The organism is Roseateles sp. (assembly GCF_019237615.1).
In the GTDB taxonomy this organism is placed as follows: Bacteria; Pseudomonadota; Gammaproteobacteria; order Burkholderiales; family Burkholderiaceae_C; genus Pelomonas.
Genome location: NZ_JAFAGT010000108.1, coordinates 1 through 56,403, shown reverse-complemented (window position 1 = coordinate 56,403; position 56,403 = coordinate 1). Strand labels below are relative to the sequence as shown.

The following is a 56,403-nucleotide window of genomic DNA, read 5'->3' as shown; positions in this document are numbered from 1 at the left end:
GCCGAACATCATCAGCGACGGCCACCACCAGCGGTTCACGGCGTCCTGCACCATGGCCTTCTGCTGCTCGGTGCCGTGCGTCATCATCGTCAGCAGACTCTCGTAGCCCTGGCGCTGATGGAAGCTCTCCTCGCGGCAGACGCGGATCATGGCCCGCGCATACGGGGCGTAGGAGCAGCGGCACAGCGGCACCTGGTTCATGATGGCCGCGCCGTCCACCAGCCAGCCGATGACGCCGATGTCGGCCCAGGTCAGCGTGGGGTAGTTGAAGATGGAGCTGTACTTGGCCTTGCCCGACAGCAGTGCCTCGGTCATCTCGTCGCGGCTGGTGCCCAGCGTCTCGGCCGCGGCGTAGAGGTAGAGGCCGTGGCCGCCCTCGTCTTGCACCTTGGCCAGCAGGATGGCCTTGCGCTTGAGCGTCGGCGCGCGCGTGATCCAGTTGCCCTCGGGCAGCATGCCGACGATCTCGCTGTGCGCATGCTGGCTGATCTGCCGCACCAGCGTCTTGCGGTAGTGGTCGGGCATCCAGTCCTTGGCCTCGATGAAGTCGCCGGCGGTAATCCGGGCTTCAAACGCTTCCTCGCGGGCCAGCTCCTCGGCGCTCTTGACGACCTTGGGCTTGGCTTCGCGGGCCATCAGGTCCATCGCTTGCGTATACATGGCAGGCTCCTTACTTCTTGCGTTGGTCCACCACGCGACGGGCCTTGCCGACCAGCGTGCGCTCGATGGAGTTGTTCGGCTCGACGTGGATGGTTGCCGTGACGCCGATGAGGTTCTTGATGCGATCGGCCAGGCGGCGGGCGATGCCGTCGTCGGTCGCGCCCAGCGCCAGCTCGCAGCGGATCAGCAGCTCGTCCAGATGGCCGTTGCGCGTGACGACCAGCTGGTACTGGCCGCCCAGGCCCTTCTCCTGCAGCACCAGCTCCTCGACCTGGGTCGGAAACAGGTTGACGCCGCGGATGATGAGCATGTCGTCACTGCGGCCGACAATCTTGCCCATGCGGCGCATGCTGCGTGACGTAGGCGGCAAGAGGCGCGTCAGGTCGCGCGTGCGGTAGCGGATGACGGGCATGGCCTCCTTGGTCAGCGACGTGAAGACCAGTTCACCCTCGGACCCGTCCGGCAGTACCTCGCCGGTGTCGGGGTCGATGATCTCGGGATAGAAATGGTCTTCCCAGATGGCGGGGCCGTCCTTGCTCTCGACGCATTCGCTGGCCACGCCCGGGCCCATCACCTCGGACAGGCCGTAGATGTCCACCGCGTCGATGCCGGCGCTGGCCTCGATCTCCTTGCGCATCGCCTCGGTCCAGGGCTCGGCACCGAAGATACCCACCTTCAGCGACGACTCGCGCGCGTCCAGCCCCTGGCGGGCGAACTCCTCCACCAGCACCTGCATATAGCTGGGCGTTACCATGATGATGTCGGGCTTGAAGTCCGTAATCAGCTGCACCTGCTTCTCGGTCTGGCCGCCGCTCATGGGAATGACGGTGCAGCCCAGCCGCTCCGCACCGTAGTGCGCGCCCAGGCCGCCGGTGAACAGGCCATAGCCATAAGCCACGTGCACCAGGTCGCCGGCGCGGCCCCCGGCGGCGCGGATGGAGCGCGCGACGAGGTTGGCCCAGTTGTCGATGTCCTTCAGCGTGTAGCCGACGACCGTGGGCTTGCCCGTGGTGCCGGACGACGCGTGGATGCGGGCCAGCCTCTCGCGAGGCATCGCGAACATGCCGAAGGGGTAGTTCGCGCGCAGGTCGTGCTTGGTCGTGAACGGGAACCTGGCCAGGTCGGCGAGCGTCTTCAGGTCCGACGGGTGCACGCCCTTCTCGTCGAACCTGGCCTTGTAATGCGGCACGTTGTCGTAGGCATGCTGCAGGCTCCAGCGCAGGCGCTCGAGCTGCAGCGCCTGCAGTTCGTCGCGACTGGCGGTCTCCATGCGGTCCAGGTCGCCGGGGCGGGGGGATTTGACTGTCATGACTCGAATACCTTGCGTTCGGCGAGACGGTAGGAGCGGCCGCGGAACATCGCGACCAGTTCGCCGTTCTGGTTCTTCACCGTGATGTCGTACAGACCCGTGCGGCCGGCCAGCGATGTCTCCTCCGCCGTCGCCGTCAGCACGTCATTCAACCGGGCGCTCTTCAGGATGTCTATGCCGAAGCCCGAGGCCACCGTCAGCGCGTTGCGGCTGTTGCAGGCAAAGGCGAAGGCCGAATCCGCCAGCGTCGCGATCAGGCCGCCATGGCAGATGGCAAAGCCGTTCAGCATGTCGGGCCGCACGGCCATCGTCAGCACCGCGCGGCCGGGCGCGATCTCGGCGATCTGCAACCCCAGCATGCGGCTGGCGGCGTCGTCCGCGAACATCACGTCGCGGACCTTGTCGGCAATGGCTTGCGGGTCCATCAGCGGTCCTTGAACTCGGGCTTGCGCTTGTCGAGAAAGGCGGCGGCGCCCTCGAGGTAGTCGTCCGCGAAGCCGAGCTGGCTCTGCAGCCCCGCCTCGCGCTTCAACGCCTCCTCGAAGTCCAGCTTCAGCGCCTCGTCCATCGCACGGCGCGTCTCGGCCAGCGCGCGGGTGGGCATGGCGGCCAGCTTCTGCGCCAGCGCCATCGCGGTGTCGGGCAGCTCGGCGTCGGGCACGACGCGGGCGATGAGGCCCAGCGCCGCGGCGTCCGCGGCCTTGAGCCTGTCGCCCAGCAGCGCCATCTCCAGCGCCTTGGCGCGCCCCACCAGGCGCGGCAGCAGCCAGGTGCCGCCACAGTCGGGAATCAGGCCGATCTTGGAAAAGGCCTGGATGAAGCTGGCGCTCTCGCCGGCCACGACCAGGTCGCAACCCAGCGCGAGGCTGGCGCCGGCGCCAGCCGCCACGCCATTGACGGCCGCGACAACGGGGATGGGCATGCTGCGCAGACGCAACGCCAGCGGGATGTAGTAGTGCTCCAGCAGGTGGCCGATGTCCTTGGGCGGGGTGCCCGGGTCGCGGCTGGGCGCCACATGCGGGTCGGACAGGTCCTGGCCGGCGCTGAAGGCACGGCCGGCGCCGGTCATCAGCACGCAGCGCGTGGCGCCGTCCTCGGCCGCCGCTTCCAGCATCTGGCGCAGGTGGCCCAGCAGGCCAGTCGTCAACGCGTTCAGCGCCTCGGGGCGGTTCAGGCGCAGCAGGCGCACCGCGCCATGCTGTTCAATCTGGATCAGGTGTTCGGACATGGAATTTCTCTACCGACCGGTCGGTTAATCCTAGGAGTCCGCTTGATCTGGATCAAGTGAAACAAGGGAAAACCCTAGTTTTTACTGACCTCGATGTCTTCCGCCAGCGCCGCGACGAAGTCCGGCCGCGGCGGCGCAAACCCGGGCGCCGTGCATGCCGCCGCCCCGGCCGCCAACGCCCAGCGCAGATGCTGCTCGGCCGGCGCGCCGGCATCGCGCATCAAGCTGTCCAGCAAGCCCGCGAGGGCCGAGTCGCCGGCACCCACCGTGTCGACGACATCGACCCGCGGCGGCAGGCCGCTGCACTCCTCCACGCCGTGGTACAGCGTCGCCCGCGCCTCGCCGCACGTCAGCAGCAGCCAGGCGCCGGGGTTCCAGGCGGCGATCTGGGCCAGGCCGGAGCGGTGGTCGGGCACGCGGAACAGGCCGCGCAAGTCCTCGTCGGACACCTTGATGACGTCGGCCAGCCGGCACATGCGCGCCAGCGTGTCGTCGTAGCGCGAATCCATGGCCGGCGCGCGGAAATTGGGGTCGTAGCTGATCATCCGGCCCTCGTTCTTCAACGCCTCGGCCAGCGCCAGCAGCCGCCCCGCCAGCGGCTCCCGCGCCAGGCCCAGGCTGCCGAAATGAGCCCAGCGCAGCGAACGCGCCCAGCCCGTCGGCAGGCCCTCGGGGCGGAAATGCAGGTCGGCGCTGTCCTGGCCGATGAAGAAGTAGCGCGGCGGGTCCAGCTCGTGCACGACGGCCAGCAGCGGCGGCCGCGGCAGCTGCTGGATGAAGCGCATGTCCAGGTGCGCATCCTGGCTGGACTGCCAGATATCGGCGCCGAAGACATCTTGGCTGATCGCGCCGCCGAAGGCGCTCAGCCGGCCCAGCGTCGACATCGCGACGGCCACGTTCCACGGCGAGCCGCCGCTGCTGCTGCGCCAGCGGTCCGGCGCGATGCGGACCAGATCGGTCAGCGCCTCGCCGAACGCAACGAAATGCGGCAGGTCGGGATGCAGAATTTCGGACATCGCCACCGATTCAAGCGCGCCCGCCGTCCCGCTGCAAGCCCCGGGCTTTCGGTCGCTGACACAATCGGCCCCATGTCTGCACGCGTGATCCCCCTGCACGACGCCCGCCCGGCGCCGGCCGCGCTGGCGCCCGACCTGGCCGACCCGCCGGCCCTGCCGCTCGCCGATACGCTCGGCCGGCCGTTGCACGACCTGCGCATCTCGGTGACGGACCGCTGCAACTTCCGCTGCGGCTATTGCATGCCCAAGCAGGTGTTCGACAAGCACCACGAGTTCCTGCCCCATGCTGACCTCCTCAGTTTTGAGGAAATCACCCGGCTGGCCCGCGTCTTCGTCGGCCTGGGCGTCGAGAAGCTGCGCATCACGGGCGGCGAGCCCACGCTGCGCCGCGGGCTGGAGACGCTGGTCGAGATGCTGGCCCGGCTGCGCACGCCCGACGGCCGCGCGCCGGACCTGACGCTGACGACCAATGGCTCGACGCTCGTCAAGAAGGCCGCAGGCCTGCGCGCCGCCGGCCTGAAGCGCCTGACGGTCAGCCTTGACGGACTGGACGACGCCATCTTCCAGCGCATGAACGACGTCGGCTTCCCGGTCGCCGACGTGCTGGCCGGCATCACCGCCGCGCAAGCCGCAGGCCTGGGGCCGGTCAAGGTCAACATGGTCGTTCAGCGCGGCGTCAACGACGACCAGATCCTGCCCATGGCCCGCCACTTCCGGCACAGCGGCGTCGTGCTGCGCTTCATCGAGTACATGGACGTCGGCGCGACGAACGGCTGGCGCATGGACCAGGTGCTGCCCAGCAGCGAGGTGCAGCGCCGCATCGCCGCCGAGTTCCCGCTGACGCCGCTGTCGCACAGCGCACCGGGCGAGACGGCCGAGCGCTGGGCCTATGCGGACGGTGGTGGCGAGATCGGCTTCATCTCCTCGGTCACCCAGGCCTTTTGCGGCGACTGCAATCGCGCCCGCCTGTCGACGGAGGGGCGGCTCTACACATGCCTGTTCGCGCACCGCGGGCACGACCTGCGCGCACTGGTGCGCGGCGAGCCTGTCGATGACGCACGGCTCGCGGGCGCCATCGCCGGTGTGTGGACGGGCCGCAGCGACCGCTATTCGCAATTGCGCGGCACGGCCGCGGCCGCAGCTGAACCCCGGGTCGAAATGCACTACATCGGTGGCTGAGCTTCATGCCCTCGTCCTCGCCGGCGGCCGCGGCAGCCGAATGGGAGGCGTGGACAAGGGCTTGCAGCTGCTGGACGGCCGGCCGCTCGTCGCCCACGTCATCGAGCGCCTCGCGCCGCAGGCTGCCGCGGTGCTGATCAGCGCCAACCGCCACCTCGACGCCTATGCCGCCTTCGGCCACCCGGTGCTGCCCGACCCGCCCGGCCTCGAGTTCGCCGGCCCGCTGGCCGGCATGCTGGCCGGCATGCGAGCCCTTCCCGACGACGCCTGGCTGCTGACCGCGCCCTGCGACGGACCTTACCTGCCGGCGGACCTGGCCCGGCGCCTGCTGGCCGCGGCCCGGCCCCACGGCCTCGCCTTCGCCCGGGCGGCGCGCAAACACCCCACCCATGCGCTGCTGCACGCCCGCCTGTGCGAGCCGCTGGCCGCGCATCTGCGCGGCGGCGGCCGAGCCGTGCTGCGCTGGATGACGTCCCGGCCGCACGGCATCGCCGACTTCGATGACGAGGCCGCCTTCGCCAACCTCAACCACCCTGCCGACCTGCATGACTGACCTCCCGATCCGGCCCATGCTGGAGCCCGACCTGCTCGCGTACAAGGCGCTGCGCGATGCGATGCTTGCCGGCCATCCCGAGGCTTTCACGTCGGACGCCGATACCGAGAGCCGGCGCGACCTCGCCAGCTACCGCAACCGCCTGGCGGGCGGCAGCGACGGCGCCACGCTGTTCACGCTGGTGGCGCTGGACGATGGCCGCCTCGTGGGCGCGCTGACCTGCGAGCGCGAGCGGCGCCAGAAGGTGCAGCACATCGCCCATCTGGTGGGCATGATGGTGGCCGACACCCACCGCGGCCGCGGCATAGGCCGGGCCCTGCTCACCACGACCGTGGCCAGGCTCAGGGCCACGCCAGGGCTGGCCCAGGTCACCCTCAGCGTGACGGCCAGCAACCGCGCCGCCATCGGCCTCTACGAAAGCCAGGGCTTCGTGCGCTACGGCCGCCTGCCGGACGCCATACGCCTGCCCGATGGGCGACGCCTGGACAAGGACTTGATGCGGTTAGGGCTGGGCTAGCTCGAACTGCACGACCACCGCGTCCTGCACGGCCAGCAGGCCGCCCAGTACCGTGAAGGGCTGGATGCCGAACTCGCTCTGCCGCACGACGACCTCGCCATGCGCCCGTCCGCCGTCCACCGCGGCGACGAACCATTGCCGCCGCGTGACGCCGTGCAGCGTGACCTCCGCCTCGACGGCACGCCGCCCTCCCTCGCCCAGCTGCTGCAGCGTGCGCACGACGACCTCGGGGTGGGCCGCCGCGTCCAGTGCCTTCAGCAGGTTGGCGCGCGTGCCGGCGCGGGCTGCGTCGTCCACCGCGCTGGCAAACGCCGGCCCAAGACTTCCGCGCAGGGCCGGCGGGTCGATCTCCAGCGCGTCCAGGCGGAAGCGCAGCACCGGGCCCTCGGCCGGCCAGTCCACCCGCAACCCGGCCGCGCGCAGCACATGGTTGTGGCCCAGCCGGGCTGCGGCGCCGGCGCGGAACACGAGGATGCGCAACTCGTCGCCCGCGGCCGGCATGGGCCCGGGCGGCGGGCTTGCACAGCCGGCCAGGACGGCCAGCGTCGCCAGCAGAAGGCGCCGTCGAGATGTCTTGCGTACGCTCAAGTCGGGGGTTTTCCGCGAGGGGGTTATCGACCGGCGCGCATCGCCGCGGCGCCGGGCTGGACTAGCATAGCCATCATCCTCCTCAACGGAGCCCGCCATGGCCAGCCTGTTCCGCCCCGCCCTCGACCTGATGGCGCAATACGCCGCCTACCACCGCGACCGCCGCAACATCGCGACGCATTTCGTTGGCATCCCCCTCATCGTCTTCGCCATCAGCGTGCTGCTCGCGCGCGTCGCGTTCACGCTTGGCGACGCGCCCATGAACGCGGCCATCGTGCTGTGGGCCGTCAGCTCGCTCTGGTACCTCACGCGCGGAAACCTTGCGCTGGGCGCCGCCACCGCCATCGTCAACGGCGTGCTGACAGCGCTGGCCATGACGGCCGCCCAGGGCTCGATGACGAGCTGGCTGGTCATCGGCGTCGGCAGCTTCGCCGTCGGCTGGATCATCCAGTTCGTGGGCCACTACTACGAGGGTCGCAAGCCTGCCTTCGTCGACGACCTCGTGGGCCTGCTCGTGGGTCCGATGTTCGTCGTCGGCGAGGCGATGTTCATGCTCGGCTGGGGCCGCCCGCTGCTGGCCGAGATCGAGAAACGCGTCGGCCCGACGCATCTGCGCGACCTGGCGCACCCTTGAAGCCTTCCGTCCGAGGAATGCCGTGGCCGGTCCCCCGAGGGGGCGGCGATGCTCGTGGCATTCAGCTGCTCGCACATCGGCAGCGCGGGCCGACTTGGAAGCTGCCCCACGCTCGGCCCGCAATCCCTGCAACGCTCTCCGTTGACCCGTTGCGATGACCGGCGTTCTCGTCATGGGTGCCGGCTCCGTCGGCTGCTTCATCGGGGGACTGACCCAGCTGGCCGGCGTGCCGGTGCATTTCGTCGGCCGCCCGCGCGTGCTGGGCGCATTGCGCAAGCAGGGCCTGCGCCTGACCGACCAGGACGGCCTGGACCGTCGCATCCCGGCGTTGGACCTGCGCCTGCACGAGGAGCCGCCGACGAGCCTGAGGCCCGACCTGGTGCTGCTGTGCGTGAAGTCCGGCGCCACCGTCGAGGCGGCCGCGACCCTGGGCCTGACACTGCCGCTGGGCACCCCCGTCGTCAGCCTGCAGAACGGCATCAGCAACGCCTCGGCCGCGCGCGAGGCTGCACCGCAGCTGCACTGGCACGCCGGCATGGTGCCCTTCAACGTCGCCGAGATCTCGCCCGGCCACTACCACCGCGGCACCGGCGGCGCGCTGGCCGCCGAAGGCTCGGCCGAGGACCTGGCGCTGGCCGCCTGGCAGGCCGCGCTGGCCCGCAGCGGCATGGGGCTGCAGCTGCACGCCGACCTGGCGCCGGTGCAATGGGGCAAGCTGCTGCTGAATCTGAACAACCCGGTCAACGCGCTGTCCGGCCTGCCGCTGCGCGACGAGTTGTTGCAGCGCGGCTACCGGCGCGTGCTGGCGGCGCTGCAGCAGGAGGCGCTGGAGCTGCTGGACGCCGCCCACCGCCCCGTCGCCCAGCTGACGCCGCTGCCGCCGCGCCGGCTGCTGATGCTGCTGCGCATGCCGACGCCCCTGTTCCGCCTCGCCGCCGCGCGCATGCTGCGCATCGACGCCAAGGCCCGCTCCAGCATGGCCGACGACCTGGCCCAGGGCCGCATCACCGAGGTGGACGCACTGTGCGGCGAGATCGTTCGCCTGGCCCACGGCCTGGGCCGCGGCGCGCCGCTGAACCAGCGCATGCAGGCCCTGGTGCAGGCCTGGCCCAAGCGCCGCCGTCCCTATTCCCCGGCCGAGCTCCTGAAGGCCATCGGGCTGTCCTGAGGCCCCGCCTCGCCGCCGGCCGGCGCCGCCGATACCGCAAGCAACGCCGAAGATTCCTTCAGCTCCGGCCTGGCTGCGTGAGCCGGGCCGCTTGACGACAATCCCGGGCTGCCCATATTCCACCCGGCCCTCATGCTTGAACTGCTGTCTTCCCCGCAGACCTGGATCGCCCTCGCCACGCTGACCGCGCTGGAGCTGGTACTGGGCATAGACAACATCATCTTCATCAGCATCCTGGTGGACAAGCTGCCCAAGGCCCGCCAGGAGCTGGCCCGCCGGCTGGGCCTGTTCGCGGCCATGTTCATGCGCATCGGCCTGCTGATGATGCTGGCCTGGATCGTCGGCATGGTGGAGCCGCTGTTCCACGTCTTCGGCTACGGCTTCTCCGGCAGGGACCTCATCCTCATCGGCGGCGGCCTGTTCCTGATCTGGAAGAGCACGGTCGAGATCCACGGTTCGCTGGAGGGCGAGGACGAGGTCAGCAACGCCAGCAGCAAGGCCAAGGCGGCGTTCGCCTCGGTGATCCTGCAGATCATGCTGATCGACCTGGTGTTCTCGCTGGACTCCATCATCACCGCCGTCGGCATGGTGGACGACGTGCGCATCATGATCACCGCCGTGATCTGCTCGGTCGGCCTGATGATGTTGTTCGCCGGCCCCATCGGCCGCTTCGTGTCCAACAACCCGACGATCAAGATGCTGGCACTGAGCTTCCTCGTCGTCGTCGGCGTGGTGCTGATGGCCGAGGGCTTCGGCCACCATGTGCCCAAGGGCTACATCTACTTCGCGATGGCCTTCTCTCTGAGCGTCGAGATGATGAACATCAAGATGCGCAAGAACGCCGTCACCAAGGTCAGGCTGCGCCAGCAGATCCCGGGCGGCGACGACTGACATGCACACTCGGGGCGTGCACCTGACGCCCTTCATCGCCGTCGACGGCATCTCCTTCGGCATCTCGCCCGCGGAACTCATCGCGCGCCTGGGACCGCCCGAACGCGTCGAGCGCAGCAAGGTCGCGCTGACCGCCCACGACTACGGCCACAGCATCTACCGCTTCCAGGACGGTGGCCGGCTCGAGGAGGTCACCCGGCGCGCGCCGGTGCTGCACCTGGGCGCCCTGGCCATCCCCTTCTCCGCGCTGGCCGGCTTCGTCGAGGCGCAGGACGACGACTTCTTCGAGCGCGCGGGCTTTGTCGTCAGCCCCCGCTTCGGTTTTGCCTTCGTGCCGGACGAGCCCGACTGGGTCACGGCGCTGGCCAGGCATTGCGTTCCCACCTGGCGAGCCTTGTGACCCGCAACTGCGGGTTCAGGAGGCCCAGAAGCGCAGGTCGCTCCGGGGCGCGGCCCTCAGCCGCCCGCGCCAATGCGCCCTCAGCCGCCGCAACGCCAGCGTGAAGGACTCCACCTCGTCGCAGAGCGCCGCCACGTCCGACATCAGGCCCTGCATGCACACCAGCAAGCTGCGCCCCACCTGCGGGACTGCTGCAGGCTCTCACCGGCTCCGCGGCTCTGCCGCATCCCGGTTTCAGCCGGGCCGGGCGAATGCCATAGGGACCCGAGCAGCCGCATGCGCGGTGGCCGCGACGCGCAGCTCTGCGCGGGCCTGCGCAAGCTAGAGCCGATTCAGCAGCCGCTCGCCCGCGCGGATCTCGTCCTGCACGCCCCCGGCATCAACGGCCGCTTCCGCCCCCCGGGATTCCCAACTGGCGGGGACGGACAGGTGCAAATTCCCGTCCGTGGTGAATACCGGCACAGCGCAGGCGAAGCCTAAACTCGGCCGCGAGCGCCGCTGGCGCGCGAGGGGAGAACACCGACATGCGCACATCCATCGGCTCCGGCAAGGCTTGCGCCTGCGCCGTGATTCTTGCGCTGGCCGCATCAACGGCGCAGGCCTGGGAACCTGCGCAGGACATGGCCGCCCAGCAGGTGCTGCGGGACGCCCGCCAGGACGCATCCGCGGGCCGGCTGGCCGAAGCGGCGGAAAAACATCTCTGGTTCCACCAGCATGTGCTGGAACGTGAGCCATCGATGGAAGGTGTGCGGCTCTCGTTCGCCATGCACGACTGGGTGGCACTGGCGCGCCGCTACCCTCCCGCGATGGCGCAGTTGATCGCCGTGCGCGACAGCACGGTGACACGGATCGACGCCGGTGGCATGGCCGGCAAGCAGGCGCTGAACGAGGTGATCAGCATCAACAACTACATGCACGCGCCGGAGTCCACGCGCGATGCGTTCAACCGCCTGCTGCAACGCGACCCCGTGGTCGCGGAGCGATCAACACCGGATGTCCTGCCCGCACTGATCGAGCTGAACGACATCGAGCTCGCCAGCAAGCACCTGCGCGTGGACGAGGAGCTGAACCGCGTTGAGCGCTTCTATGGGCATATCAAGGCGCTCAAGTCGTCGCTGCCCGCCGACCAGGTCGAGGACATGAAGCGCTGGCAGCAGCGTCATGTGGACATTCAGCTGGCGCGCGTCGCCTACGTGCTCTGCAAGGATCGCCGCGAGGCCGACGCCGAAAGAGTCGTCGCGCGCGGACGAGCCCTGCTCGATCCGGACGCATCCGTCCACCACATGACCGAAGCGCTGCGCTGCATCGCGCCACCGAACGATGGCGAGGGCTGAGCCCGCGCCCGCTCGCCGAGTGTCAGAAGTTGAAGGCCACGCCGGCGCCCAGCATGCGCACGGCGACGTCCTGCCTGGCACCGTCCGGGGCGTCGCGCAGGTCGGCGCGCGTCCAGTCGGCGTTCAGGCTGGCGCTCCAGTGGCGCGCAAACTGCCAGGACGCCCCCAAACCCGCGGAGGGCTTGAACGAGCGCGTCGTGATGGTGCCGGGGTTCTTCGAGAGCAGCCCCACGGCGGGCTGCAGCTTCAGTTCGCTGGAGGAGCCACCCGCCCGCAGCACCGCGCTGATGCTGGGGGACAGCGGCATCGAGTACGCCACGCCGATGCCTAAGCCCGCAAACTCCGCCGAATAGTTGCGGGCGAGCAGACCCCGGTCCGCGTCGATAGTGGCGTAGCTCACCTCGAACGCCCAGGAGGCGTTGAACCGGTGGCCGACGCGCAGTACGCGATTCGCATCGACCGGGCTGCAAGCCGTGTTGACGGGGCAGTTCAGGCCAACCTTGCCGGTGCCGAGCTACACGCCGATGTAGGTGGACTCGGCGAGGTTGGGCACCTGCGCCCAGGCTGCCGCGGGCAGGCCAAGCGCCAGCCCGGCGATGAGGGTACGGAAGGATGTCATGTCACTCTTTGTGGCAATCGACGTGATGGCGCGTCCGCCCCCTGACGGGGCGGAACGAAACGCGACATGCCAACTGCGAAACTTCGTGCAATCGTCGCGCGGCGCCGGACCGCAGCCCGATCAGTGGTCGTGATTGCAGCCGGGGCCGTGGACATGGCCGGCGTCGTGCACCTTGACCGGAATGGCCAGCGGCTTGCGGGCCGGCACATGTTCATGGGCATGGCCATGATGATGGTGCCCATGCCCGGCGCCCTCGCCATGCGCGCCGCTCTCGGGCTCGAACGCCGCCTGTGCTTCGGTGACGATGAGGTGCTGACGGCGCAGCATGTCGGCCAGCGCGGCGTCGGGCCCGAGCTGCAGCAACTCGGGCTGCAGCTCCAGCGGCACATGACGGCCGCCAAGGTGGTAGGCGGCGCGCAGCAGGTCCAAGGGGCTGCCATGCTCGGCGCAGAAGCGCACCTGCAGCACCGGCTGGGCCGCGGCGACGACGCGCAGCAGCGTGCCATCCTCGGCCACCAGCACGTCGCCACCGCGCAACGCGGTGTCGTGGGGCAGCACGACGCCGATCTCGCGGCCCATGGAGTCGGTGGCCGAGAAGCGGCTCTTGCTGCGGGCGTCCCAGTCGAGTTCGAGCGTGGGGGCTCGCTTGACGAGCACGGCGGCGAGGCCGGCGCCGCCGGCAATGCGTTTGGTGGCGTGGATCATGGGCTCAAGTATCGGCGCTGCCCCGATGGCGACAGCGCGCCAGGGGATTGGCGGGCATCATGCGGTCTCCGCCGCGCAGACCCAGCCGCCATGCAACTCGAAACGCTCACCGTCTCCGTCCAGGACCGCATCGCCACCGTCCGCCTCAACCGCCCGGACAAGGCCAACGCGATGAACGCCACGATGTGGCTGGACATCCGCCGCGCCTTCGACTGGGTGGACGCCCAGCCGGAGGCCCGCGTGGCCGTGCTGGAGGGCGAGGGTCGGCATTTCACGGCGGGCATCGATCTCGCCCTGATGATGGGCCTGGCACCGCAGATCCAGGACCCCTGCGACGGCCGCACCCGCGAGAACCTGCGCCGCGTCATCCTGGACATGCAGGACACGCTCACCAGCCTGGAGCGCTGCCGCAAGCCCGTGCTGGCCGCCATCCACGGTGCCTGCGTGGGCGGCGGCATTGACCTGATCTGCTGCGCCGACATGCGCTACTGCAGCGCCGACGCCTACTTCTCCATCAAGGAGATCGACATCGGCATGGTGGCCGACGTCGGCACGCTGCAGCGCCTGCCCAAGATCATCGGCTCGCAAGGCCTGGTGCGCGAGCTGGCCTACACGGGGCGGCGCATGGACGCGGCCGAGGCGCGCGAGATCGGCCTCGTCAACCGCGTCTTCGACGGCCAAGAGGCGCTGCAGGCCGGCGTGCGCGAGATCGCCGCCAGCATCGCGACCAAGTCGCCGCTGTCCATCCGCGGCACCAAGGGCATGCTGAACTACGCGCGCGACCATTCGGTGGCCGACGGCCTGAATCACGTCGCGACGTGGAATGCGGCGATGCTGATGAGCGAGGACCTGACCCGGGCCATGATGGCCGGCAAGGGCACGGTGCCCGCGTTCCGCGATTGAGCGCAGTCCGCATGCGGCCCTGGACTCCGGCACCCGGACCGCTGGGCTAAACTGCAGCATCGTCATTGGGGAGTAGCCGCCCTGCGCCATGCAGGGGCCCGCGTCAACACACTTGGCCTCACGGCCATGGCGCGCGCAGCTTCAACGCCTGGCAAGACCTTTGACCTCGCAGCCTCCGGATTGGGCCGGGGATGCTGTGCGGTCATTGGTTTTTCACCGGCCCGTTGGACTCTCGCATGGAAGCCTTCCTCGTCTCTACTGGTGTCGTCGCCCTCGGTGAAATGGGCGACAAGACCCAACTGCTGGCCATCGTGCTCGCGGCTGCCTTCCGCAGGCCCTGGCCCATCATCGCCGGCATCTTCGTCGCCACGCTGGTCAACCATGCCGCCGCCGGCGCCGTGGGCGGCTGGGTCGCCCACGCCATGGGGCCTGACCTGCTGCGCTGGGTCATCGGCCTGTCCTTCCTCGGCATGGCCGGCTGGATGCTCATCCCCGACAAGCTCGACGAGGACGACACCCGCCTGTCGCAACGCTTCGGCGTCTTCGGCACCACCATCGTGGCCTTCTTCCTCGCTGAGATGGGCGACAAGACGCAGATCGCCACGGTGGCCCTGGCCGCGCGCTACACGGACCTGGTGCAGGTCGTGCTGGGTACCACTCTGGGCATGATGCTCGCCAACGTCCCCGCGGTCTTCCTGGGCGATCGCATCGCCAAGCGAGTGTCGATGCGCATGGTGCACGGCGTGGCAGCGGCCATCTTCGCGGTGCTTGGCATCCTGACGCTGTTCAACGTGGGCCACCTGTTCTGACAGGCCTGACGGTGCACCGCCTTAGCATTCGCCCATGCTGAGCACGCCACAAACCCTCGCCTTCCTCGCCACCGCACTGGTGCTGACCGCCACGCCGGGACCGGACAACCTGATGGTGCTGAGCATGGGCATGTCGCGCGGGCGGCGCGCAGGCATGGCCTTCGGGCTCGGCTGCGCCTTGGGTTGCCTCAGCCACACGCTGCTGGCCGTGGTGGGCATCAGCGCGCTGGTGGCGGCATCACCGCTGGCCTTCGGGTTGCTCAAGAGCCTGGGCGGAGCCTATCTGGTATGGATGGGCGTGCAGGCCTGGCGGCATGCGGGCCGGGTCCCGGTGGGGGGCGCGACGGGCGACGGCGCTTCGCTGCGCCAGCTGTTCGTCAAGGGCCTGGTGGCCAACGCCATCAACCCCAAGGTCGTGCTGTTCTTCCTGGCCTTCCTGCCGCAGTTCGTCGTCGCCGCCCAGGGCCCGGTGGCGGTACAGCTGGGGCTGCTGGGCCTGCTGTTCACGGCGCAGGCGGCGCTGCTGTTCGGGCTGCTGGGGCATTTCTCCGGCGGCGTGGGCGCCTGTCTGAACCGCCGCCCCGCCATCGGCCCCTGGCTGGACCGGCTGGCCGGCACGGTGTTCATCGGCCTGGGCCTGCGCCTGCTGGTCTCGCGATGAACTGAAGCCGCCCGGGCGGTCTCGGCCCGGGCCGCGCGCCGGTGCAAACTTCCTACACAGGCGGCGGGTTTCGCTATCGTTGCGCCCACTTCGACGTTGGAGGAACGATGCGCCATCTTGCGCTCGCTGCGCTGCTGGGCCTGGCATTGAGCAACGCCTCGCATGCGGCGGACTGGCCAACCTTCATGGGCGACACCGCCCGCAGCGGTGCCATGGCCGTTGCCGGCCATGCGCCCGGCGGCTTCCAACTGGCCTGGGAGCACGAGCTGCATGCCCCCGTGACGGCCTCGCCCGTAGCCGCCGGCGGCCTGCTGTTCGTCGCGGCCGAGGACGGCAACCTGCACGCCATCGACCTCGCCACGCGCCAGTTGCGCTGGCTCTTCCATGCGGACGCCGGCATCGCATCCACGCCCACCGTGGCCGACGGCCTCGTCTACTTCCTTTCCCGCGATGGCCAACTGCATGCGCTGGACGCCGCAAGCGGCGCGCCGCGCTGGAGCTTCAAGACCGGCGGCGAGGCACGCTTTGCCGCCCATGGCATGTTCGGACTGCCGCGCGATGGCCACAGGCGCACCGACCCCTGGGACTTCTACCTGTCCTCGCCGCTGGTGGCCGACGGCAAGGTCGTGTTCGGCAGCAGCGACGAGCATGTCTACGCGCTGGACGCCAAGACCGGTGCCATGGCCTGGGCCTACAAGACCGGCGGCATGGTGCACGCCGCGCCCGCACGTGCTGGCTCGCGCGTCATCGTCGGCGCCTGGGACAGCGCGGTCTACGCGCTGGACCTCGCGACCGGCACCCTGGCTTGGCGCTACCAGACCGGCGCCGACCAAAAGCACAGCATCATGCTGGGCATACAGGCCGCGGCCAGCGTGGACGGCGACATGGTCTACGCCGGCTCGCGCGACGGCTTCCTCTACGCGCTCGACACCGCGACCGGCCAGCTGCGCTGGCGCCACGACGCCAAGGGCTCCTGGGTGCCCGGCACCTCTGCCGTCAGCGCTGGCCAGGTCTTCGTCCCCACGTCCGACGCCGGCGTGCTGGCCGTGCTCGACAAGCGCAGCGGCCGCAAGCTCTACGATTTCCCCACCAAGGTCTGGACCTTCGCGTCGCCCATCCTGCTCGGCGACAGCGTCGTCGTCGCCACCGTGGATGGACAACTCCACCAGCTCGACGCGGCCAGCGGCAAGCCGCTGTGGCGCTTCATGACGCCCGAACGCCTGGCCAACACGCGCGGCATCCTCGACGCCGAGGGCAAGTTCGACCAGCAGCGCCTGTACGGCACGCGGCCGGACGAGATGGTGTCGGCGATCGAGCATGTCAAGCGCCTGGGAGCCTTCATCGCATCGCCGGTGTGGGTGGAAGGGCAGCTGATCGTGGTGGACGCGCTCGGCAGAGTCCGGGCGTTCCGGCCAACGGCCAAGTCCTGAGGCACGTCGCTTGGACGCCCGCACTTCCGCCTTCTACGACACCTACGCCACCCGGTTGGCCGCGACCGAGGCCGGCCGCAGCGCCATGCTCTCCACCCTGCAGGCCACGCTGGCAACGGGCACCTGGGTGCTGGACGTCGGCGCCGGCTCGGGGCGCGACATGGCGGCCCTGCTTGAACTCGGCTTCGAGGCCCTGGGAGTGGAGCCCAACGCCGCCATGCGGGAGACCGCCCTGCGCCTGCGGCCGGACCTGGCCGGCCGGCTGGCCGACGCCAGCCTGCCGGATCTGGGGCGCCCTTTCTCCGCGCGCCGCCCGCACGGCTTCGACGCCGTCGTGTGCAGCGCCGTGCTGATGCATGTCGAGCCCGCGGGGCTGGCGCGCGCGCTGGCATCGCTGGCGCGGCAGCTGCGCCCTCCGGTCGATGGCGAATCGGCGCAGCGGCGCCCCGCCCTGCTGATCTCGCTGCCCGAGATGCTCGCCGAGCGCCTGAGCGGCGACCGGGACGGCGATGGCCGGCGCTTTCACAACCATGAGCCGGCGGCCGTGCAGGCGCTGCTGGCCGATTCGATGCTGGAACTGGAGAGCGCGAGCACCAGCGACGTGGTGCTGGCCGGCACCGGCACGCGCTGGCACACGCTGGTTTTCAGGCGGCGCCTCGGCCAGGGCTGACGGCCCGCGCCTACTCGATCAAGTCCATGGCCCAGCCGAACGACGGGTCGCCCACGTCGTGTGCGCGACGCTGAAGTCCTTGCGCTCTATCATCAAGCCCTCGTAGGCCCGGCCCTTGTAGCGGGCATCGTAGGCAATCACGTCGAGCACGTTGCCAGACGCGCCGGCGCTGCTCAGGATGAGGCACACCGGCAGGCGGTGGCTGGCCGCGAAGCGGAACAGCCTCGTCCTTGATGCTCCTGGCCGTCATGGCCCAGAAGGAGCCATCGAACAGCAGGTAGTTCGTGAAGAACGGCGCCGCCACGCCCTCGGTGCTCAGCATAGGTGATGCCGGTGATGCGGGACGCGATGGACTTCTCGCGCTCCACCTCGCCCGCATACACATAGGCGGGGCCGGGCACCGACGCGGGCGGCTGGGTCGCCAACGGCGCAGGCCCCCTCGAGCCCCCATCACCGCCACAGGCGGACAGCACGCAAACAAGACTCTGCAGCAGGCTCAGGCGCCTGCGTCTGGACATGAGAGCCCTCGGGTTCTCGCAGCTGGCCCGCGCAGTACGAAGACTGCTGGCTGCCCAGGCGGCCAACGCGCAAAGCATACGCATCACGCGGCGCGCCAGCCAAGCGGCCACGCGCCCGATGCGCCGCCTCCCGTGAAGCCTGAATTCGTCCAGCCGGCGCTTGTCGCCGATCGGGAGCGCCCCGGGGGCGCTCCGGCCTCACTTGGCGGCGAGCAGCGCCTCCATCTCGTCCATGATGCCGTCCATGCGCTTGATCACGGCCTGGTAGGGCGCCGGTGTCGCCATGTCCAGGCCGGCGTTCTTCAGCGCCTGGTAGGGCGCCACCGAGCCGCCGCCAGCCAGCAGCTTCAGGTAGTTGTCGCGCGCGCCGGGCTTGCCCGCCAGGATGTCCTCGGCGAAGTGCAGCGCCGCGGTGATGGAGGTGGCGTATTGGTAGACGTAGAACGGCCGGTAGAAATGCGGGATGAAGGCCCACTCCTGGCAGTACAGCGGGTCGATCTTCATGATGCCGGCCGCGTCGCCGTGATAGTCCTTCAGCAGCTTGCAGTAGATCTCGGTGAAACGCTTGCCGTTCAGCGCCTCACCCTTGGCCGCGGCGTCGTGGGTGTTGAGCTCGAACTCGCCGAACATGGCCTGGCGGAAGAAGGTGCCGCGCAGCCGCTCCAGCGCATAGCCCAGCTGGAACAGCTTCTCCTCCTTGCTGCCGGCCTGGCCGCGCATGTAGTGGCTCAGCAGCACCTCGTTGGCGGTGGAGGCGATCTCGGCGACGAACAGCGAGTAGCCCGCCGTCTCGTAGGGCTGGGCGCGATTGGCCATGGCCGTGTGCATGGCATGGCCCCATTCGTGGGCGAAGGTGCTGACCGAGTCGAACTCGCCCTGGTGGTTCAGGAACACGAATGGCGGCGCGTCGTAGACACCGTCCTGGTAGGCGCCGCCGCTCTTGCCCGGGGCCGGCAGCGCATGCATGGTGTTGGCCTTGAAGGTGGTCTTCAGCAGGGCCTGGTAGTCCTCGCCCAGCGGCCGGGTGGCCGCCAATGTGAGCGCGGCGGCATCGTCCAGGCTGTACTGCTTCTTCTGCGTGACCAGGGCCGGGTAGATGTCGTAGTAGTGCAGGTCCGGCAGGCCCAGCATTTTCTGGCGCAGCTTGAAGTAGCGGTGCAGCGTGGGCAAGCCCTTGTGCACCTCCGCCACCAGCGTGCGGTAGACGGCCTCGGGGATCTCCTCGGCGCCCAGGCTCATCGCCACCGCGCTGGGGTAGCGGCGCAGCTTGGCCATGGTGGTGTCGTCCTGCACCACATTGCCCAGCGTCACGCCGTAGGTGTCTTCATACTGGCCAATGGCGCCGAAGAAGGCGTCGAACGCCTGCTTGCGCACCGCGCGGTCCGGGTGCTGGCGCAGCAGGCCGTACTTGGTGCCATCCACCTTCTCGGTCTTGCCGTCCACCGTCAGTTCGGGCCACCTGGTGTTGGCGTTGAACAGCAGCGTACGCACATCGCCCGTGGCGCCGCGCACCGGGGCCAGTGCCGCGATGACGGCTTCGGTCTCGGCGCTGAGCGTGTGCCTGGCCTGGCGCAGGCTGTTGCGCAGGTGCTCGGCATGCTTCTTCAGGCCTGGTTCGGTCTTCAGGAAGGCCGCCACCTTGGCCTCGCCCAGCGACTGGATCTCGGGCTCCAGCCAGGCGATGGTGCTGCCGTATTCGCCGCCAAGCTTCCCGGCCAGGCCGCTACGCTCCTGGTTGGCAGCGTCGCGGTTGTCGGTGCTCTGCTTCATGCTGGCGTAGACGCGCAGCCGCTCGTAGCGCAGGTTGGCGGCGCTGACGGCGTCCAGACCGGCGCGCAGGCTCTGGGCGCTCTTGCCCAGCGTGCCCTTGAGCGCCGCGAGCTTGGGCAGGTCGGCCAGCAGGGCCTTGCGGGCGGCCTCCCAGTCGGCGTCGCTGGCGTACAGCGGGCTCAGGTCCCAGGTGGTGGGGAGCGGGTCGGCTTGGACGGGGGCCTGGCTGCTGAAGGCCAGGGCCAAGCTGAGCGCGAGGGCGCGGGAGACAGGCAGGTGCTTCATGGATCGAACCGGGGCAGGTGAAAAGCGCCGCAGTGTCGCCGCGCCCTGCCGGGGCTGACCGAAGTGATGCCGGTTTACCGGCCTTTGCAATCCGCAATGACTTTCAGCATGGCGGGCACAGCCGGCGCGCAGCTAAGGTGCGCGTTTCGTTTTTTCGCCCTGTACGGAGTTCTCGCGTGACCCTTCGCGCCATCACCCTGGCTGCCGCGCTGTGCTGCGCCGGCCTCGCCCACGCCGCGTCCATTCCCGAATTCGTGCCCGATGTGGACCCCGGCCAGTCCGCCTGCACAGACTTCAACGCCTGGGCCAACAACCGCTGGATCCAGGCCAACCCCATCCCGGCGGACAAAAGCCGCTGGGGCAGCTTCGACGCGCTGGCCGAGAAGAGCCTGAACGCACAGCACGACATCGTCGAGAACGCTGCCCGGAGCGCCGACGGCGCCAAGCCCGGCTCCATCGAACAGAAGATCGGCTGGCTCTACCGCGCCGCCATGGACGAGGCCGCCATTGAGCGCGCCGGCTTCGACCCGATCAGGAAAGATCTTGCCGCCATCGACGCGCTGAAGACCCGCGCCGACATCGTCACCTGGCTGCAGCACGCCCATGCGCGCGCAGAGGGCCGCACCTTCGGCTTCGGCGTCAGCGCCGACTACAAGAACGCCAAGCGCCAGATCGCCTTCGCCGGCCAGGGCGGCCTGGGCTTGCCCGGCCCCGAGTACTACAGCAAGGACGAGTACGCCAAACTGCGCAGCGCCTACGTGGCCCACATCGCCAAGATGTTCGAGCTGACCGGCACGCCGGCCGAGGAGGCCCAGTCCCGCGCCGCCCTCGTGATGGCGCTGGAGACCCAGCTGGCCGCCGCGTCCTTCCTGCGCGTGGAGCTGCGCAAGCCCGAGAACCAGTACCACTTCGTCACCATCGAGCAGGCCAACAAGCTCACGCCGCACTGGGACTGGGCCCAGTACTTCAAGATCATGAAGGTCGACGCCGGCGTCCAGGCAGCAGGCGGCTTCTCGCTGTCGCAGCCCAAGTTCTTCACCGCCCTCGACGCGCTGCTGGCCGAAGCGCCGGTGGCGCAATGGCAGGCCTACTTCGCCTTCCATGCGATAGACGGCGCTGCCCCCTCGCTGTCCAAGGCCTTCCAGGACCAGAACTTTGCGTTCTACGGCAAGACCATCAATGGCACGCCCGAGCAAGAAGTGCGCTGGAAGCGCGCGCTAGGCGCCGTCAATGCGGGCATGGGCCAGGCCCTGGGTCAGCTCTACGTGAAGGAGTACTTCACGCCCGACGCCAAGATCCGCGCGCAGCAACTGGTCGACAACGTGCGCAACGCGCTGAAGGCGCGCATCGAGCACCTCGACTGGATGAGCCCCGAGACCAAGGCCAAGGCCATCGCCAAGTGGCAGACCTTCCTGCCCAAGATCGGCTACCCAGACACCTGGCGCGACTGGAGCGGCCTGGCCGTTACGCCCGACAGCCACTACGCCAACGTGCGCGCCGCCCGCCAGTTCAACCAGCGCTACAACCTGGCCAAGATCGGCAAGGCCACCGACCGCTACGAGTGGAGCATGACGCCGCAGACCGTCAACGCCTACTACAGCCCCTCCACCAACACCATCAACTTCCCCGCAGCCATCCTGCAGCCGCCCTTCTTCTACGCCAAGGGTGACGACGCCATCAACTACGGCGGCATCGGCGCCGTCATCGGCCACGAGGCCGGCCACGGCTTCGACGACCAGGGCAGCCAGTTCGACGGCGAGGGCAACAACGCCAACTGGTGGACGGCCGAGGACCGCCAGCGCTTCGAGGCCCGCGCCAACAAGCTCGTGGCCCAGGCCGACGAGTACGCGCCCCTGCCCCAGTACCCCGACAAGAAGGCCAACGGCCGCCTGACGCTGGGCGAGAACATCGGCGACCTGGGCGGCCTGAACATGGCCTACGACGCGATGGTCAAGGCCACGGCCGGCCAGCCCGACCCCATGCTCGACGGCCTGAGCCGCGACCAGCGCTTCTTCATGAACTGGGCCAAGGTCTGGGCCGGCGCCATCCGCCCCGAGGCCCAGCTCGTGCGCCTGAACACCGACCCCCACGCCCCGGCCGGCTTCCGCACCAACGCCGCCCCGTCCAACATGCCGGCCTTCGCCAAGGCCTACAGCTGCAAGCCGAGTGACGCCATGGTGCGCCCCGAGGACAAGCGGGTCATCATCTGGTGATGAACGCGACGGCGCGCAGCCGCCGCTGAAGGACGAAGGGCCTGCGATGCAGGCCCTTTTCCTTTGCTGCACTGCGGGAGGCAAGCGGTAGACACGCAGGTTGGGGTGAGCCCCCCCAACGCCGCACTCCCCCGCATCGATCTCCATGCCCCCGACGTCCGTCCACGACGCATCGATCACGCCTGCGCGGATGAAGCGGTGAACGCTGGAATGCGGTCAGTCGGCCGCCCGCTTCACCCAGCCGTGCCTCACCGGGTTGAAATGGATGTAGTTCACATGTCGCTCGAAGCCGGCGTCATCGTGAATCAGGTGCTCCCAGTAGCGCCGCGGTCAAAGGCCTCGCTCACCCTTCGAGGCCCGGCTCACGCCGCGAAAAGCCTTGCATGATGAGCATGCCCCGCGTCGCGAAGTCGGCGTCCTCGCGCGGCAGCGTCATCAGCCGTTGCATGTGCTCCGACAGCACGCAGATGGCATCCACCACGCAAGGGCGCGACTGACGCACGGTGCGAAAACCGTCCCGCAACGCATCGATGTGGTCCGTCAACAGCCGGCCGCCACGGTCCGCCGCATTCAACGTGAAAAAGTAGGTGGCGCCCGGCGTGTTGGCGCGGCCGTAGCGCATGGTGTCAGACGCAGGTTGGGGTGAGCACAGTGAACCCCAACGAAACCAGGTCCTCGGCGATGCCCGCATCCGGGTGTCCGGTGCCTGCTAACCCCTAGCTTGAAGCGTGCCGGCGAGGGTTTCTCCGCAAGGCTGGGGATTCACCGCGCAGGGCGCAGGTTCACGATGCCGTCCCCTCTCGTTCATTCAGGAGACCGCGATGACCACACCCAACAACGGCCATGGCCTGCTCGGCACGCGCGAACGCAAGTTCGTCCGCATGCTGCCCGAGAACCCCAAGCCCTTCAGCGACGCCAGCCTGGAGGCGCTGGCCGCGCTGATGATCGTGGAGGACGATGAACTCAACGACGGCGCTGACGCGGAGGAGAACCTCGCCGTGCCGGCCGGATACACCTATTTCGGCCAGTTCGTCGACCATGACCTGACGCTGGACACCACCTCCTCGTTCTCCGACCCAGCGGCGGCCGCGTCCAACCTGCGCACGCCGGCGCTGGACCTGGACTGCATCTACGGCGCCGGCCCGCAGGACCAGCCCTATATGTACGACGCCGATGGCGCCACGCTGCTGATCGCCCCCGGCGGCAAGGACTTGATGCGCCAAGCCGCCAACGGCCGCGCCATCATCGGCGACAAGCGCAACGACGAGAACTCCATCGTCTGCCAGGTCCAGCTGGCGATGATCAAGTTCCACAACGCCGTCGTGACCAGGATCAAGGCCGGCAGCAACACGGCCAACCTGTTCGAGCGCGCCCGCGCCGAGGTCACGTGGACCTACCAGCGCGTCGTGCTGGAGGACTATCTGCACCGCATCATCGACACGCACACCTATGACTTCTTCACCCAGCGCCATGCGGCCCTGGGCGACGGTGCCTACGACCTGTACGTGAACAACAAGCAGATGCGCGACAACCTGCCCACGGAATTTGTCGGCGCGGCCTACCGTTTCGGCCATTCCATGGTGCGCCGCGGCTATCGGCTCAACACCGAGACCAAGAAGCTGATCTTCGACGCAACCGACTCGCCCGACGAAAGCCTGATCGGCTTCCAGCCCCTGCTGGCCGCCCATGTCATCGACGACTGGGGCCGCTTCTTCACGCCGGGCTTCGGCATTCCCGTCAGGAACGGTCCCACGCCAGTCAAGAACGACCCCGCGGTGCGCCTGCAATGGGCCTACAAGATCGACCCCTCGCTGGTGGACCCGCTGGCCAAGCTGCCGCCCTCGGTCGGCGCGGGCGCCTCGCTGGCCGTTCTCAACCTCAAGCGCGGCAACCTGCCCACCTACGCCATCGCCACCGGCCAGGACTTCGCCGCCAAGCTGCACGAGAAGCCTCTGGGCGCCGGCGACCTGATGGTGCGCGTCAAGACCCCGAACGGCTTCAGCTTCAGGAGCATCGCCAGCGCCGACCCGCGCTTCCTGACCGAGACCCCGTTGTGGTTCTACATCCTGGCCGAAGCCCAGCAGCCGACGCTGGCCTACTGGCGTGAGGTGGGCCAGCGCGACCTCAACGACGACGACTTCGCCACCGGCCCCTGCTCGGTCTCGCAGCTCGGCCCCGTCGGCGGCCGCATCCTGATGGAAGTCTTCAACGGCATCGTCGACAGCGACCAGCGCAGCTTCCGCAGGGCTGCGCCTTCGGGCTGGACGCCGATGATCGGCAATGTTTTGGGCGATCCTGAAGTTCACCGGTCTGGTCTGACCCAATCCACCAGCACCTCGGCCGGCGCCGGCTTGCGCGCCGGCCCGGCCGGGCGGCGCGCGGGCGTTCCCAGCGCGATCCAGCCCACCAGCGTCTCGCCGGGCTCGCAGAAGGCCGCCGAGATGGCCGGATCGCGCACCTTGACGCCGCTGAGCATCTTGCCGCCCAAGCCCAGCGCATGGGCCGCCGTCAGGAAGTTGCTGATCGCGCCGCCCACGGCCGCCCATTGCTCATGGGCCGGCACCTGCGGATGGCCAAGGTCGATGCGGGCGACGACCGCCACCGTCACCGGCGGGTTCAGCGCGCGCTCGGCATCCAGCGCGGCGCCCTCCTCGCCCTTGCCGGCCCTGCGGGCCGCGTCGGCAAACAGCACGGCCATGCCTTGTCTTGCTGTGCCACGCACCAGTTTGAATCGATAAGGCACCAGCTCCGCATGGTCCGGCGCGCGCAGCGCCGCCTGCGTCATCAGCGCAAGCTGCTCGTCGCTGGGGCCCGGCTCGACCAGATGCTTGGGGCCCACCGAAAAGCGGCCGAGCAGCGCGTCGAGCGCGGGCGGGATGGTCACTTCAGCAGCCCGGCGTTCTCGGCGGCGGCCTTGATGCCGTTGTAGTTCTCGGGCTTGCTCGGAATGAAGCGCGTGGCGCGCTGCAGGCCCAGGATCTCCTTGCCCTGCGGCGTGGACGGGTCCAGCGCCAGGAAGGCGGCCTTGATCTTCTCGCGCAGGGCCTCCGGCATGTCGGCATGGACCGACCAGTTGTAGTCGTAGTAGGGCGGCGTCGTGTAGAAGACCTTGACCTGCGCCGGGTCCACCTTCTTCTCGGCGACGAACTTCTCCCAGACCGAGATGTTCAGCGCACCGGCATCCACCTTGCCGCTGGCGACGGCGGCGATGGTCGCATCATGCGCACCGCTGAACGCCACGCGCTTCAGGTCCACGTCGGGGTTGATCTTGGCGGCCAGCAGGAAGCTGCGCGGCATCAGGTGGCCCGAGGTGCTGCTCTGCGAGCCGAAGGACAGCGTCTTGCCCTTCAGGTCCTCCAGCTTGGCAATGCCGCTCTTTGCCTCGGTGATGAAGACGGAGCGGAACTTCTCGTCCTCCTCGCGCTGCACCAGCGGCAGGATCTTGCCGCCCGAACGCACATTGGCCTGCACGAAGGTGAAGCCGCCAAACCAGGCCAGGTCGATCTTCTTGTTGACGACAGTCTCGACGGCCGCGGCATAGTCGGTCACCGGCGTCCACTCCACCTTCATGCCGAGCTTGCTCTCCAGGTACTGGCCCAGCGGTGCGAACTTGCGCGCCAGCTCCGTGGGTGACTCGTCGGGGATGGCGGTCACGCGCAGCACCTGCTGCGCCTGCGCCGCCGCGCCGGCCAGCGCCAGCGACATCACCACACCGCGCGCCAGACCGGCGACGAGACGAGAGAGGGCCATGTGAATTCTCCTGAAGGGGGTTAGAACACCAAGGTGGTCCACGCCGCCTGGGCGGCGCGGGATGCGTATTGGACCGCACCGCCGTGACGGCGGCCTGCCGGGATCAGATCGTCCTGCGTGAGGCCCTGGGCTGCAAGCGCGTCGGAGCAGACGAAAAAGCGCGCGCCATGCGCCAGCGCGTCGTCCATCCAGTCGGCGATGGTCTTGTCGAAGCGCTCGGAGGCGCGCAGCTGGCCGGCCACGCCGGGCTTGAGCAGCAGCACCGAGCGTGCCGAGAAATAGACCTCCACCTGCATCTCCAGTGCCGCGGCCGCCGCGGCATGCGCGAAGGGAGTGGCCAGGCGCACGGGGTCGTCGGGGTCGGCAGCCCAGAGCAGGATGGCGAGGCCGGAGCGCTTCACGGCGCGGCGTCCAGCTGGTTGAGCCAGGCCCAGTGCGCCATCGCCTCGCGGATGGCGATCTCGCCGATGGCGAGCTTCCGCCGCTCTGCATCGAGCTCAGACGGTGCCAGCTCGACCATCCAGCCCGCCTCGTAGGGCGACTGGTGGACCAGTTCGGGCCGTTCCTCCAGCGCCTCGTTCACACGCGTGACGACGCCCGACAGTGGCGACTTCACCGCCACGATGGACTTGGACAGCTCGACGACGCCGATGGAGCCCCCCTGCCCAACCTTGCTGCCCACCGGCTTGGGCCGGCACATGTAGATGTCGCCCGAGGCCTTGAGGCCCAGCGCCGTGATGCCGATCCGGACCTGGCCGCCCGGAAGGGGTTGGGCCCAGGTCTGGTCTTCGGGCCAGAGCCAGAAGCCCGACGGCAGGGTCATGACCTCGGTGTCCGTCATGGGCAGCACTCCCCGTTGACCACGGGCGCGGATGTGCCCACGCAGCAGGCGAGGCCAGGCTGGTGGCGGAAAGAGGAGGGAGTCGAACCCACCCGGCGGCGCGTGGCGCCACCCACCGGGTTTGAAGCCCGGCCGACACACCGGTGTCGTTCTCTTTCCATGATCAATTCGTCGTCTCCGAGAACAGTGCGCTGCCTGCGCGCAGCCGGTGCTCGTCGCCCACGCGGCGCAGCAGTCCGATGCGGTCGAAATGCTCCAGCAGCTGGATGGCCCGCTTGCGGCCCAGGCCCGTCGCGTCGCGGAAGGTCGCCGCCGTGACCCTGCCCTGCTCGGCGCCCAACGCCCGCACGATGGCAGCGAGTCTGACCAGCGTCGCGGTGTCGCAGTAGAGGTCTTTCACCACCTGGTGCAACTCGCCCTGCTGCGCAAGGCGCGCCAGCGTCGCACGCAGCAGCGCCTCGGGCTCGGCGCAGTCCCGGGCGAGGTCACGCGCCCAGGCGCCCTCGGCTCCGGCGGCGGCCAGGCGCGGCGCCACCTTCTGCGCGATGCGCTGCTCGGCGGCCGACAGCTGCACGCCGTGCTCCGGCAGGTGCACGAAGGCGCCGCGCACGGCGATTCGGCCGGTGGCACGCAACTCGGCCAGCAGCTGGCGCCACAGCGGCTCGGCGATGCGCGGTGCAACGAGGCGGCGCAGCCGGGCCGCGTCGGGCCCCAGTTCGTCGGGCGACCTGGCGTGAAAGTCGGCCAGCGCGGCGAGCAGCCTGGCGGTCAATGCGGCGCGGGCCTCGTCGCCCAGTGCCCAGCCTTCGAGCGGCAGGGCAAGTCCCTCCGACTGCGCGAACCGGGCCAGGTCCAGACCCAGCGACGACAGCGCCAGCAGCCGCTCGCGGCGCTCGGCCAACACGGGCAGTTCGCAGGCGGCCAGTTCGGCCAGGCGCGCGGGCGTGCGTCGGTAGCGCACGGGCGCGAACGGGTCCAGCACGACGCCGCCGGCGAGGGTGCGGGCGGCGCCGGCATCGCGCAGCACGAGGCGGTCGCCGCGCCAGGCACCGACCGGCGCGTGGCAGACAAGTTGCACGCGGGCCGAGGCGCCGGGCGCGATGGCGTCGCCGTCCAGCACGGCGATGCTGGCCGTCACCGACTGCGCGCCCAGGTGCAGGTGCACGCGAGTGCCGGAGCGCAACGGCCTGGCCTCGCCGGGCCATAGCGTGAGGCGGGCATCGAAGCGGTCGGTGGCGAGCGCTGCCGTCGGCGCCGTCAGCCACTGGCCGCGCGGGGCCTGCTCCTTGGCCAGGCCCGCCAGCGCGACGGCGCAGCGCTCGCCCGCCCGCGCGCGCTCGACGGCGCGGTTCTGCGCGTGCAGGCTGCGCACACGGGCGCGCTGGCCGTGGACCACCAGTTCGTCGCCGACGGTGATCTCACCTGCACGCAGCGTGCCGGTGACGACGGTACCGACGCCGTCCAGACTGAAGGCGCGGTCCACCGCAAGTCGGGCCGCCAGGCCCTGCGTCGCGCGCGGCGGCGTGCGGCGGGCGACGTCGAACAGCAACTCGCGAAGCGCGTGCACGCCCTGCCCGGTCTGCGCGGAGACAGCGACGATGGGCGCGTCGTCCAGGCCGGTGCCGGCCAGCAACGCCCTCACCTCGCCCCGCAGCACCTCGACGCGGCCGGGCTCAGCGCGGTCGGTCTTTGTGATCGCCACGGCGCCGCGCTTCAGGCCCAGCAGGCTCAGCACGGCCAGGTGCTCGCGAGTCTGCGGCATCACGCCGTCGTCGGCCGCCACAAGCAGCAACGCGAAGTCGATTCCGCTGGCGCCAGCCAGCATGGTGTGCACGAGCTTCTCGTGGCCGGGCACATCGATGAAGCCGATCCGCTGCTCGTGACCCGGCACATCGAGGTAGGCATAGCCAAGCTCGATGCTGATGCCACGCATCTTCTCCTCGGGCAGGCGGTCCGTGTCCACGCCCGTCAGCGCACGCACCAGCGTGGTCTTGCCATGGTCGATATGGCCGGCAGTGCCGACGATCACGCCAGCCTCTCCTTCAGCACCGGCAACTGCGAAGTCAGCAGCGCCGGCTCCTCCAGGCCCCTCAGGTCCAGCAGCAGGCGGTCATCGTGGATGCGGCCGATGACCGGACGAGGCAGGCTGCGCAACGTGCTGGCCAGCGCTTCGAGCGTGCGGCCACGGCCGTCGGCGGCGCAGATGGCCAGCCCCGCCGACGGCAGGCGCTCGACAGGCAGCGATCCGGAGCCGATCTGGCTCTGCAGCGCCACCGTCTCGACGGTGAAGCGCGGCGCGACGGCCGCGGCCACGTCGGACAGCAGGTGCAGCGCGAGCTGGGCGATCTGGCTCTGGGGTCGCGTCAGCAGCCGCAGCGTGGGCAGGTCCTGCGCCAGCCGTTCGGGGCGCAGGTAAAGGCGCAGCGTCGCCTCCAGCGCAGCGAACGGCAGCTTGGACAGGCGCAGGGCTCGCTTCATCGGGTACTTGCGGATCCTGCCGACGGCGGCCTTGCTGCCGACGATGAGGCCGGCCTGGGGGCCGCCCAGCAGCTTGTCGCCGCTGAAGGTCACCACGTCGCAGCCCGCAGCCAGCATGGCCTGCGGCAGCGGTTCGGCGGGCAGCCCCCATTGGGACAGGTCCACCAGCGCGCCGCTACCCAGGTCAGTCATCAGCGGCAGGCCGGCCGCATGCGCAATGGGCGCCAGCGTGGCCTCGTCCACCGCCGCGGTGAAGCCCTGCACCTGGTAGTTGCTGGTGTGCACCTTGACGATGAGTCCGGTGCGCGGCGTGATGGCCTGCTCGTAGTCGCGCGGGTGAGTGCGATTGGTCGTGCCCACCTCCACCAGCGTCGCGCCGGCCGCGCTCATCACGTCGGGCATGCGGAAGGCGCCGCCGATCTCGACCAGTTCGCCGCGCGACACGATGGCCTCCCGGCCGCGCGCCAGCGCCGCGATGCCCAGCAGCACCGCCGCGGCGTTGTTGTTGACGACAGTGGCGGCCTCGGCGCCGGTCAGCTCGCAGAGCAGGCCCTCGATGAGGTCATCGCGGTCGCCGCGGGCTCCGCGATCGAGGTCGAACTCCAGGTTGTTGGGCGAGCCCATCAGCGCCAGCACCTGCTGCAGCGCCGCGTCGGCCAGCAGGGCACGGCCGAGGTTGGTGTGGATGACGGTGCCGGTGAGGTTGAGCACCGCGCGCAGATTCGGCTGCATGCGCGCATCCACGCGCCCGGCGAGCATCTGCGGCAGCGCATCGATCTCGGCGCGGACCAGGGTGCTGGCGACGGCGCGCGAGCGCAGCCCGTCGAGCAGCGCCCTCGCCTCGTTGGCGACCAGCGTGTGGCCGTGCTGTGCCACCAGCGGCGCGCAGTCGCGCAGCAGCTTGTCCAGCGCCGGCAGGTCCTTGGGGGCCGCTTTGTCGGGGGCCTTGGAACCGTGAACCACGGATTCGTCGGGCGCACTCATCAGTGTTCTCGTCCGGGTGGTGGCGCTTCGTCGGGCTCGCCGAAGAGCAGCAGCAGGTTGACGCCGTGGCGCTGCAGGCCAGCCTCGCTGACGAGCAAGTCCAGCGTCAGCGTGGCAAGGTCGTCGGCCAGCGGTTCCAGGCCGTTGTCGCGCACCGGGTGCATCAGCTTCAGGTAATGGCCGCACTCGCCGCAGCACTCGGCCTGCACGACGGCGTCGGCCGTCGTCGACGCCGGTTCGTCGGCGCCGACCAGGCTTTGCAGCGAGATGCCCTTGGTGCTCTGGCAATGCGTGCACTTGATACGCACGTAGTGCCATTGCGTCGCGCACAGGCCGCAGGCCAGGTAGCGCGCGCCCTCGCCACCCAGGCGCTCCAGCGACGCGACCGGGCGCGAGCCGCAGCAGGGGCACAGCGTGGGGTCATCGGTGCGGCCGAAGGCGGCGATGGGACCGGCCGACCGGGCCGCTGTCTGTTGCACCAGCCGCACCCAGTGCAGTTGCAGGCCGGCGGCGATCAAGGGCGCGCTGGCCAGGTCCAGGCCCAGCATGACACCGCTCAGCAGGCGGCCGGCCTGCGCCTCCAGATGCTCGTCGTCGGCGGCGGCCAGCTGCAACACCACGGCCTTGGCCGGACCGTCAGGCAGGTGGCGCGCCAGGTCGTTCAGCAGCGTGCGCAGCGACTCGCGCCACACCGGTGCGCGCGGCCAGGTCTCGGCCGGCAGCAAGGGCTGGCCGCCGCGCGCCGCGGTGCCCACCTGCTCGGGCGTTGGCAGGGGCACGGCGACCCTGGAGGACAGCGCGCGGTGCTGGGCCTCGGCCAGTTCGGCGACGAAGAGCAGGAAGTCGCGCATCGCATGACCGACGGCCAGCTCGCGCAGGCGCAGCGCGCGGTCGGCGAAGACGCCGGCCTCGGGCAGGTGCAGGAAGCTGAGCTGCTCGCCGGCGCGGACGGCGATCTCTTCCGGGCTGAGAATCTTCTGCGTGCTGCCGACGGTCATTGCTTTCCGGTCATTTCACGATGCCATTGCGCGTGATTCTGGCGCGCCCAGCCCTCGGTCACCGTGCCGCGCGTCATCGCCCTGAACGTGCCCTTGACCCAGATCGCCGCGTAGACGTGCACGATGACCGTCAGGATCAGCACGGTTGCCGACAGCGCATGCAGCACGACGGCGATGCGCCGCGCGACGATGGGGAAGCTGTCGGCGAACCAGGGCTGCCAGAAGATGAAGCCGGTCAGCACCAGCACGGCCAGGCTGGTGGCCATGACCCAGAACACCTGCTTCTGGCCGGCGTTGTAGCGGCCGGCGGGCGGCATGCGGCTCTTGTCGCCGCGCAGCATCTCGCCGCTGTGCTTCATCCATTCCTTGTCGGCGTCGTTCATCACGTTGTGTCGCCACAGCTTGAGGAACATGACGAAGAAGCACAGCGCCATCAGCAGGCCCATGAAGGGGTGCAGGATGCGCGCCCAGGTGCCGCCGCCGAACAGGGCTGTCAGGAAATAGAAGCCCGGGTGGAAGAAGGCCAGGCCCGACAGCCCGGCGCCGAGGAAGAGCAGCACGATCAACCAGTGGTTGGTGCGCTCGCCAGCGCTGTAGCGCTGAATGAAGCGGGTAGCCATGCTGCGCTCCTGTCAGGCGGCGGGGTGGTTCGCATCGTCGCGGGCGACGTTGCGATCGGCCTCGGGATCGTCCGGGTCCTCGATGGGCCCGACGCGGGTGTAGTGGAAGAAGCCGGCCACCGCCGCGCCTATCATGGCCGCCACGGCCAGCGGCTTGGCCACGCCCTTCCACAGCGACACCAGCGGGCTGATCTTGGGATCCCTAGGCAGGCCGTGGTACAGCTCGGGCTTGTCTGCATGCTGCAGCACGTAGACGACATGGGTGCCACCCACGCCCGGCGGGTCGTAGACACCCGCGTTGGCGTAGCCGCGCTCCTTCAGGTCGACGATGCGCTCGGCGCCGAAGTCCAGCATGTCCTCCTTGGTACCAAAGCGGATCGCGCCGGTCGGGCAGGCCTTGGCGCAGGCCGGCTCCAGGCCCACGCCGACGCGGTCGGAACAGAGCGAGCACTTGTAGGCCTTGCTGTCCACCTTGCTGATGCGCGGCACGTCGAAGGGGCAGCCGGTGACGCAGTTGCCGCAGCCTATGCAATGCTCCGAGATGAAGTCCACGATGCCATTGGTGTACTTCACGATGGCGCCGGGCGCCGGGCAGCTCTTCAGGCAACCCGGGTCATCGCAGTGCATGCAGCCGTCCTTGCGGATCAACCATTCCAGCTTGCCCTGCTCGACCTCCACCTCGGAGTAGCGCATCACCGTCCAGCTCTGCGGCGTCAGATCGCGCGGGTTGTCGTAGCTGCCATGGTTGTCGCCAACATCGTCACGCAGGTCGTTCCACTGCATGCAGGCCACCTGGCAGGCCTTGCAGCCTATGCAGGAGGACACGTCGATGAGCTTGGCGACCTCGGGCACATGCCTGCGCGCCTGCGTGGACGGCGTGGTGGTGGCCGAGCGCCTGGCGATGTCGAGGGATTGAAGTGATGACATCGTTCCCTCCTCAGGCTTTTTCGAGGTTGACGGTGAAGCTCTTGAACTCCGGCGTCTGCGTGTTCGCGTCGCCCACGAAGGGGGTCAACGTGTTGACGAGATAGCCTGGCTTGGCCACGCCGACGAAGCCCCAGTGGTTGGGCAGGCCCACCGTATGCACGCGCTTGCCATCCACGTCCAGCGACGGGATGCGCTTGGTGACGACTGCCACGGCCTTGATGAAGCCGCGGTTGCTCGTCACCTTGACCCAGTCGCCGTTGGCCACGCCCTTCTCCTTGGCCAGCTCCTCGCCGATCTCGACGAACTGCTGCGGCTGGATGACCGCCGAGGTCAGCACGTTCTTGGTCCAGTAGTGGAAATGCTCGGTGAGGCGATAGCTCGTCGCCACGTACGGGAAGTCCTTGGGCGTGCCGAAGGCCTCCATGTCGCCCTTGAAGACGCGCGCGGCCGGGTTGGACTTGGCCTTGGCGTTCTCCGGGTGCATGGGGTTGATCGTCAGCGGCGTCTCGAAGGGCTCATAGTGCTCGGGCAGCGGGCCGTCCGCCATGCCGCTGGGCGCGAACAGGCGCGCCACGCCCTCGGCGGTCATGATGAAGGGGCGCACAGCGTCGGCGTCGGTCGGGTTGGCGTCGGGCCGGATGTCCGGCACGTCGGAGCCTGCCCATTTGTCGCCGGCCCAACTGATCAGCCGGCGCCTGGGGTTCCAGGGCTTGCCGGTGGGGTCGCAGGAGGCCGCGTTGTAGAGCACGCGCCGGTTGGCCGGCCAGGCCCAGGCCCAATTCAGCGTCTGGCCTATGCCCCAGGGATCGCTGTTGTCGCGCCGGGCCATCTGGTTGCCGGCCTGCGTCCAGGCGCCGGTGTAGATCCAGCAGCCGGCGGCCGTGGAGCCGTCGTCGCGAAGCAGCCCGAAGCCGCTGAGCTGCTCACCGGCCTTGGCCAGCACCTTGGTCGGGTCCTTGGGGTCGGTCAGGTCGGTCAACGCCTTGCCGTTGTACTCCTTGGCCAGCTCCTCTGGCGATGGGTTGGTCGGCTGCAGATAGGGCCAGGTCAAGTTCAGGATGGGGTCGGGGAAAGCACCGCCGTCCTTCACATAGGCCGCCTTCAGTCGCGTGAACAGCTCGGCGATGATGGCCTGGTCGCCCTTGGCCTCGCCCGGGGGCTCGGCGCCCTTCCAGTGCCACTGCAGCCAGCGGCCAGAGTTGGTCAGCGCGCCGTCCTCTTCGGCGAAGCAGGTGCTGGGGAAGCGGAACACCGTGGTCTGGATCTCGGCCGACTTGACGTCGTTGTGCTCGCCGAAGTTCTTCCAGAACTCCGCCGTCTCGGTGTTGAGCGGGTCGATGATGGCGAGGAACTTCAGCTTGGACAGACCGGCGACGATCTTCTTCTTGTTCGGGAAGGAGCCCACCGGATTGAAGCCCTGGCAGATGTAGCCGTTGAGCTTGCCCTGGTTCATCATCTCGAACGCGCGCAGCACGTCGTAGCCGGTGTCCCACTTGGGCAGCCAGTGGTAACCCCAGGCGTTCTCCGCCGTGGCCGCCTTGCCGAACGTCGACTTCATGTAGCTGACGAAGAACTTGGGATAGTTCTGCCAGTAGCTCATCTGGCCGGGACGCAGCGGCTTGGTCGCACGGGTCTTGTAATAGGTCTCCAGGTCTTGCTCCGCGTCCCTGGGCAGGCTCAGGTAGCCCGGCAGCGACGTGGACAGCAGGCCCAGGTCCGTGAGGCCCTGGATGTTGCTGTGGCCGCGCAGCGCATTCATGCCACCGCCGGGGACGCCGATGTTGCCCAGCAGCAGCTGCATGAGGGCGCCGGTGCGGATCATCTGAGAGCCCATGCTGTGTTGCGTCCAGCCCAGCGCATACATGATGGTCATGGTGCGGTCGGGCGTGGCGGTGCTGGCGATGTGCTCGCAGACCTTGAGGAACTTGTCCTTGGGCGTGCCGGTGATCCTGCTGACTTGCTCGGGCGTGTAGCGCGCGTAATGCTGCTTCATCACGTTGAGCACGCAGCGCGGGTGCGCCATCGTCATGTCGACCTTGGCGAAGCCCTGGTCGTCCAGCTCATAGCCCCAGGAGGCAGGGTTGTAGCTGCGCTTGGCCTCGTCGTAGCCGCTGAAGATGCCGGCATCGAACTTGTAGTCTTCGCCGACGATGAAGGTCGCGTTGGTGTAGTTGCGGACGTACTCGGTCTGGATCTTGTTGTTGCTCAGCAGATAGTTGATGACGCCGCCCAGGAAGGCGATGTCCGTGCCCGCACGTATGGGCGCGTAGTAGTCGCTCATCGCGGCCGAGCGCGTGAAGCGCGGGTCCACGACGATGAGCTTGGCCTTGTTGTGGTGCTTGGCCTCGATGACCCACTTGAAACCGCAGGGATGGGCCTCGGCGGCATTGCCGCCCATGATGAGCACGAGGTCGGCGTTCTTGATGTCCACCCAATGGTTGGTCATCGCGCCGCGGCCGAACGTCGGGGCCAGACTGGCCACCGTCGGGCCGTGTCAGACACGTGCCTGGTTGTCGAAGACGAGCATCCCCAGGGCGCGCATCACCTTGTGCGTGATGTAGCCCGTTTCATTGGACGAGGCCGAGGCGGCCAGGATGCCGGTGCTGGTCCAGCGGTTGACCGTCTGCCCGGCGGCATTGGTGGTCTGAAAGTTGGTGTCGCGGTCGGCCTTCATCAGCTTGACGAGCCGGTCCAGCGCCTCGTCCCAGCCGACGCGTTTCCACTCCGTGGCACCTGCCTCGCGGATCTCCGGGAACTTCAGCCGGTTGGGGCTGTGCACGAAGTCCAGCAGGCCCGCGCCCTTGGGGCACAGCGTGCCGCGGTTGACCGGGTGGTCGGGGTCGCCCTCGATGTGGATGATGGACGCAGTGACGTTCTTCGCCTTGTCGCCCAGGGAATACATGATGACGCCGCAGCCCACCGAGCAATAGGGGCAGGTGTTGCGGGTCTCGGTTGCCCGGGAGAGCTTGAAGTTGCGCGTCTCGGCCAGGGCCGCCGTCGGCGAGAACCCCAGGGCCACCAGGCTGGACGCTGCCAGCCCCGCACCGCTCACCCGGAAGAACTGCCTCCGGTTCATGTCCATTCGGCTGTCTCCTGCGGGCCAGGCCCGCTTTTGTGCAGGAACGACTCAGAGCGACGGCCGGTCGTGGCCGCCGCGAGCCGATTTCTTCACAAAGGAAAGCCCTTGTCCATAGAGGGCAATCCAGGGGGAGCAAGCCGCTCGGGTTTGTGGCGGCGTCAGCGCCGCGTCAGGTGGACTTGGAGATGGCGATGCTGGGGAACTTGGACGAGTAGTCCTTGCCCTGCGCCGCGATCTTGGCGCTCACCTTGCGCGCCAGCGCCTTGTAGAGCGCGGCAACCTCGCCGTCGGGCTCCGCGGCGACGGTGGGCGTGCCGGCGTCGGCCTGGGCGCGGATGCTCATGGCCAGCGGCAGTGCGGCCAGCAGCTCGGTGCCGTACTGCGCCGCCATCCTGGCGCCGCCCTCGGCGCCGAAGATGTGCTCGGCATGGCCGCAGTTGGAGCAGACATGCACGGCCATGTTCTCGACGATGCCCAGGATGGGCACACCCACCTTCTCGAACATCTTCAGGCCCTTCTTGGCGTCGATGAGGGCGATGTCCTGCGGCGTCGTCACGATGACGGCGCCCGTCACCGGCACGCGCTGCGACAGCGTCAGCTGGATGTCACCGGTGCCCGGCGGCATGTCGACGATGAGGTAGTCCAGCTCCTGCCAGCGCGTCTGGCGCAGCAGCTGCTCCAGCGCCTGCGTGGCCATGGGACCGCGCCAGATCATGGCCTGGTCGTCGTCGACGAGGAAACCGATGGAGTTGACCTGCAGGCCATGGGCGATGTGCGGCTCCATGGTCTGGCCGTCCAGCGTCTCGGGGCGGCCGCTGGCGCCCAGCATCAGCGGCTGGCTGGGGCCGTAGACGTCGGCGTCCAGCACGCCCACGCGGGCGCCCTCGGCGGCAAGCGCCAGCGCGAGGTTGGCGGCCGTCGTGCTCTTCCCGACGCCGCCCTTGCCGGAGGCAACGGCGATGATGTTCTTCACGCCCGGCAGGAGCTGCACGCCGCGCTGCACCGCATGGGCGACGACCTTGGTCGAGATGGCAACGCTGACGTTGCCGACGCCCGGCAGGCCCTTTGCCGCCGCCACCAGCGCCGCGCGCAGCGCGCCATGCTGGCTGGCGGCCGGATAGCCCAGCTCGATGTCGACGGCCACGTCGGTGCCTTCGATCTTGACCGCCTTGATCGCCCGGTCCTCGCCGAGGGTGCGGCCGCTGCCGGGGTCCGTCACGGCTTGCAGCAGGGGTTGAAGCTGGGCTTCGGAGATCGCGGTCATGGCAGGAGGCAGGTTCACGGCAAAGGGGGTAGGCAGTCTAGCCCGCGGCCGCGGGCCGCGGGCTGCCAGCCAATTCCTCAGGCCGGTGAGCGATTCGCGGCCGCCGGGTAAAGAAAGCTTTCGTTAACGCCGCCGCCACAAGCCGGCGCGGCCCGCATGGCAAGCTGCCCGCCATGCAACTCCACCGTGTTTCCGTGGCCGCCATGCTGGCGGCCGGCGGCGCCTTTTGCCCTGCCGCCCAGGCCCAAACCCGTCCCACCCCACCCGATGCCGCCGCCTCGGCGCCCAAGCCGGCCGATACCAGGGCCGAGCAGCTCAAGCGCGTCGAGGTCAGCGGCAATGCCAGCGACGAATCCATCCGCAAGGCCTCGACGGCCAGCAAGATCGTCATCACGCGCGAGGAGATCGACAAGTTCGGCGACTCGACGCTGGGCGAGATGATCAAGCGCCTGCCCGGCGTGACGACCGGCGGCCGCCCGGGGCGCGGCGGCGACATCCGCATGCGCGGCATGGGCGGCGGCTACACGCAGATCCTCGTCAACGGCGAGCGCATGCCGCCCGGCTTCTCGCTGGACCAGTTGCCGCCCGAGCAGGTCGAGCGCATCGAGGTGCTGCGCGCGCCCACGGCCGAGTACGGCACGCGCGCCGTGGCCGGCACCATCAACGTCGTGCTGCGCGAGGCGCTGAAGAAGAAGCTCAACGAGTTCCGCGCCGGCTTCGCGACCGAGCGCGGCCGGATCAGCCCCGGCCTGAGCTGGACGCGCAACGACAGCTTCGGCGACGGCCATGCCTACAACCTGACCGTCAACGCGACGCGCGGCGAGCGCATCGACAACGTCATCAACGACACGCTGACCCACACGGTGGCGACGAACGGCGACAGCCTGCTGAGCTCGCGCGGCCGCAGTGCGGACGACCGCAGCTCGCTGAACCTCACCGGTCGCGTGCAGCTCAAGCTCAACGCAACGGACAGCCTGGCCATCCAGCCCTTCATCGTGTCCACCCGCTCCAACAGCAGCTCCCAGTTGCTGCAGACGACAACACCCTCGCCCAACCCGCGGCCCGCCGGCTTCTTCGACGCGGCCGACACCCAGGGTGACAGCCGCTTCACGATGGCGCGGCTGAATGCCCAGTGGCAGAGCCGGCTTGGCCCCGACACCCGCATCGAGGCACGCGGTGGCCTGGGCCGTGCACGCGGCGAGAGCCGCAGCGTCCGCCAGGAGAGCCTGGCCGGCGCCGCGACGCGGCAGCAGGACGACAGCACCACCAGCCGCGACGGCAGCTGGAGCGCGCTGGCCAAGCTGTCGCACAACCTCGGCGGCGACCACTCGCTGGTAAGCGGCTTCGAAGCCGAGGGCACGACCCGCCACCAGAACCGCATCACCCTGGTCAACGGCGCGCCGCAGCCCGGGCTTGACGACTTCGGCGACGACCTCGACGCCGCCTCCACGCGCATCGCTGCCTATGCCCAGGACGAGTGGAGCGTCGGCAAGCAATGGGACTTCTACGCCGGCGCGCGCTGGGAGGGCATCACCACCCAATCCAGTGCGGCGACCTACGACGCGCGCAACAAGTCCAGCGTCTTCACGCCGCTGGCCCATGCACGCTACAAGCTCGACGAGCGCGGCCGCGACATGATCCGCGCCAGCCTGACGCGCAGCTACCGCAGCCCCCAGCTGCAGGACCTGATCGCGCGCCCCACCATCAACAGCCAGGTGCCCCACCAGGCCAACACGCCCGACCGCGCCGGCAACCCCGACCTCAAGCCCGAGCTCGCCACCGGCTTCGAGGTGGGCTACGAGCACTACCTGACCAAGGGCGGCCTGCTGAGCGCCAACTTCTTCGCCCGCCGCATCAGCAACCTGATGCGCAGCGTCACGGCGCTGGAGACCGTGTCCTGGTCGGCGACGCAGCGCTGGGTGTCACGGCCGCAGAACATCGGCAAGGCTTCGACGGCCGGCATCGAGCTGGAGGCGCGCTTCCGCCTGGACGAGTACTTCGAGGATGCGCTGCCCGTCAACGTGCGCAGCAACTTCAGCGTCTTCACGTCCAAGGTCGACGGCATCCCCGGGCCGAACAACCACATCGACGGCCAGCCCAAGGGCACGGCCAACCTCGGCGCCGACTACCGGCTGCGTTCGCTGCCGCTGACGCTGGGCGCATCGCTGAACTGGACGCCGTCGACGACCATCCAGCAGACGCTGATCACCGAGACCACCGCCAGCCGCAAGGCCGTCGTCGACGCCTTCGCGCTATGGGCCATCAACACGGAACAGTCGCTGCGACTGTCGGCGACCAACCTGTCGGCGCTGGACTACTTCACGGGCAGCGTGATCAACACTGGCGACCAGGTCATCACGTCGCACAGCGGCGGGCCCAGCTACACGCAGTGGCAGGTGCGGTGGGAGATGAAGATCTGATGGGTTGGCTGGCTGCCTTTGCGCAAGGCCTTCCGGCTCGGAGCACAGGGTTGCAAAGGCTCTCAGCGAGAGCCTTTGCGCCTATCACCCCCGCAAACTGGAAGTCACCCACGGCCCCGTGAGCCCATCCAGCTCACAGTCCCACAACGCCTGCGCGTCCATCTCGTCCACGACGCCCTCGCCGTAGACCTTGAGCGCCAGGCTGCGCAGCATGATGACCATGCCCCGCACGAAGGCCGCGCGCCCGGCCTCGCCGGCCACGCCCAGCAGCACCGAGGCGTCCAGCTTCACGTAGTCCAGCCCCGCCTGGTACAGCCGCTCCACCTGCGCCAGCCCGGCGCCCGCGTGCTCCAGGCCCAGCTTGACGCCCAGCGGCCGTAGCTGCTGGCCCAGCTCCAGCAGTCGGTCGAAATGCTCGGTCGCCGCGGCCTCGGTCAGGTCCAGCAACAGCGCACGCGCCGCCTGCGGCCACTGGGCCAGCAGCTCGCGCAGCTGCGGCAGGAAGACCGCATCAGCCAGCGAGGCCGGCGCCACGTTGATGCAGCGCGCCTGGCCATCGCCCGAGATGGCCTTCAGCGCCAGGTCGACGGCGAACAGGTCGACCTGGGCCGTCAGCCGCGCCCGCACGGCCAGCGGCAGCCAGGATGCCGCCGGCACGAAGCCCGTGCCCAGGTCCAGCTGCAGCGGGCACTCCAGATGCAGCACGCGGCCGGCGCGGTCGCACACCGGAAACTCGGCGAGGCGGCCCCGCTGCTGGCCGACGGCCTCCTGCAGCTGGGCGCGCCACAGGCCCTCGCCCTGCTCGCGACCGAGGCCGGGCTCGGCCACGATCTCGACGACGAAGCCGCCACGCGCCTCGCCCAGATGCTCGGCCCGCGCCAGCGCTGCGTCGGCCTCGCCCAGCCAGACGCCGCTCGGGCGCTCGCGCGGCAGCTCGATGGCGCCCAGCGCCACCTGCACGCCGGGGCCGAAGGCCGGCAGGCTGGCGCGCAACGCATCGGCGAGCGCATGCGCCGTCTCGGCAGCCACGCCCTCGGCGGGCAGCCACAACGCGAAATCACCGCCGTTGAGGCGGCCGACGCGGCAGCCGGCCACGGACTCAGGATAGGCCTGCAGCGCCGTGACAAGGGTCAGCAGCACGTCGTCCACGCCGGCCCGACCCAGGCGGGCGTTCAGCCCCGGCAGATCGCGCAGGCGCACCAGCACCAGGCCGGCGATGGCGGGGCCGTCGTCGCGCTGCAGCGCGGCATCCAGCTCGGCGAGGAAATGCCGGCGCGTGGAGACGCCGGTCAGCGGGTCGTGGTGCACCTGCTCACGCAGCACCAGCAACTGGCCGGCCTGGGCCTCGAACATCTCCTTGACCCGCTGCACCATCGCATTCATCGCGCGCGTCAGGCGCTGCAGCTCGGGCACGCGCGGCTCGGCGACCTGGCCATAGCTGCCCACCAGCACGCCCTCGGCCTGGGCCACGGCTGCGTCCAGCGGGCGACGGATGCGGCGTAGGCCGCCCCAGGCCACGACGGCCGCGGCGATGCCGACGATGAACAGCCAGGCCAGCAACTGGCGCGAGCTGAGCCACAGCGCATCGTGGGCATAGCTGGACTGGCTCATCAGTTCCACGGAGCCTATGGCATTCCAGCCGCTGGACAGCTGGGCCACGCCGGGCGCCGCGGTGATGGGCAGCAGCGCGCGGAACCAGGCCGGCGCCAGGCCGGCGCGGGGCGGCTCGCTGCGCTCGAACAGCGTTTCACCGTTGACGCCGCGCCAGCGCACGAACTCGTAGGCGCCGGTGTCGAACTGGGCGGACACCAGCAGCTTGATCAGCTCGCCGTCGCCCCCCTGCTGCGACAGGGCCAGCGCCAGCGCCTGCGCGTTGTCCGCGTTCTTCAGCTCCAGCTGCGTGCGCATCAGCTGCTGCGTGGACAGCGTGGACAGCCCCACCGCACCCACCAGCGCCGCCAGTACCACGCCCAGCACCAGCCAGGCGATCTGCCGCATCAACGACATGACTCACTCCCCATCACAAGAATCCCTCTGCTTTGACCTTGGCCACCACCTCGCGCCACATCGACAGGCGCGCCAGCGGGTTGCCCGCCGTCACCTGGCCCGTGCCCTGCCACAGGCCCTCGGTGTTGAAACTGAAGACCGGTGTCAGGTCTGCCCGCTGCGACGCCGGCAGCACCTCGGGCCGCAGGTTGTCAAGGATCAGCGGCTCGGCGCTCGGCTGGGCATAGTAGGCCAGCACCATGTGCGCCAGCGACTGCCCACCCAGCCGCGCCCGTACATAGACCAGCCGCAGCTTGGCGGTCGGCACGCCCGTGGCGGTCAGGCTGAAGTACTTGGCGATGGCATAGTCCTCGCAGTCGCCGGCGCGCTTCTCCAGGCTTTCCAGCGGCGAGGCCCAGTAGTCCGGCACGCCCCAGGTGACGGCGTCTTCCTGGAACGCGATGCGGCGGTTGAAGAAGTCGTTGATGTCCCGCAAGCGCTGCAACTCGTCCTGCGTGCCGCTGCGCTCGATCAGCTGCACCAGGGCCTGGGCCTGCTCGGTCACCTTGGGTCCGCGCACAGCCGCCGCCTCCAGCACGCGCGTCGCGTCGTAGGCCGCCGCGGCCAGCAGCGGGGCCGCCGCCAGCAAGGCCAGCCACCACCGGCACCGGCGGAAGGCGAAAGCGACGCGAGGCGGTGAAGTGGGCAAGATTGACGGCGGGCTGCGACTGAATTCACTGTACCCGCACGGAGCCCACCTAAGATTTTGGGATCATGCAGAACCCGGCCTCAACTCACACATCGCGCGCCCAGCAGATCCGCGACGACATCGACCAGTCGCGCCGCCGCGGCCCCTTGCAGCAGATCCAGATCCCACCCTGCCCCGAGCTGCTGGCACAGCTGCAGCAGGCGATGAGCACGCCGGAGCCCGACCTCAACCTCGTCGCCCGCATCGCCTCCGGCGATGTGGCCATGGCCGCGACGCTGCTGCGCATCGCCAACGGCCCTCTGTTCAAGCCCGTGGGCCTGCCCTGCACCACCGTGGGCCAGGCGATGAACCGCATCGGCCTGCGCGAGAGCGTCGCCGTCATGACCGGCTTCCTGCTGCAGCACGCCATCCCCGTCAACGCGCCGCAGCTGGCGCGCTTCTGGCAGCGCAGCACCAAGCGCGCGATCGCGATGGCGACTATCGCCCAGCAGTTGCCGGGCCTGTCGCCCGACCTCGCGCACAGCTTCGGCCTGTTCCTGCATGTCGGCATGCCGGTGCTGCTGCAGAGCGTGCGCGGCTATGCGGGGACCATGGTCGAGGCCGGCGCGCGCATCGACCGCCCGTACATCGCCACCGAGAACGCCAACCACAAGACCGACCATGCAGTCGTCGGCGCCCTGGTCGTGCGGGTGTGGAACCTGGCGCCGCCGCTGGTCGCGGCCATCCGCCTGCACCACGACTTCACGGCCCTGGGCCATGGTGACATCGACCCCGAAATCCACACACTGATCGCCGCCGGCCTCATCGCCGAGCACCTGATGCGCCGCCACGAGGGCCTGCCCGAGGACGCCGACTGGGCCGGCCACCATGCCGCCGCGATGGACTGGCTGCAGATCGGCTGGGACGAGCTGGCGCAGTGGGAAGAGGCCGTGAACCTGCAGTTCGACGCGGTCTGAGCCAGATGCGGTTGCCGCGCCTGCGCGTCCTCGTCCTCGTCGCCATGGTGGTGGCGACGCTGGGCACGGTGGGTTGGTGGGTGTTCGGCCCGCCGGGCGTCGCCGTCGAGCTGACCCGGCGCAGCTGGCGCATGGAAATCGTCGTCGAGCGGCTGCGTGCCGAGAGCGGCTCGGACTGGTGCGACGAGCTGCCGGAGGGCGCCTTCGACATCAGCCGCCGCATGACGGCCGACCCCAGCGGCCGCCGCGCCCTGCCTGCCGAGCATTGCCGCTACATGGTGCTGGCCTGGCGCCGCAGCTGGATCGCCAAGACCGAGGGCAGCCCTGACACGCGGCCCGACTGGCCCCGCCCGCCGCTGCGGGTGGCCCCGCCCGGCCAGCCAGGCAGCGAGCGCCTGGGCAAGCGCGAGGCCTACTACGAGATAGCGCTCAGCGACGGTGGCGACCACCTCTGGACCTGCCGCATGGACCTCGAGCGCTGGAAGCAGCTGCGCGTGGGGCAGCGCTTTCGCGTGCCGGTGGACCGCTTCGGCACGGCCGACTGCCCGCGCTTGTACGAGTCCCGAATCTGATCAGTGGATCAGCTGCCATGCCGCCACGACGACATGGCCCCAGACCAGCAGGTTGAAGCCCAGCAGCGTGAACGCGCGCAGGAAGTTCCACAGCTTGCGCGCGCGCTCCAGCGCCTCGTCGGCGCCGGTGAAGACGTAGATACCCATGTAGAGGGCCGACGGCAGCAGCGTGGCGAGCATGACCAGCGCCATGAACCCGTAGAAGAATTTCATGCCGGCATTGTGGCGACACCCGACGCCCTCCAGGCCCAGCGTTAGCCCGCAGGCACGGGGTGTCGGCCCGCCAACCCCGATGGGCGGCCTTCCGACGCTGCGCTGACGCGATGTAAAAAAGGCCCGCTCCGTTGCCGGGGGCGGGCCTGCTTTCGGGGATGGGCTTTACTTCTTGCGCACCGGCGGCACGTCCGTGCAGGAGCCATGCGCCACTTCCGCGGCCATTCCCAGCGACTCGCCCAGCGTCGGGTGCGGGTGGATGGTCTTGCCGATGTCCACCGCGTCCGCGCCCATCTCGATGGCCAGCGCAATCTCGCCGATCATGTCGCCGGCATGCGTGCCGACGATGCCGCCGCCGATGATGCGGTGGCTCTCTTCGTCGAAGATCAGCTTGGTGGAGCCCTCGTCGCGGCCGTTGGCGATCGCGCGGCCGGACGCCGTCCACGGGAACAGGCCCTTGGTGATCTTGATGCCCTTGGCCTTGGCTTCATCCTCGGTCATGCCCACCCAGGCGACTTCAGGGTCGGTGTAGGCCACGCTGGGGATCACGCGGGCGTCGAACTGGCTCTTCGCAAGCGCCGCGTCGCCCAGCAGTTCGCCGGCGCAGACCTCCGCCGCCACGTGGCCCTCGTGCACCGCTTTGTGAGCCAGCATGGGCTGGCCGACGATGTCGCCGATGGCGAAGATGTTGGCAACGTTGGTGCGCATCTGCACGTCGACCGGGATGAAGCCGCGGTCGCCGACGATGACGCCCGCGTTCTCGGCGGCGATCTTCTTGCCGTTGGGCGTGCGGCCCACGGCCTGCAGCACCAGGTCGTAGCGCTGCGGCTCCTTCGGGGCGCCCTCGCCTTCGAAGGTCACCCAGATGCCGTCGGGCCTGGCCTCGGCGCCCACCGTCTTCGTGTTCAACATGATGTTGTCGAAGCGGTGCTGGTTGAACTTCTGCCAGACCTTGACGAGGTCGCGGTCCGCACCGGTCATCAGCGTGGGCAGCATCTCGACGACGTCCAGGCGCGCGCCGAGCGTGGAGTACACCGTGCCCATCTCCAGGCCGATGATGCCGCCGCCGACGATGAGCATCTTCTCGGGCCTGACGCCCATTTCCAGCGCGCCGGTCGAATCGACGATGCGCGGATCGTTGGGCAGGAAGGGCAGGCGCACGGCCTGCGAGCCGGCGGCGATGATGAGGCGCCTGAACGCCACGGTCTGCGCCGCACCGGTCTTGGCCTGGCCCACGGCACCCTCGGTCGCTTCGACCTTGAGGTGCTGGGCGTCCAGCAGCGAGCCGACGCCGCGCAGCACCGTCACCTTGCGCATCTTGGCCATCGCGGCCAGGCCGCCGGTCAGCTTGCCGGTGACCTTGTTCTTGTGGGCACGCAGCTTGTCGATGTCGACCGTCGGCGCGCCGAAGACGACGCCCAGGTCGGCCATGTGGCTGGCTTCGTCCATGACGGCCGCGACGTGCAGCAGCGCCTTGGACGGGATGCAGCCCACATTCAGGCAGACACCGCCCAGCGTCGCGTAGCGCTCGACGATGGCGACCTTCAGGCCCAGGTCGGCGGCACGGAACGCGGCCGAGTAGCCGCCGGGGCCGCCGCCGAGCACGACGACGTCGAAGGCCTGATCGGCATTGCCGCTGTAGGTCGCGGCGGCTGGCGCCTGCACCGGTGCGGCAGCGGGCGCCGCAGCAACGGGCGCGGGCGCAGCGGCAACCGGTGCCGGCGCTGCAGCAACGTCCGACTCCAGCGTCAGGATGACCGAGCCCTTGCTGATCTTGTCGCCCAGCTTGACCCTCAGGTCCTTCACGACGCCCGCAGCGGACGACGGGATCTCCATCGACGCCTTGTCGCTCTCGACGGTGATCAGGCTCTGCTCGACCTTGACGGTGTCGCCCGCCTTGACCAGCACCTCGATGACGCCGACTTCGTCGAAGTCGCCGATGTCGGGAACATGAACTTCAATGGTTGCCATGAGTCCACCCCCCTCTTACAGCGCGATCCGACGGAAGTCGGACAGCAGCGACGCGAAGTAGACGTTGAAGCGCGCCGCAGCCGCGCCGTCGATGACGCGGTGGTCCCACGACAGCGACAGCGGCAGGATCAGGCGCGGCACGAAGGCCTTGCCGTCCCACACGGGTTCCATCGAGCTCTTGCAGACGCCCATGATGGCCACTTCCGGCGCGTTGATGATGGGCGTGAAGTACTTGCCGCCGATGCCGCCCAGCGACGAGATCGAGAAACAGCCGCCGCTCATGTCGGCCGGCCCCAGCTTGCCGTCGCGGGCCTTCTTGGCCAGCTCCGACATCTCGGCGCTGATCTGGAAGATGCCCTTCTTGTCGGCGTCCTTGATGACAGGCACGACGAGACCGTTGGGCGTGTCGGCCGCGAAGCCGATGTGGAAGTAGTTCTTCAGCACCAGCGTGTCGCCGTCCAGCGAGCTGTTGAACTCGGGGAACTTCTTCAGCGCCGCGACGGCCGCCTTGATCATGAAGGCGAGCATCGTGACCTTGATGCCGGCCTTCTCGTTCTCCTTGTTCAGCTGGACGCGGAAGGCTTCCAGCTCGGTGATGTCCGCGTCGTCGTGGTTCGTCACGTGCGGGATGACCACCCAGTTGCGATGCAGATTCGCGCCCGAGATCTTCTTGATGCGGGACAGCTCCTTGCGCTCCACGGCGCCGAACTTCTCGAAGTCCACCTTGGGCCAGGGCAGCAGGCCCGGGAACGCGCCGCCGGTGGCGGCAGCGCCCGCGGGCCCTGCGGCCTTCTGCGCGGCGGTCTGCACCGTGCCGGCCATGACGGCCTTGACGAAGCCCTGCACGTCCACCTCGGTGATGCGGCCCTTGGCGCCGCTGCCCTTCACCTCGACCAGCGGCACGCCCAGCTCGCGCGCCAGCTTGCGGATGCTGGGCGAGGCATGGGGCAGCTGGCCCGTGGGGGACGTTGGTTGATGCGCAGGCAGCGCAGCAGCGGGCGTCGCAGCCTTGGCTTCGGCCGGCGCGGGTGCCGACGCCTGGGCGGGCGCGGCGGCCGGTACAGCCGCAGCAGGCGCGGGCGCCGCGGCAGCGCCGCCGGCCGCCTTCACGCGCGCCAGCGCCGAGCCCTTCTTGACCTTGTCGCCGACCTTGACCAGCAGCTCCTCGACGACGCCCGCCGTCGACGACGGGATCTCCATCGAGGCCTTGTCGCTTTCGACGGTGACCAGGCTCTGCTCCACCTTGACGGTGTCGCCGACCTTCACGAGCAGCTCGATGACGGCCACTTCGTCGAAATCGCCGATGTCCGGCACCTCGACGGTGACCGAGCCGCCGGCGACCGGCGCCGGCGCAGCGGCGGCCGGAGCAGGCGCAGGCGCCGATGCGGCGGCAACCGGGGCCGGGGCCGGGGCGGCAGCGACGCCCTCGCCTTCCACGAGCACCAGCACGCTGCCTTCCTTGACCTTGTCGCCCACGACGACCTTGATCTCCTTGACGACGCCAGCCTGCGACGACGGGATCTCCATCGACGCCTTGTCGCTCTCCACCGTCACGAGACTCTGCTCGACCTTGACGGTGTCGCCGACCTTGACCAGCACCTCGATGACGCCGACCTCGTCGAAATCGCCGATGTCGGGAACCTTGACTTCAACCAATGCCATGTCTTGTCTCCCTCGGCTTATGCGTACAGAGGATTGATCTTGTCGGCGTTGATGCCGTACTTCGCGATGGCCTCGGCCACGCGCTCGTTCGGCACCGCGCCGTCATCGGCCAGCGCCTTCAGCGCGGCGACAACGATGTAGTGGCGGTTGATCTCGAAGTGCTCGCGCAGCTTGGAGCGGAAATCGCTGCGGCCGAAGCCGTCGGTGCCCAGCACCTTGTACGTGCGGTCCTTGGGCACGAAGGCGCGGATCTGCTCCGCGTAGTTCTTCATGTAGTCCGTGGACGCGATGACGGGGCCGCGGGTCTGGCCCAGCTGCTGCGTCACGAAGGGCACGCAGGCCAGCTCGGTCGGGTGCAGCAGGTTCCAGCGCTCGGCGTTCTGGCCGTCGCGGGCCAGCTCGTTGAAGCTCGGGCAGCTCCACACATGAGCGCCCACGCCCCAGTCCGCTTCCAGCAGCTGCTTGGCGGCCTGGCTCTCGCGCAGGATGGTGCCGGAGCCCAGCAGATTGACGCTGACCTGCTTGCTGCCGTCGGCCTCTTCCAGCAGGTACATGCCCTTCAGGATCTGCTCCTCGGTGCCGGCCTTCAGGCCCGGCATCGGGTAGTTCTCGTTCAGCAGCGTGATGTAGTAGAAGACGTTTTCCTGGTCTTCCACCATGCGCTTGAGGCCGCGCTGCATGATGACCGCGACTTCGTGCGCGAAGGTCGGGTCGTAGGACACGCAGTTGGGGATGGTGCCGGCCAGGATGTGGCTGTGGCCGTCCTCGTGCTGCAGGCCTTCACCGTTGAGCGTCGTGCGGCCCGACGTGCCGCCCAGCAGGAAGCCGCGGGCCTGCATGTCGCCGGCGGCCCAGGCCAGGTCGCCGATGCGCTGGAAGCCGAACATCGAGTAGTAGACGTAGAACGGGATCATCACGCGGTTGTTCGTCGAGTACGACGTCGCCGCGGCGATCCAGCTGGCCATGCCGCCCGCTTCGTTGATGCCTTCCTGCAGGATCTGGCCGGCCTTGTCCTCGCGGTAGTACATGACCTGGTCCTTGTCGACCGGGGTGTACAGCTGGCCCTTGGGGTTGTAGATGCCGATCTGGCGGAACAGGCCTTCCATGCCGAAGGTACGGGCCTCGTCGACGAGGATGGGCACCACGCGCGGGCCGATATCCTTGTCGCGCAGCAGCTGCGTCAGGAAGCGTACGTAGGCCTGGGTCGTCGAGATCTCGCGGCCCTCGGCCGTCGGATCCAGCACGGCCTGGAAGGTGGCCAGCTCGGGCGTCTTGAACTGCTCGTCGGCCTTGGCGCGGCGGCTGGGCAGGTAGCCACCCAGGGCCTGGCGGCGCTCGTGCAGGTAGCGCATCTCCGGCGTGTCTTCGGCCGGCTTGTAATACGGGATGTTGGGCAGTTCGCTGTCCGGCACCGGGATGTTGAAACGGTCGCGGATGTACTTGATGTCCTCGTCCGTCAGCTTCTTGGTCTGGTGGACGGTGTTCTTGCCCTCACCGGCCTTGCCCATGCCGTAGCCCTTGACGGTCTTGACCAGCAGCACGGTGGGCTGGCCAGTCGTGTTGTTGTGGGCCTGGTGGAAGGCCGCATAGACCTTCTCGGGCTCGTGGCCGCCGCGGCGCAGATCGAAGATCTCCTCGTCGCTCATGTGGGCGACGAGCTTGGCGGTCTCGGGGTACTTGCCGAAGAAGTTCTTGCGGACGAAGGCGCCGTCGTTGGCCTTCATGGCCTGGTAGTCGCCGTCCAGCGTCTCCATCATCAGCTGCTTCAGCTTGCCGCTCTTGTCGCGTGCCAGCAGTTCGTCCCAGCCCTTGCCCCAGATCAGCTTGATGACGTTCCAGCCGGCGCCGCGGAACTCGCCTTCCAGTTCCTGGATGATCTTGCCGTTGCCACGCACCGGGCCGTCCAGCCGCTGCAGGTTGCAGTTGACGACGAACACGAGGTTGTCGAGGTTCTCACGAACGGCCAGGCCGATGGCGCCCAGGCTTTCCGGCTCGTCCATCTCGCCGTCGCCCATGAAGGCCCAGACCTTGCGGTTCTCGGTGTTGGCGATGCCGCGGGCGTGCAGGTACTTCAGGAAGCGCGCCTGGTAGATCGCCATCAGCGGCCCCAGGCCCATGCTGACGGTCGGGAACTGCCAGAAGTTGGGCATCAGCTTGGGGTGCGGGTAGCTGGACAGCCCCTTGCCGTCGACTTCCTGTCGGAAGTTGTCGAGCTGCTCTTCGCTGAGGCGGCCTTCCAGGTAGGCGCGGGCGTAGATGCCGGGCGCGCTGTGGCCCTGGATGTAGAGGCAGTCGCCGCCATGGTCTTCGCTGGCCGCGTGCCAGAAGTGGTTGAAGCCGGCACCGAACATGCTGGCCACCGACGCGAACGAGCCGATGTGGCCGCCCAGGTCGCCGCCGTCGGCGGGGTGCAGCCGGTTGGCGCGCACCACCATCGCCATCGCGTTCCAGCGCATGTAGGCGCGCAGGCGCTTCTCGATCTGGATGTTGCCGGGGCAACGCGCCTCCGCGTCGGCCTCGATGGTGTTGACGTAGCCCGTCGTTGCCGAGAACGGCAGGTCGATACTGTGCTGGCGGGCGTGCTCCAGGATCTCCTCGATCAGGAAATGCGCGCGCTCCGCGCCTTCACGGTCGATGACGGCGGACAGCGCATCCAGCCATTCCTTGGTTTCCTGCGGGTCGGCGTCGTTCGATGCGGCGCCTCGAAAGTCTTGCGGCTGGGCGGACATGGCCGGTCTCCTATATCTGGCTCGCCTCTGCCGGGCGACGCACTGAGTTTCTGACGGGTGGTCTACCCGGACTGCGACCCCCGGGCCGGCGGAGTGTCTCATAGCCCGCTCAAGTTCCCAAATGGTGCGAATTGATTTCTTATTATGAAATCAAGCAACTCGATGCCGGCCCGGATAATTTGCCCCCATGGCCCCTGTTTCCGCCCCGCCCAACCGCAGTCAGCGCTGGATCGCGACGCTGCGTCGCCTGGTCACCACCTGGTGGTTCCGGCAGTCGCCGTCACGCCAGGACCGCCTGGCCACGCTCGGGCCGCTGATCTCGGTGCTGCTGTTCCTGGCGGCCATCATTTCGGCCTTCTGGTACCTGCGCAACGAGGAAATCGAACGCGAGACCGAGTCCGTCAAGCGCGACACCGAGATCGCCCAGCAGCAGATCCGCCTGCGCCTGATCGAGAACCAGGAGCAACTGGTGCGCATCGCGCGCGAGGTGGTCACTCGGCAGATCGACGCCCGTGAGTTCTCCGTCCAGGCCCAGGCCTTCGCGCGCGAGCGGCCCGAGCTGACGCACGTGACCTGGCTGAGCGCCAAGCGCGAGCGCCGCAGCAGCGTCGGCGCAGCGGGCTTCCAGACCGACGGCCTGATGTCGGCGGACGGCGGCGACCCGTCCATGCCCACGCCCAGCCCCGCCAACGCGCCCGAGATCGCCTTCGAGGCAGCCAAGGAGCGCCGCCAGCCGGTCTATTCGCCGCCGTTTCCCGATGCCAGCGGCGCCATCGTCTTCCAGGTCCACATCCCTCTGATCGACCGCGGCGGCTTCGCCGGCGCGCTGGTGGCGGAGTACACCGTCGAGACGCTGCTGCGCTACTACGTGCCCAGCGAGGTGGCCACCCGCCACAGCATCGCGGTGCTGGACGTGCCGCGCGACCAGGTCGTCGCCAGCACCGTCACGCCCATGCCCGGACAGATGCTGCGTCGTGCCGCACTGCTGCACGACGTGCCGCTGGCGCCCGCGCTCAACGGCCTGGTGCTGCGCGGCCAGGGTTGGCGCACGTCCATCGGCCTGATCAGCAACGCGCTGTTCTGGCTGGTGCTGGCGCTGGCGGGCCTGACGGTCTGGATGCTGCTTGGCACCTGGCGCCACATGCGCCGCCGCACGCAGATCCAGAACGCACTGACGCTGGAGACCAACTTCCGCCGCGCCATGGAGAACTCCATGCTGACCGGCATGCGCGCCATGGACATGGAGACGCGCATCACCTACGTGAACCCGGCCTTCTGCGCAATGACGGGCTTCTCGGAGGCCGACCTCGTCGGCCGCACGCCACCCTACCCCTTCTGGCCCACGGACCGGCGCGAGGAGAACGCGCGCCTGCTGCAGCAGGAGCTGCAGGGCCGCAGCCCCTCGGGCGGCGTCGAGGTCAAGATCCAGCGCAAGGACGCCAGCCAGTTCGACGCCCGCGTCTATGTGTCGCCGCTGGTGGACACCAAGGGCAAGCAGACCGGCTGGATGACCTCGATGACCAACATCACCGAGGCCAAGCGCGTGCGCGACCAGCTGTCGGCCTCGCACGAGCGCTTCACCACCGTGCTGGAGGGATTGGATGCGGCCGTGTCGGTGCTGTCGGTCAACCCGCCCGAACTGCTGTTCGCCAACCGCAGCTACCGCCTGTGGTTCGGCGCCGATCCGGCAGGACACGCGTTGCTTGCTGGCGGCCAGCTCGTCGGCACGACCAGCCGCCGCGGCCTTCCCGAAGCGTCCGACGAGGTGGACGACTACTCCGGCCTGCCCGCCGAGGCGCTGACCGACATGGGCTCGGACCCGCGCGAGGTCTACGTCGAGTCGCTGGCCATGTGGTTCGATGTGCGCGCCCGCTACCTGCAGTGGACCGACGGCCGCCTGGCGCAGATGCTGATCGCCACCGACATCACGATGCGCCGCCATGCCGAGGCCCAGGCCGCACTGCAAGCCGAGAAGGCGCAGGTCACCAGCCGGCTGATGACCATGGGCGAGATGGCCTCCAGCGTGGCGCACGAGCTGAACCAGCCGCTGACGGCCATCACCAACTACTGCAACGGCATGGTCAGCCGCGTGCGCAGCGACAGCATCGACAAGGAAGCACTGCTGGCCGCGCTGACCAAGACCGCCAAGCAGGCGGAGCGCGCCGGCCAGATCATTCACCGCATCCGCAACTTCGTGAAGCGCAGCGAGCCGCAGCGCCAACCAGCCCATGCGGCCGACATCGTCGAGGACGCGGTGGAGCTGGCCGGCATCGAGCTGCGCCGCCGCAACGTGGCCATCCATACCTATGTGGCCCAGCGCCTGCCGCAACTGATGGTGGACCCCATCCTCATCGAGCAGGTGCTGATGAACCTGCTGAAGAACGCCGCCGAGGCCATAGACAACGCCTCCCTGCCGACATCGCGCCGCCACATCGAGTTGCGCATCGTGCCCAAGCACAGCGCGGAGCTGGGCGGCCACATCGAGTTCTCCGTGACCGACATGGGGCCGGGTTTGCCCGACGAAGTGCTGGCCCGCATGTACGAGGCCTTCTTCTCGACCAAGGCCGACGGACTTGGCATCGGGTTAGGGTTATGCCGGTCCATCGTCGAGTCCCACCAGGGCAGGATAAAAGCCGAGAACCTCTACAATGGCTCTCTCGTCGTAGGGTGCCGATTCGCCTTCACGATCCCGGTCACCATCACCTCAGAACAACTGCGTCAGGAAGCCTCCCAGGGTGCTTCCGGCAGCGCTCAGAGAACCGAACCCACCGCACCATGAGCTTGATCCCGAAGAAGGGCAATGTCTACGTCGTCGATGACGACGAGGCCGTTCGCGACTCCCTGCAATGGCTGCTCGAAGGCAAGGACTACCGGGTCAAGTGCTTTGACTCGGCCGAATCCTTCCTGGCGCGCTACGACCCCCGCGAGGTCGCCTGCCTGATTGCCGATATCCGCATGGACGGCATGACGGGCCTCGAGCTGCAGGACCGCCTCATCGAACGCAAGAGCCCACTGCCCATCGTCTTCATTACCGGCCACGGCGACGTGCCCATGGCGGTGCAGACGATGAAGAAGGGCGCGATGGACTTCATCGAGAAGCCGTTCAAGGAAGAAGAGCTGCTGGCCCTGGTGGAGCGCATGCTGGACCAGGCCCGCGACGCCTTCTCCAGCCACCAGGAAGCCGCCAGCCGCGACGCGCTGCTGGCCCGCCTGACGACGCGCGAGGCCCAGGTGCTGGAGCGCATCGTCGCCGGCCGCCTGAACAAGCAGATCGCCGACGACCTGGGCATCAGCATCAAGACGGTGGAGGCGCACCGCGCCAACATCATGGAAAAGCTCAACGCCAACACCGTGGCCGATCTGCTGAAGATCGCACTCGGTGCGACGGCGAAGGCATAAACCACCCGCATCTCACAGAGGCCGCTGCTTGCGGCCTCTTTGCATTTCTGGAGTTCAAAGATGACTGCCCAACTGATCGACGGCCTCGCCCTTTCCAAGCAGCTGCGCGCCGAAACGGCCGCCCGCGCCGCAGCGTTGACCGCCAAGGGGCGCCAGCCCGGCCTCGCCGTCGTGCTCGTGGGCGACAACCCGGCCAGCCAGGTCTATGTGCGCAACAAGGTCAAGGCCTGCGAAGAGGCCGGCATCCACTCGCGCCTGGAGAAGTACGACGCCTCCATGACCGAGGCCGAGCTGCTGGCCCGCGTTGAAGCGCTGAACAACGACCCGACCATCCACGGCATCCTCGTGCAGCTGCCGCTGCCCAAGCACATCGACGACCACAAGGTCATCGAGGCCATCTCGCCGGCCAAGGACGTCGACGGCTTCCACGTCGCCAGCGCCGGCGCGCTGATGGTGGGCGAGCCGGGCTTCAAGGCCTGCACGCCCTACGGCTGCATGAAGATGCTGGAGAGCATCGGCATGGGCAACCTGAAGGGCAAGCATGCCGTCGTCATCGGCCGCAGCAACATCGTCGGCAAGCCCATGGCCCTGATGCTCCTGGCCGCGAACGCCACCGTCACGGTCTGCCACAGCGGCACGGCCGACCTGGGCGCGATGACGCGCCAGGCCGACGTCATCGTCGCCGCCGTCGGCAAGCGCAACGTGCTGACGGCCGACATGGTCAAGCCCGGCGCCGTCGTCATCGACGTCGGCATGAACCGCAACGACGAGGGCAAGCTCTGCGGCGACGTGGACTTCGACGGCGTGAAGGCCGTGGCCGGCTGGATCACACCTGTGCCCGGTGGGGTCGGCCCCATGACCATTGCCATGCTGCTGGTCAACACGCTTGAATCGGCGGAACGAAGCCTCAAGTCCGCCTGATGACCATGACCAATCCGCTGCTGTCCACCGCCGCCCTGCCCGATTTCGCGGCCATCACGCCCGAGCATGTGCAGCCCGCCATCCAGCAGTTGCTGACCGCGGCGCGGGCCGCGCTGGACGAAGCCGTGAAGCCCGGGACGCCGGCCGACTACGACACGCTGTCGCGCATCCTCGACACGGCGACGGAGCGCCTGGGCACGGCCTGGGGCGCCGTGGGCCACCTCAACGCCGTGGCCGACACGCCGGCGCTGCGCGAGGCCTACAACGCGATGCTGCCGGCCGTCACCGAGTTCAGCACGGCGATGGGCGCCAACGAGGCGCTGTTCGCCAAGTACAAGGCCGTCATGGCCGCGCAGGGCGCCGCCTTGAGCGCGCCGCGCCGGCAGCTGCTCAAGCATGCGATCCGCGACTTCGTCCTGTCCGGCGCCGAGCTGCAGGGCGAGGCCCGCGAGCGCTATGCGGCCATCCAGGAGCGCAGCGCCGAGCTGCAGCAGCAGTTCAGCGAGCATGTGCTGGACGCCACCGACGGCTGGAGCCACGTGGCCTCCGCCGACGAGCTGGCCGGTGTGCCGCAAGATGTGCTGGACGCGACCCGGCTGGACGACGGCGGCCACAAGATCACGCTGCATTTCCCGGTCTACCTGCCCGTCATGCAGTACGCAGAGAACCGCGAGCTGCGCGAGACGCTGTACCGCGCCTACGTGACCCGCGCCAGCGAGGCCGGCAAGCCCGAATGGGACAACACGGCAGCGATGCGCGAGATCGTCGCGCTGCGCCAGGAGGAGGCCGCGCTGCTGGGCTATGCCAACTTCGCCGAGGTGTCGCTGGCGCCCAAGATGGCCTCCTCGCCGGCCGAGGTCAACGGCTTCCTGCGCGACCTGGCCAGGCGTGCCCGGCCCTTCGCGGAAAAGGACCTGGCCGAGCTGCGCGAGTTTGCAAAGGGCGCGCCGCTGGAGAGCTGGGACGTGTCCTACTGGAGCGAGAAGCTCAAGGAGTCCCGCTACGCCTTCAGCGACCAGACGGTCAAGCAGTACTTCACCGCACCCAAGGTCGTCGCCGGCCTGTTCTCCATCATCGAGCGGCTGTTCGACGTGGCGATCTCCGAGGCCCGGGCCTCCGTCTGGCACGAGACCGTCAAGTTCTACGAGATGCGCCGTGGCGGCCAGCTCATCGCGCAGTTCTACCTCGACCTGCACGCCCGCAACGGCAAGCGCCCCGGCGCATGGATGGACGAGGTGCGCAGCCGCTGGCTCAAGCCCAGCGGCGAGCAGCAGACGCCCGTTGCGCTGCTGACCTGCAACTTCGCGTCCCCGGTCGGCGACAAGCCTGCGCTGCTGACCCACGACGACGTCATCACCCTCTTCCACGAGTTCGGCCATGGCCTGCACCACATGCTGACGCAGGTGGACGACCTGGGCGTGTCCGGCATCTCGGGCGTGGAATGGGACGCGGTCGAGCTGCCCAGCCAGTTCATGGAGAACTTCTGCTGGGAATGGGACGTCCTCAGCCAGCTCAGCGGCCATGTGGACAGCGGCGCGCCGCTGCCGCGCGAGCTGTTCGACAAGATGACCGCGGCCAAGAATTTCCAGAGCGGGCTGATGACGCTGCGCCAGATCGAGTTCTCGCTGTTCGACATGCGCCTGCACGGCGAGCCGGGCTCCGAGGCCGACGTGCAGCGGGTGCTGGACGAGGTGCGCGCCGAGGTCGCCGTGCTGGTCCCGCCCGCCTTCAACCGCTTCCAGCACAGCTTCTCGCATGTCTTCGCCGGCGGCTACGCGGCGGGATACTACAGCTACAAGTGGGCCGAGCTGCTGAGCGCCGACGCGTGGAGCGCCTTCGAGGAAGAAGGCGTGTTCAACGCGGC

At 69.0% G+C, this 56,403-nt stretch carries 49 protein-coding genes, 1 tRNA gene, 1 pseudogene and 1 riboswitch (1 of these 52 only partly in view); of the genes and pseudogenes, 22 read left to right on the top strand and 29 right to left on the bottom strand.

Features of this window, described 5'->3' with window-relative positions; genetic code table 11:
• The 5 genes from paaA to JOY88_RS22960 all read right to left on the bottom strand — a co-directional run.
• A protein-coding gene (gene paaA / locus JOY88_RS22980) for a 1,2-phenylacetyl-CoA epoxidase subunit PaaA (protein WP_293505076.1) crosses the window boundary here: on the bottom strand, nt 1-660 show its 5' portion. It extends 345 nt beyond the left edge of the window; the window shows 660 of its 1,005 coding nt (coding positions 1-660); it begins with the start codon at nt 658-660; its stop codon lies beyond the left edge, outside the window.
• Nucleotides 661-670: 10 nt separating this feature from the next.
• Nucleotides 671-1,969, bottom strand: a complete 1,299-nt coding sequence (gene paaK, locus JOY88_RS22975; protein WP_293505075.1) for a phenylacetate--CoA ligase PaaK — start codon at nt 1,967-1,969, stop codon at nt 671-673.
• Nucleotides 1,966-2,394: a hydroxyphenylacetyl-CoA thioesterase PaaI gene (gene paaI, locus JOY88_RS22970; RefSeq protein ID WP_293505074.1), complete on the bottom strand. Its 429-nt coding sequence runs from the start codon at nt 2,392-2,394 to the stop codon at nt 1,966-1,968. Before paaI ends, paaK begins: the two co-directional genes overlap by 4 nt.
• On the bottom strand, nt 2,394-3,197 hold the full coding sequence (locus JOY88_RS22965) for an enoyl-CoA hydratase-related protein (protein WP_293505072.1): 804 nt from the start codon (nt 3,195-3,197) through the stop codon (nt 2,394-2,396). Before JOY88_RS22965 ends, paaI begins: the two co-directional genes overlap by 1 nt.
• 74 nt (nt 3,198-3,271) lie before the next feature.
• Nucleotides 3,272-4,213: a PfkB family carbohydrate kinase gene (locus JOY88_RS22960; RefSeq protein ID WP_293505071.1), complete on the bottom strand. Its 942-nt coding sequence runs from the start codon at nt 4,211-4,213 to the stop codon at nt 3,272-3,274.
• A gap of 72 nt (nt 4,214-4,285) precedes the next feature.
• Between JOY88_RS22960 and moaA the strand changes: the two genes are divergently transcribed.
• From moaA to JOY88_RS22945, 3 genes are read left to right on the top strand one after another with little or no spacing between them, the layout of a single operon-like run.
• The gene (gene moaA, locus JOY88_RS22955) at nt 4,286-5,392 is read left to right on the top strand and encodes a GTP 3',8-cyclase MoaA (RefSeq protein ID WP_293505069.1); all 1,107 of its coding nucleotides are present in this window, start codon (nt 4,286-4,288) and stop codon (nt 5,390-5,392) included.
• Nucleotides 5,295-5,945, top strand: coding sequence for a molybdenum cofactor guanylyltransferase MobA (mobA, locus tag JOY88_RS22950; protein WP_524539252.1), 651 nt, complete (start codon nt 5,295-5,297; stop codon nt 5,943-5,945). Before moaA ends, mobA begins: the two co-directional genes overlap by 98 nt.
• Entirely contained in the window at nt 5,938-6,462 is a 525-nt protein-coding gene (locus JOY88_RS22945; protein WP_293505065.1) for a GNAT family N-acetyltransferase, read from the top strand. Before mobA ends, JOY88_RS22945 begins: the two co-directional genes overlap by 8 nt.
• Here the strand turns inward: JOY88_RS22945 and JOY88_RS22940 are convergent.
• Nucleotides 6,448-7,050 carry a YceI family protein gene (locus JOY88_RS22940; protein ID WP_293505063.1) on the bottom strand — a complete coding sequence of 201 codons (603 nt, stop codon included), beginning with the start codon at nt 7,048-7,050 and terminating at the stop codon, nt 6,448-6,450. The two genes, JOY88_RS22945 and JOY88_RS22940, sit on opposite strands and share 15 nt — an antisense overlap.
• 97 nt (nt 7,051-7,147) lie before the next feature.
• Here JOY88_RS22940 and JOY88_RS22935 point away from each other — a divergent pair, with 97 nt between their 5' ends.
• The 4 genes from JOY88_RS22935 (at nt 7,148) to JOY88_RS22920 (ending at nt 10,143) form a co-directional block, all read left to right on the top strand.
• A complete protein-coding gene (locus JOY88_RS22935; RefSeq protein WP_293505061.1) occupies nt 7,148-7,684 on the top strand; it encodes an Mpo1 family 2-hydroxy fatty acid dioxygenase in 537 nt (178 codons plus the stop codon).
• A gap of 154 nt (nt 7,685-7,838) precedes the next feature.
• A complete protein-coding gene (locus JOY88_RS22930) occupies nt 7,839-8,852 on the top strand; it encodes a 2-dehydropantoate 2-reductase (RefSeq protein WP_293505059.1) in 1,014 nt (337 codons plus the stop codon).
• A gap of 132 nt (nt 8,853-8,984) precedes the next feature.
• Nucleotides 8,985-9,743, top strand: a complete 759-nt coding sequence (locus JOY88_RS22925; RefSeq protein ID WP_293505057.1) for a TerC family protein — start codon at nt 8,985-8,987, stop codon at nt 9,741-9,743.
• A 16-nt stretch (nt 9,744-9,759) separates the two neighbouring features.
• Nucleotides 9,760-10,143, top strand: coding sequence for a hypothetical protein (locus JOY88_RS22920; RefSeq protein WP_293505055.1), 384 nt, complete (start codon nt 9,760-9,762; stop codon nt 10,141-10,143).
• A 15-nt stretch (nt 10,144-10,158) separates the two neighbouring features.
• On the opposite strand, the gene JOY88_RS22915 is transcribed toward JOY88_RS22920, so the two are convergent.
• Complete coding sequence (locus JOY88_RS22915) at nt 10,159-10,323, bottom strand: hypothetical protein (protein WP_293505053.1); 165 nt, start codon at nt 10,321-10,323, stop codon at nt 10,159-10,161.
• A 344-nt stretch (nt 10,324-10,667) separates the two neighbouring features.
• Here JOY88_RS22915 and JOY88_RS22910 point away from each other — a divergent pair, with 344 nt between their 5' ends.
• Nucleotides 10,668-11,477, top strand: a complete 810-nt coding sequence (locus JOY88_RS22910; protein ID WP_293505051.1) for a hypothetical protein — start codon at nt 10,668-10,670, stop codon at nt 11,475-11,477.
• A 22-nt stretch (nt 11,478-11,499) separates the two neighbouring features.
• On the opposite strand, the gene JOY88_RS22905 is transcribed toward JOY88_RS22910, so the two are convergent.
• On the bottom strand, nt 11,500-11,919 hold the full coding sequence (locus JOY88_RS22905; RefSeq protein ID WP_293505102.1) for an outer membrane beta-barrel protein: 420 nt from the start codon (nt 11,917-11,919) through the stop codon (nt 11,500-11,502).
• Between the two features lie 297 nt (nt 11,920-12,216).
• The gene (locus JOY88_RS22900) at nt 12,217-12,801 is read right to left on the bottom strand and encodes an urease accessory protein UreE (RefSeq protein WP_293505049.1); all 585 of its coding nucleotides are present in this window, start codon (nt 12,799-12,801) and stop codon (nt 12,217-12,219) included.
• A 90-nt stretch (nt 12,802-12,891) separates the two neighbouring features.
• On the opposite strand from JOY88_RS22900, the gene JOY88_RS22895 reads away from it, so the two are divergent.
• The 5 genes from JOY88_RS22895 to JOY88_RS22875 all read left to right on the top strand — a co-directional run bounded on the left by JOY88_RS22895 (nt 12,892) and on the right by JOY88_RS22875 (nt 17,274).
• A complete protein-coding gene (locus JOY88_RS22895) occupies nt 12,892-13,704 on the top strand; it encodes a crotonase/enoyl-CoA hydratase family protein (RefSeq protein ID WP_293505047.1) in 813 nt (270 codons plus the stop codon).
• A 55-nt stretch (nt 13,705-13,759) separates the two neighbouring features.
• A riboswitch (yybP-ykoY riboswitch) is annotated at nt 13,760-13,934 on the top strand.
• A gap of 6 nt (nt 13,935-13,940) precedes the next feature.
• Nucleotides 13,941-14,513, top strand: coding sequence for a TMEM165/GDT1 family protein (locus JOY88_RS22890; RefSeq protein WP_293505045.1), 573 nt, complete (start codon nt 13,941-13,943; stop codon nt 14,511-14,513).
• Nucleotides 14,514-14,547: 34 nt separating this feature from the next.
• Nucleotides 14,548-15,174, top strand: coding sequence for a LysE family translocator (locus JOY88_RS22885; RefSeq protein WP_293505043.1), 627 nt, complete (start codon nt 14,548-14,550; stop codon nt 15,172-15,174).
• Nucleotides 15,175-15,281: 107 nt separating this feature from the next.
• Nucleotides 15,282-16,604 carry a BamB-related PQQ repeat family beta-propellar protein gene (locus tag JOY88_RS22880; protein ID WP_293505041.1) on the top strand — a complete coding sequence of 441 codons (1,323 nt, stop codon included), beginning with the start codon at nt 15,282-15,284 and terminating at the stop codon, nt 16,602-16,604.
• A 10-nt stretch (nt 16,605-16,614) separates the two neighbouring features.
• Nucleotides 16,615-17,274 (top strand): class I SAM-dependent methyltransferase, encoded by a 660-nt coding sequence (locus tag JOY88_RS22875; RefSeq protein ID WP_293505039.1) that lies wholly within the window; start codon nt 16,615-16,617, stop codon nt 17,272-17,274.
• Nucleotides 17,275-17,990: 716 nt separating this feature from the next.
• On the opposite strand, the gene pepF is transcribed toward JOY88_RS22875, so the two are convergent.
• Nucleotides 17,991-19,847: an oligoendopeptidase F gene (pepF, locus tag JOY88_RS22870; protein ID WP_293505037.1), complete on the bottom strand. Its 1,857-nt coding sequence runs from the start codon at nt 19,845-19,847 to the stop codon at nt 17,991-17,993.
• Between the two features lie 176 nt (nt 19,848-20,023).
• On the opposite strand from pepF, the gene JOY88_RS22865 reads away from it, so the two are divergent.
• Complete coding sequence (locus tag JOY88_RS22865) at nt 20,024-22,060, top strand: M13 family metallopeptidase (RefSeq protein ID WP_293505035.1); 2,037 nt, start codon at nt 20,024-20,026, stop codon at nt 22,058-22,060.
• Nucleotides 22,061-22,403: 343 nt separating this feature from the next.
• On the opposite strand, the gene JOY88_RS22860 is transcribed toward JOY88_RS22865, so the two are convergent.
• A complete protein-coding gene (locus JOY88_RS22860; RefSeq protein ID WP_293505033.1) occupies nt 22,404-22,682 on the bottom strand; it encodes a hypothetical protein in 279 nt (92 codons plus the stop codon).
• Nucleotides 22,683-22,881: 199 nt separating this feature from the next.
• Between JOY88_RS22860 and JOY88_RS22855 the strand changes: the two are divergent.
• Nucleotides 22,882-23,658 (top strand): annotated as a pseudogene (locus JOY88_RS22855) (peroxidase family protein); the annotation flags it as partial.
• 704 nt (nt 23,659-24,362) lie between these two features.
• Here the strand turns inward: JOY88_RS22855 and JOY88_RS22850 are convergent.
• From JOY88_RS22850 to apbC, 12 genes are all read right to left on the bottom strand, one after another.
• On the bottom strand, nt 24,363-24,845 hold the full coding sequence (locus JOY88_RS22850; RefSeq protein WP_293505101.1) for a nitroreductase family protein: 483 nt from the start codon (nt 24,843-24,845) through the stop codon (nt 24,363-24,365).
• Between the two features lie 95 nt (nt 24,846-24,940).
• Entirely contained in the window at nt 24,941-25,810 is an 870-nt protein-coding gene (locus tag JOY88_RS22845; protein WP_293505031.1) for a putative selenate ABC transporter substrate-binding protein, read from the bottom strand.
• 20 nt (nt 25,811-25,830) lie between these two features.
• A complete protein-coding gene (locus tag JOY88_RS22840; protein ID WP_293505029.1) occupies nt 25,831-26,211 on the bottom strand; it encodes a DsrE family protein in 381 nt (126 codons plus the stop codon).
• Nucleotides 26,208-26,651, bottom strand: a complete 444-nt coding sequence (locus JOY88_RS22835; protein ID WP_293505027.1) for a glycine cleavage system protein H — start codon at nt 26,649-26,651, stop codon at nt 26,208-26,210. Before JOY88_RS22835 ends, JOY88_RS22840 begins: the two co-directional genes overlap by 4 nt.
• Nucleotides 26,652-26,714: 63 nt before the next feature.
• Nucleotides 26,715-26,810, bottom strand: a tRNA-Sec gene (locus JOY88_RS22830).
• 4 nt (nt 26,811-26,814) lie between these two features.
• Entirely contained in the window at nt 26,815-28,680 is a 1,866-nt protein-coding gene (gene selB / locus JOY88_RS22825; RefSeq protein WP_293505025.1) for a selenocysteine-specific translation elongation factor, read from the bottom strand.
• Nucleotides 28,677-30,113 (bottom strand): L-seryl-tRNA(Sec) selenium transferase, encoded by a 1,437-nt coding sequence (selA, locus tag JOY88_RS22820; RefSeq protein ID WP_293505023.1) that lies wholly within the window; start codon nt 30,111-30,113, stop codon nt 28,677-28,679. The genes selB and selA overlap by 4 nt, the downstream gene beginning before the upstream one ends.
• Nucleotides 30,113-31,111: a formate dehydrogenase accessory protein FdhE gene (fdhE, locus tag JOY88_RS22815; protein ID WP_293505022.1), complete on the bottom strand. Its 999-nt coding sequence runs from the start codon at nt 31,109-31,111 to the stop codon at nt 30,113-30,115. The genes selA and fdhE overlap by 1 nt, the downstream gene beginning before the upstream one ends.
• Complete coding sequence (locus tag JOY88_RS22810; RefSeq protein WP_293505020.1) at nt 31,108-31,731, bottom strand: formate dehydrogenase subunit gamma; 624 nt, start codon at nt 31,729-31,731, stop codon at nt 31,108-31,110. Before JOY88_RS22810 ends, fdhE begins: the two co-directional genes overlap by 4 nt.
• Nucleotides 31,732-31,743: 12 nt before the next feature.
• Nucleotides 31,744-32,658, bottom strand: coding sequence for a formate dehydrogenase subunit beta (fdxH, locus tag JOY88_RS22805; RefSeq protein WP_293505019.1), 915 nt, complete (start codon nt 32,656-32,658; stop codon nt 31,744-31,746).
• Nucleotides 32,659-32,668: 10 nt separating this feature from the next.
• Nucleotides 32,669-35,740, bottom strand: a complete 3,072-nt coding sequence (gene fdnG / locus JOY88_RS22800; RefSeq protein ID WP_293505017.1) for a formate dehydrogenase-N subunit alpha — start codon at nt 35,738-35,740, stop codon at nt 32,669-32,671.
• A gap of 166 nt (nt 35,741-35,906) precedes the next feature.
• Nucleotides 35,907-37,001: an iron-sulfur cluster carrier protein ApbC gene (gene apbC, locus JOY88_RS22795; RefSeq protein ID WP_293505016.1), complete on the bottom strand. Its 1,095-nt coding sequence runs from the start codon at nt 36,999-37,001 to the stop codon at nt 35,907-35,909.
• A gap of 173 nt (nt 37,002-37,174) precedes the next feature.
• Between apbC and JOY88_RS22790 the strand changes: the two genes are divergently transcribed.
• On the top strand, nt 37,175-39,421 hold the full coding sequence (locus tag JOY88_RS22790) for a TonB-dependent receptor plug domain-containing protein (protein ID WP_293505014.1): 2,247 nt from the start codon (nt 37,175-37,177) through the stop codon (nt 39,419-39,421).
• 84 nt (nt 39,422-39,505) lie between these two features.
• Here the strand turns inward: JOY88_RS22790 and JOY88_RS22785 are convergent, their stop codons facing one another.
• Entirely contained in the window at nt 39,506-41,428 is a 1,923-nt protein-coding gene (locus JOY88_RS22785) for a bifunctional diguanylate cyclase/phosphodiesterase (protein WP_293505012.1), read from the bottom strand.
• A 13-nt stretch (nt 41,429-41,441) separates the two neighbouring features.
• On the bottom strand, nt 41,442-42,056 hold the full coding sequence (locus JOY88_RS22780; RefSeq protein WP_293505010.1) for a transglutaminase-like cysteine peptidase: 615 nt from the start codon (nt 42,054-42,056) through the stop codon (nt 41,442-41,444).
• 125 nt (nt 42,057-42,181) lie between these two features.
• Here JOY88_RS22780 and JOY88_RS22775 point away from each other — a divergent pair, with 125 nt between their 5' ends.
• On the top strand, nt 42,182-43,072 hold the full coding sequence (locus JOY88_RS22775) for an HDOD domain-containing protein (protein WP_293505008.1): 891 nt from the start codon (nt 42,182-42,184) through the stop codon (nt 43,070-43,072).
• 5 nt (nt 43,073-43,077) lie between these two features.
• On the top strand, nt 43,078-43,644 hold the full coding sequence (locus JOY88_RS22770) for a hypothetical protein (protein ID WP_293505006.1): 567 nt from the start codon (nt 43,078-43,080) through the stop codon (nt 43,642-43,644).
• On the opposite strand, the gene JOY88_RS22765 is transcribed toward JOY88_RS22770, so the two are convergent.
• From JOY88_RS22765 to aceE, 4 genes are all read right to left on the bottom strand, one after another.
• The gene (locus JOY88_RS22765) at nt 43,645-43,857 is read right to left on the bottom strand and encodes a hypothetical protein (protein WP_293505004.1); all 213 of its coding nucleotides are present in this window, start codon (nt 43,855-43,857) and stop codon (nt 43,645-43,647) included. It lies immediately after the preceding gene.
• Nucleotides 43,858-44,022: 165 nt separating this feature from the next.
• On the bottom strand, nt 44,023-45,828 hold the full coding sequence (gene lpdA / locus JOY88_RS22760; protein ID WP_293505002.1) for a dihydrolipoyl dehydrogenase: 1,806 nt from the start codon (nt 45,826-45,828) through the stop codon (nt 44,023-44,025).
• A gap of 15 nt (nt 45,829-45,843) precedes the next feature.
• Entirely contained in the window at nt 45,844-47,490 is a 1,647-nt protein-coding gene (gene aceF, locus JOY88_RS22755; RefSeq protein ID WP_293505000.1) for a dihydrolipoyllysine-residue acetyltransferase, read from the bottom strand.
• 17 nt (nt 47,491-47,507) lie between these two features.
• Nucleotides 47,508-50,219, bottom strand: a complete 2,712-nt coding sequence (gene aceE / locus JOY88_RS22750) for a pyruvate dehydrogenase (acetyl-transferring), homodimeric type (RefSeq protein ID WP_293504998.1) — start codon at nt 50,217-50,219, stop codon at nt 47,508-47,510.
• Between the two features lie 187 nt (nt 50,220-50,406).
• Here aceE and JOY88_RS22745 point away from each other — a divergent pair, with 187 nt between their 5' ends.
• From JOY88_RS22745 to JOY88_RS22730, 4 genes are all read left to right on the top strand, one after another.
• On the top strand, nt 50,407-52,998 hold the full coding sequence (locus tag JOY88_RS22745) for a PAS domain S-box protein (protein ID WP_293504996.1): 2,592 nt from the start codon (nt 50,407-50,409) through the stop codon (nt 52,996-52,998).
• Nucleotides 52,995-53,618: a response regulator transcription factor gene (locus JOY88_RS22740; RefSeq protein ID WP_088483486.1), complete on the top strand. Its 624-nt coding sequence runs from the start codon at nt 52,995-52,997 to the stop codon at nt 53,616-53,618. Before JOY88_RS22745 ends, JOY88_RS22740 begins: the two co-directional genes overlap by 4 nt.
• Nucleotides 53,619-53,678: 60 nt before the next feature.
• On the top strand, nt 53,679-54,539 hold the full coding sequence (gene folD / locus JOY88_RS22735) for a bifunctional methylenetetrahydrofolate dehydrogenase/methenyltetrahydrofolate cyclohydrolase FolD (RefSeq protein WP_293504989.1): 861 nt from the start codon (nt 53,679-53,681) through the stop codon (nt 54,537-54,539).
• Nucleotides 54,540-54,544: 5 nt separating this feature from the next.
• Nucleotides 54,545-56,403: M3 family metallopeptidase (locus JOY88_RS22730; RefSeq protein ID WP_293505100.1), on the top strand; the 1,859-nt coding region annotated here is incomplete at its 3' end.

Excerpts from the sequence above, each read along its gene's own strand:
- JOY88_RS22925 (WP_293505057.1), top strand. The coding sequence starts at position 8,985 with ATGCTTGAACTGCTGTCTTCCCCGCAGACCTGGATCGCCCTCGCCACG.
- lpdA (WP_293505002.1), bottom strand. The coding sequence starts at position 45,828 with ATGGCAACCATTGAAGTTCATGTTCCCGACATCGGCGACTTCGACGAA.
- JOY88_RS22860 (WP_293505033.1), bottom strand. The coding sequence starts at position 22,682 with ATGCGCTACGGCCGCGCCAACACGCCGGGCGCCACCTACTTTTTCACG.
- JOY88_RS22765 (WP_293505004.1), bottom strand. The coding sequence starts at position 43,857 with ATGAAATTCTTCTACGGGTTCATGGCGCTGGTCATGCTCGCCACGCTG.
- folD (WP_293504989.1), top strand. The coding sequence starts at position 53,679 with ATGACTGCCCAACTGATCGACGGCCTCGCCCTTTCCAAGCAGCTGCGC.
- moaA (WP_293505069.1), top strand. The coding sequence starts at position 4,286 with ATGTCTGCACGCGTGATCCCCCTGCACGACGCCCGCCCGGCGCCGGCC.
- paaI (WP_293505074.1), bottom strand. The coding sequence starts at position 2,394 with ATGGACCCGCAAGCCATTGCCGACAAGGTCCGCGACGTGATGTTCGCG.
- JOY88_RS22850 (WP_293505101.1), bottom strand. The coding sequence starts at position 24,845 with ATGACGCAGGCGGCGCTGCGCGCGCCGGACCATGCGGAGCTGGTGCCT.
- apbC (WP_293505016.1), bottom strand. The coding sequence starts at position 37,001 with ATGACCGCGATCTCCGAAGCCCAGCTTCAACCCCTGCTGCAAGCCGTG.
- aceF (WP_293505000.1), bottom strand. The coding sequence starts at position 47,490 with ATGGCATTGGTTGAAGTCAAGGTTCCCGACATCGGCGATTTCGACGAG.
- fdxH (WP_293505019.1), bottom strand. The coding sequence starts at position 32,658 with ATGTCATCACTTCAATCCCTCGACATCGCCAGGCGCTCGGCCACCACC.
- JOY88_RS22960 (WP_293505071.1), bottom strand. The coding sequence starts at position 4,213 with ATGTCCGAAATTCTGCATCCCGACCTGCCGCATTTCGTTGCGTTCGGC.
- JOY88_RS22775 (WP_293505008.1), top strand. The coding sequence starts at position 42,182 with ATGCAGAACCCGGCCTCAACTCACACATCGCGCGCCCAGCAGATCCGC.
- JOY88_RS22845 (WP_293505031.1), bottom strand. The coding sequence starts at position 25,810 with ATGGCCCTCTCTCGTCTCGTCGCCGGTCTGGCGCGCGGTGTGGTGATG.
- JOY88_RS22790 (WP_293505014.1), top strand. The coding sequence starts at position 37,175 with ATGCAACTCCACCGTGTTTCCGTGGCCGCCATGCTGGCGGCCGGCGGC.
- pepF (WP_293505037.1), bottom strand. The coding sequence starts at position 19,847 with ATGAAGCACCTGCCTGTCTCCCGCGCCCTCGCGCTCAGCTTGGCCCTG.
- JOY88_RS22810 (WP_293505020.1), bottom strand. The coding sequence starts at position 31,731 with ATGGCTACCCGCTTCATTCAGCGCTACAGCGCTGGCGAGCGCACCAAC.
- JOY88_RS22965 (WP_293505072.1), bottom strand. The coding sequence starts at position 3,197 with ATGTCCGAACACCTGATCCAGATTGAACAGCATGGCGCGGTGCGCCTG.
- JOY88_RS22835 (WP_293505027.1), bottom strand. The coding sequence starts at position 26,651 with ATGACGGACACCGAGGTCATGACCCTGCCGTCGGGCTTCTGGCTCTGG.
- JOY88_RS22945 (WP_293505065.1), top strand. The coding sequence starts at position 5,938 with ATGACTGACCTCCCGATCCGGCCCATGCTGGAGCCCGACCTGCTCGCG.
- JOY88_RS22885 (WP_293505043.1), top strand. The coding sequence starts at position 14,548 with ATGCTGAGCACGCCACAAACCCTCGCCTTCCTCGCCACCGCACTGGTG.
- JOY88_RS22895 (WP_293505047.1), top strand. The coding sequence starts at position 12,892 with ATGCAACTCGAAACGCTCACCGTCTCCGTCCAGGACCGCATCGCCACC.
- selA (WP_293505023.1), bottom strand. The coding sequence starts at position 30,113 with ATGAGTGCGCCCGACGAATCCGTGGTTCACGGTTCCAAGGCCCCCGAC.
- JOY88_RS22740 (WP_088483486.1), top strand. The coding sequence starts at position 52,995 with ATGAGCTTGATCCCGAAGAAGGGCAATGTCTACGTCGTCGATGACGAC.
- JOY88_RS22745 (WP_293504996.1), top strand. The coding sequence starts at position 50,407 with ATGGCCCCTGTTTCCGCCCCGCCCAACCGCAGTCAGCGCTGGATCGCG.
- JOY88_RS22935 (WP_293505061.1), top strand. The coding sequence starts at position 7,148 with ATGGCCAGCCTGTTCCGCCCCGCCCTCGACCTGATGGCGCAATACGCC.
- JOY88_RS22930 (WP_293505059.1), top strand. The coding sequence starts at position 7,839 with ATGACCGGCGTTCTCGTCATGGGTGCCGGCTCCGTCGGCTGCTTCATC.
- paaK (WP_293505075.1), bottom strand. The coding sequence starts at position 1,969 with ATGACAGTCAAATCCCCCCGCCCCGGCGACCTGGACCGCATGGAGACC.
- fdhE (WP_293505022.1), bottom strand. The coding sequence starts at position 31,111 with ATGACCGTCGGCAGCACGCAGAAGATTCTCAGCCCGGAAGAGATCGCC.
- JOY88_RS22900 (WP_293505049.1), bottom strand. The coding sequence starts at position 12,801 with ATGATCCACGCCACCAAACGCATTGCCGGCGGCGCCGGCCTCGCCGCC.
- aceE (WP_293504998.1), bottom strand. The coding sequence starts at position 50,219 with ATGTCCGCCCAGCCGCAAGACTTTCGAGGCGCCGCATCGAACGACGCC.
- JOY88_RS22770 (WP_293505006.1), top strand. The coding sequence starts at position 43,078 with ATGCGGTTGCCGCGCCTGCGCGTCCTCGTCCTCGTCGCCATGGTGGTG.
- JOY88_RS22890 (WP_293505045.1), top strand. The coding sequence starts at position 13,941 with ATGGAAGCCTTCCTCGTCTCTACTGGTGTCGTCGCCCTCGGTGAAATG.
- JOY88_RS22785 (WP_293505012.1), bottom strand. The coding sequence starts at position 41,428 with ATGTCGTTGATGCGGCAGATCGCCTGGCTGGTGCTGGGCGTGGTACTG.
- JOY88_RS22910 (WP_293505051.1), top strand. The coding sequence starts at position 10,668 with ATGCGCACATCCATCGGCTCCGGCAAGGCTTGCGCCTGCGCCGTGATT.
- JOY88_RS22880 (WP_293505041.1), top strand. The coding sequence starts at position 15,282 with ATGCGCCATCTTGCGCTCGCTGCGCTGCTGGGCCTGGCATTGAGCAAC.